The organism is Pseudoclavibacter chungangensis (genome assembly GCF_013410545.1).
Taxonomy (GTDB): Bacteria; Actinomycetota; Actinomycetes; order Actinomycetales; family Microbacteriaceae; genus Pseudoclavibacter; species Pseudoclavibacter chungangensis.
The window spans coordinates 1,602,994-1,660,664 of the sequence record NZ_JACCFV010000001.1; the positions used below are offsets into that span (position 1 = coordinate 1,602,994).

Sequence of the window (57,671 nt, forward strand, 5' to 3'; positions counted from 1 at the left end):
TCGCCGATCCGCGAGTACGTGGCGACCACGACCCGCAGGACGAGCGAGTCTACAACGACCGCTCCGACCGAAGAGTCGTCGATGACTCCTACCGAGCAGGTGCAGAGCGGCGTCGAGCGAATCCACGACGAGATCGCGGTCGAGCTGCTCACTCGGCTGCAGGACAAAGAACCAGGCTTCTTCGAGCAGGCGGTTGTCGATCTCCTGCTGTCAATGGGCTACGGCGGCACCACCGGGGCCGGCAGCGTCACCCAGCTCACCAACGACGGAGGCATAGACGGTGTCATCGACCAGGACATCCTCGGCCTCAACCGCGTCTACATCCAGGCTAAGCGCTATCAAGACGGCAACACTGTCGGACGCCCCGACCTCCAGGCGTTCGTTGGAGCAATCAGCGGCAAAGCCGACAGCGGCGTTTTCATCACGACCAGCCGGTTCTCCGACGGCGCACGTACCTACGCCGAGAATGTGCCGACCCGCATCATCCTGATCGACGGCACACGCCTCACCAGCCTCATGATCCGATACGGCGTCGGCGTGCAAGTGAAAGAGACCTACAAGCTCGTCGAGATCGACGAGGACTTCTTCCTATGAGCCGCATCGATGACCTAATTCAGGAGCTGTGCCCGGTGGTGTCATAGCGTCGAAGCAACACTCCTGTTCGGCGGGGGTCTGATCGATGGAGTGTGTGGATGTCGCGGGTGGGGTTGTCGTTCAGTGACAGGTCGGAGATCTCCACGGCGTCGAAGGCGGGTTGGGGTGTGCGGAAGATTGCCCGTCACCTGGGGCGTTGCCCGTCAGTGGTCTCCAGGGAGCTGCGTCGGAACGCGACGAAGACCCGCGGCTACCAGGCCGTGACCGCAGACGTGGCCGCGCAGCGTCGCCGGGCCCGTCCGCAGCAGCGGAAGGTCGCGGCGGATCCGGTGCTGCAGGCGCGGGTGAATGCTGACCTAGCCGCATCGTGGACGCCGAACGAGATCGCGGGCCGCTTGCGCCTGGAGGCAACAGACCCGACTGTTGGCCGTATGGCGAACTCTCCTGATGCGCAGGGCCGCACCGTCTCTGGTGAAGCGATCTACCAGTACATCTACGCGATCCCGCGCGGGGAACTGGCCCGGCGCGGGATCTTTCTGCAGTCCAAGCGCACCAAGCGCAGGCCCCGCACTACGGGCCGGTCCCGGGGCGGGCCGATCATCGGGATGGTCCCGCTCTCAGAACGGGGCGAGGACGCCGCCGAGCGCCGGGTGCCAGGCCACTGGGAGGGGGACCTGATCATCGGGAAGAACGGTGCCTCCTGCGCGGCGACACTGGTGGAGCGGATGAGTGGTTTCACCGGGCTGCTGGCTCTGCCCTCCAAGCACGCCGAGGGCACCGCGGACGCGGTCATCGAGTATTTCAACGAGCTGCCCCAGATGATGAAGGCGTCACTCGCGTGGGACCAGGGCAGCGAGATGGCCCACCACGCGAAGGTCACCTTGGCCACGAACATGCCGGTCTACTTCGCCGACCCCCACTCGCCCTGGCAGCGACCCAGCAACGAGAACACCAACCGGCTCTACCGCGAGTACCTGCCCAAAGGCACGGCGATACCCGACCACCAGCCCTACCTGACCACGATCGCCGAGGAGATCAACAACCGGCCCCGCCGCCGGCTCGGCTTCCTGACACCGACCGAAGCATTCGCTCGACTACTGGCCGGCGAGCCCCATGTTGCTTCCACGCCTTGACATCGCCCCCGAGCGGAGTGGAGTACAAACAACTTGGCGATGTCGGCACGGTCGTGCGGGGGAAGCGTTTCGTCAAAGATGACATGATCGACGCGGGTGTCCCGTGCGTTCACTATGGTGAGATATATACCAAGTACGGCATTTCTGCAGTTCAGAGCATCTCCTACGTATCGCATGAACGTGCACGCACACTTCGCTTCGCGCAGCAGGGCGACGTGATCATGGCATCAGCTGGCGAGACGATCGAAGACATTGGAAAGTCTGTCGCATGGTTGGGGAGTGAACCCATCGCGATCCATGATGCGTGCTATGCGTTCTCGAGCTCTATGGACCCCAAGTTTGTGTCGTACTTCTTCGCTTCCCGCTCGTTTAGAGACCAGATTAGGCGAAGCATCTCCTCCTCAAAGATCTCGTCGATCTCGACGCAGAACGTTGCGAAGGCACGCATCCCGGTTCCACCACTCGAGGTGCAGCGCGAGATCGTGCGAGTATTGGATAAGTTCACTCAGCTGGAAGCGGAGCTGGAAGCGGAGCTGGAAGCGGAGCTGGAAGCGCGGCGCGCCCAGTACAAGCACTATCGCGACGAACTCGTGGGTGCCAACGGTAGGCGAAGAATCAGGCTCGCCGATCTAGGGACATTCGTTCGAGGCCGCCGGTTCACCAAGAATGACGTCGTTGAGTCGGGTATCCCAAGCCTCCGCTACGGAGAGATCTACACTGCCTACGGGACTTCTGCGACACAGGCCTTGCGGAATGTTCGAGCCGAGCTGCGGGATCAGCTTCGTTATGCGCAACCCGGCAGCGTTGTGTTCGCTGGCGTCGGCGAGACAGTCGCAGACGTGGGGAAGGCAGTGGCTTGGCTCGGTGAAGAGCCGATCGCGACGCACGACGACACGTTTACTTTTAGCTCCGAGCTCAACCCGAAGTACGTGGCATATGCGGTTCAGACTGCTGATTTCCATCAGCAGAAGGAGCGCCACGTGTCGCGCGCAAAGGTCAAGAGGTTGTCGGCGATGGGTCTTGGCGCGATTGAGATCCCTGTGCCATCGCTAGAGGAACAGGAATCAATCGTCCGCTCGCTTGACAAGTTTGACGCTCTTGTGGGCGACATCAGTACCGGTCTCCCGGCAGAACTCGCTGCCCGTCGCAAGCAGTACGAGCACTACCGCGATCGGCTGCTGACGTTCAAGGAGCTGGCGTCGTGAGTGATGCGCCGGCGCGCACGTACGATCCGATCGCTGTCTCTTCGGAGAGCACGGTCGTCGCTGAGTATGTTCATGATCCGTCGCAGGCTGATGCGTATCAGTCGGAGTCTGCGCTCGAAAGGGAGATGATTCGACTCCTCGAGGTGCAGGCTTACGACTACCTGCCGATCACATCGGAGACAGATCTGGTCGCGAACCTCCGCATGCAACTCGAGAAGGTCAACAGGATGACCTTCTCGGATGCCGAGTGGGAGCAGTTCTTCACGACGAAGATCGCAAGTGCCAACGACGGCATCATCGAGAAGACCGTGCGCGTCCAAGAGGATCACGTCCAGATCCTCAGGCGCGACGACGGGACGACGAAAAACATCGCACTGATCGACAAGACGAACATCCACAACAACCGGCTGCAGGTCATCAACCAGTACGAAATCGGCCGGTGCAAGGGTGACGCCTGCGAGGACGGCGCGAAGTATGCCAACCGTTACGACGTGACCGTGCTCGTCAACGGTCTGCCGATGGTGCACATCGAGCTGAAGCGTCGCGGCGTGGATATCCGCGAGGCTTTCAACCAGATCAATCGCTACCAGCGCGACAGCTTCTGGTCGGGCTCGCGCCTGTTCGAGTACGTGCAGCTGTTCGTGATCAGTAACGGCACGCTCACGAAGTACTACTCCAACAGCACTCGCAACAGGCACCTGGCCGAGCAGAAGAAGTCTGGCGGTGCCGGCAAGGGCAGGAAGACGAGTAACTCGTTCGAGTTCACCAGCTGGTGGGCCGATGCGAACAATAAGCCGATCACGGAGCTGACGGCGTTCGTGAAGACGTTCTTCGCGAAGCACACGTTGCTGAACATCCTGACGAAGTACTGCGTGCTCACCGCGGATCGCGACCTGCTGGTGATGCGGCCGTACCAGATCGTCGCGACCGAGCGGATCCTGCAGAAGATCCAGATCTCGACGAACTACAAGACGCTCGGCACACTCGACGCCGGAGGATACGTCTGGCACACGACCGGCTCGGGTAAGACGCTCACCTCGTTCAAGGCAGCGCAGCTCGCATCGAAGATGCCGAGTGTGGACAAGGTGCTGTTCGTCGTCGACCGCAAGGACCTCGACTACCAGACGATGCGCGAGTACGACCGGTTCGAGAAAGGGGCGGCGAACTCGAACACGTCCACGGCGGTGCTGAAGAAGCAGCTTGAGGACCGTGGTGCGCGGATCATCATCACGACGATCCAGAAGTTGTCGACGTTCATCAAGGCGAACAAGGGCCACGAAGTCTTCTCGGGCCACGCGGTGATCATCTTCGATGAGTGCCACCGGTCGCAGTTCGGCGACATGCACACCGACATCACCCGCGCGTTCAAGCGGTACAACCTGTTCGGGTTCACCGGCACGCCGATCTTCGCCGCGAACGCCGGCAGCGGCGGGAACCCTCAGCTGCGCACGACCGAGCAGGCGTTCGGCGACAAGCTGCACACGTACACGATCGTCGACGCCATCACAGACAAGAACGTGCTGCCGTTCCGGATCGACTACATCAACACCATCAAGGTCGGGAACCCCGACGACTCACAGGTGTCAGCGATCGACCGTGAGCGAGCGCTTCTGGACGTGCGTCGTATCCGGGACGTCGTGGCGTACACCCTGGAGCACTTCGATCAGAAGACGAAGCGCTCATCGAGCTACGAACACGCAGTCGTGACGAACGTCGCCGACTCGGTGCGGGGCCGGCGTCAGGCGGAGGCACTCAAGGAGCGGAAACGAGTTCGCGGATTCAACGCGCTGTTCGCTACCGCGTCGATCGACGCCGCGCGCCGTTACTACAACCAGTTCCAGCTGCAGATGGAGGAGCTGCCACCGGACAAGCGGCTGAAGGTCGGCTTGATCTTCAGCTACGGTGCGAACGAGGCCGAAGCCGACGGAATCCTCGATGATGAAGCGTTTGACACCGATGCGCTCGACCGTGACTCGCGCTCGTTCCTGGAAGACGCGATCCAGGACTACAACGACATGTTCGGCACCAGCTACGACACGAGCGCCGACCGGTTCCAGAACTACTACAAGGACCTGTCGCAGCGGATGAAGAACCGCGAGATCGACCTGGTCATCGTGGTGAACATGTTCCTCACCGGCTTCGACGCGACGACACTGAACACGCTGTTCGTCGACAAGAACCTACGCGCCCACGGCCTGATCCAGGCGTACTCGCGCACGAACCGCATCCTCAACTCGGTGAAGACCTACGGCAACATCGTCGCCTTCCGCGACCTCGAGGAAGAGACGAACGCCGCGCTGGAGCTGTTCGGCAACAAGGACGCCCGCGGCGTCGTCCTGCTGAAACCGTACGGCGACTACTACGGCGAGTACGTCGACAAGGTCACCGAGCTGCTCGCGCGTTTCCCGATCGGGCAGCAGATCGAGGGGGAGCAGGCGCAGAAGGACTTCATCCAGCTGTTCGGCGCGATGCTGCGGCTGCAGAACATCCTCACGTCCTTCGACGACTTCGACGGCAACGACCCACTCACCGAGCGACAGCGGCAGGACTACACCAGCATCTACCTGCGGCTTCGCGATGAGTTCACGCGCGATCGTGACGGCGACAGAGAAGTCATCAACGACGACGTCGTGTTCGAGATCGAGCTCGTCAAGCAGGTCGAGATCAACGTCGACTACATCCTCATGCTCGTCGAGAAGCTCCGCGCCGAGAAGGGCGACGGCGACGACAAGGAAGTCCGCGCCGAGATCACCCGCGCCGTCGACGCGAGCCCGACCCTCCGCAGCAAGCGCGACCTCGTCGAGGACTTCGTCGAGTCGGTGTCGCTGCAGGGCGCGGTCGATGAGCAGTGGCAGGCGTATATCGCCGCGAAGCGAGAGGCCGAGCTTCAAGAGCTCATCGAAACGCACAAGCTCAAGCTGGAGCAGACGCGGTCGTTCGTGGATGCCGCGTTCCGGGACGGCCAGCTGCGCACAGCGGGCACCGAGATCACCCGCATCCTGCCACCCGTGTCGCGGTTCAACCGCGAGTCCAACCATGGCGACAAGAAGAAGCGGGTCATCGAAGCGCTCTCCAGGTTCTTCGAGCGGTTCCGGGGACTTGCCACTGGGGGTGGGGAGCCTGGGGACTGAGGTCAGCACGAAGGGCGCTGGCGGCACAGCCGCTCACGCGCCACAATCTGCGCATTCAGCCAGGCACGCAAGGGTGCGGCATGTTCGAGTATCTCGGCCTGGCCGTTCAACCGCGCACCGCTTCGGCCACGGCCGTCTTGATCCGCGCGGCCAGATCGTCGACGAGTTGCTGGCACAGCGCGATCCCGGCCGCACCGTCCTGCTCTTGCCGGCACTCGGACAAGCGTGCCTCGTCGATCGGGATCCGCTTGGCGAATCCACGAGTGGTGCTGACCTCGATGTATGCGCCGGTCTCACCGGGCCCGTCGGCTCCCAGCCGCATCTTCACAGGAGTGTCCCACGGGACGTCGGACGTCTGCATCGCCGCGTTGCCGAAGTTGGACGCGCTCGTGTTGAACGGGCTGCTGATCATCAATGCCCCTCCTTCCTCGAATGCTCGGCGATCTCGCAGTGTGGCACCGTTCGGCGAAACCACCACCTCGCTCGGTGTGTCCAACGTTCCAATCTACATTGCAGGACCGCCCGCATCCCCGTCAGCACGCTACCTGGACAAGTGCCGGAGCCGTCTCGATCTCATCGCAGTTCGGCGCTTCGGCATCCTCACTCACTGCGATACAAAAGCCAGAGTCGTCGCTATCGGTATGATCTATCCAATTGCTCATGCGATAAGCGCTTATGCCGTTGTGCCTGGTCAGGCGCGGTTTCCTTGCAGCCGATCGTAGCCGGACAACACATCAACGTGGGGGCCGCGTTCCGGGCGGCGGCCGGCCTCGGGGCCGACGCCGTGCTCGTGACCGAGCGCTGCGCCGACCCGCTGTACCGCCGCAGCGTCCGCGTGAGCATGGGCACCGTCCTGCAGGTGCCGTGGACGCGACAGCCTGGCTGGGCCGATTCCGCTCGGCTCCTGCACGACCACGGGTTCACGATCGCCGCGATGGCCCTCGACGAGCGGGCGGTGGACCTGCGCGAGTTCTCGGCGCACCGTCCGGAGCGCGTCGCGCTCGTCCTCGGTACCGAGGGCGACGGCCTCACCCACCAGGCGCTGCGCCACGCCGACACGACCGTCGTGATCCCCATGCACGGCGGCGTGGACTCGCTCAACGTCTCGGCCGCGAGCGCGGTCGCGCTCTACACACTCACCGGCTGACCGCCCGGCAGGACGGTCGCGCCCCCGGGGTCGGTCCGGTCCCCGCGGCGTGCCCGCGGGCGCATCAGGGGGTCGCGTCGGCGCGCCCGTCCGATGCACCACGCTCTGGATCGTCCCCGAGGCCGTCCGGGGCGGGGAGGCGTGCGCCCTCGACCTCGGCCGGGCCGTCGGCCTGCGCCACGACGTCAGCGGCATCGAGCGGTCGAGGCGCGTCGACCTCGTGGATCTCGTCGATCGGCGTCGCGACGTCGCCCTGCGGCGCCGCACGCCCGGCGTCGGGCGCGCCCGAACGGGCCACGTGCTCGGTGGCCTGCGTGCCGAGCTGCTCGGCGAGGAGGTCGAGCGGCAGCGGTTCGGGACGCTTGGGCTGCAAGTTGTCGCCCGACGACTGGTGTCGGATGCGCCGCAGTACCCACGGTACGAGGAACTCGCGCGCCCACACGATGTCCTGTGTGCGTGCCTCGCGCCAGCGCGCGGGACGCACCGGCTCGGGCTGGAGTTCGCGCAGATCGTTGTCGACGTTGAGTGCGCGCAGCACCATGCGGGCGACCTCGTGGTGTCCGTACGGGTTCAGGTGCAGGCGGTCGGACGTCCACATCTTCGCGTTCTGGATGGACCGCAGCGCCCACTGGTCGGCGACGACGCAGTCGTGCTCCGCCGCGATCGCGCGAACGTTCTCGTTGTAGATGGCGACCTTGCCGCGCATCTGCGAGAAGACGGGTGCGAACTGCGTGTCGACGCCCGTGAACACGACGACGGTCGCGCCCGTCGCACGGAGCCTCGCGATCGCCCGCTCGAAGCGCGCCGAGATCGCATCCGCATCTGCCCCCGGGCGGATGAGGTCGTTGCCCCCGGCCGAGATCGTGACGAGGTCGGGGTGGAGGGCGATCGCGGGCTCGATCTGCTCGGCGACGATCTGGTCGAGGAGCCGACCACGGATCGCGAGGTTCGCGTAGGCGAAGTCCGGATGGTCCGCGCCGAGCGCCTCGGCCACGCGATCGGCCCAGCCGCGAAGCCCGTTCGGTGCGGACGGTTCCGGGTCGCCGACCCCCTCGGTGAACGAATCACCGAGTGCGACGAACCGGCGCCAGGGGTGCCGCTCGTGTTCCACGTCCCGTTCCCGACCGTTCGTGTCCGCGTTCATCCACGACCCTCCGTTCGCTGCACCGCGCCGTCCGCGGGTGCGGGTACCCTCGTCTGCATGTCCGCCACCCACCTGCTGTCCATCATGGACGACGACCGCACCGAAACCCTGCGAGACCCGGCGGCACACCGCGAGCAGGGCGGCGGGCGCTCGCACGCCGCCGCGACGCGAGGGGGCGCGGGCCTCGATGACTGACGCCGCGACGACAGCGGCGAACGGCGGCGACGCCCCCGACTCCGGGCGGGAGCGGTTCGGGCACGCCGTCGGCACCTATGCCGCCGAACACCTCTCGCCGGCGTTCCCGCAGCGTGCGCCGTGGGGCACGAGCAAGAACCTGCGCGCGTGGCAGGCCGAGGCGATCTCGAAGTACTTCGAGACCGAGCCGAAGGACTTCCTCGCCTCCGCGACGCCGGGCGCCGGGAAGACGACGTTCGCGCTGCGACTCGCGGCCGAGCTGCTCTCGCGCCGCACCGTGAACCGCATCATCGTCGTCGCGCCGACTGACCACCTGAAGACGCAGTGGGCCGAGGCCGCCGACCGCGTCGGCATCCGGCTCGACCCGAAGTTCTCGAACAACGACGGCGCGCCATCGCGCGAGTACCACGGCGTCGCCGTCACCTACGCGCAGATCGCCTCGAAGCCGTCGGTGCACGACCACCTCACCGCCTCGTCGCGCACGCTCGTCATCCTCGACGAGGTGCACCACGGCGGCGACACGCTCAGTTGGGGCGACGGCATCCGCGAGGCGTTCCGCTTCGCCGAACGGCGGCTCTCCCTCACGGGAACACCGTTCCGCAGCGACACGGCGCCGATCCCGTACGTCACCTACCAGCCCGACGAGGAGGGCATTCGCACCTCCGTCACCGACTTCAGCTACGGCTACGGGCGTGCGCTCGCCGACGGCGTCGTGCGTCCCGTGCTGTTCATGTCGTACGCCGGCAACGTGCGCTGGCGCGACACGTCGGGCGAGGAGATGGCGGCCGGGCTCGCCGAGGACAACACGAAAGACATCACCTCGCAGGCGTGGCGCACGGCGCTCGACCCCGAGGGGCAGTGGATGCCGCAGGTGCTGCGCGCCGCCGACCGACGCCTCGACGAGGTGCGCGCCGAGGTACCCGACGCGGGTGGCCTCGTGATCGCCACCGACCACGCGGCCGCGAAGGGCTACGCGGCGCTGCTCGAATCGATCACGGGCACGAGGCCCGCGCTCATCCTCTCCGACGACCGCGGCGCGTCCGATCGCATCTCGAGCTTCGCGGCGTCCGACGAGCGTTGGATGGTCGCCGTCCGCATGGTGTCGGAGGGTGTCGACGTGCCCCGCCTCGCGGTCGGCGTGTACGCGACGAACGCGTCCACCCCGCTGTTCTTCGCCCAGGCGATCGGCCGATTCGTGCGCGCCCGACGCAAGGGCGAGGTCGCGACCGTCTTCGTGCCGAGCGTGCCACAGCTCACGAACCTCGCGCACGCGCTCGAACTCGAACGCGACCACGCGCTCGACCGCCGCACGGACGGTGGCGACGAGAACGAGAACCTCGACGACGCGCTCCTGGAGGAGGCCGAGGCGGGAGACCGGGCGAGCGACGAACTCGAACGGTTCACGTTCGAACCGATCGCGTCCGAGGCCGTGTTCGACAAGGTGCTCTACGACGGCGGCGACTTCGGCTACGCGGCCGAGGTCGGCTCGGAAGAGGAGCTCGAGTACCTCGGCCTGCCGGGCATCCTCGAGGTCGAACAGGTGCGATCGCTGCTCTCGCAGCGGCAGGCGAAGCAGGGTCGCATCCAGGAGGCCAGGGCGCAGAAGGGCATCGAGCCGCCACCCACGACGAAGCCGCTGTTCCGCAACCTCAAGGAACAGCGCCAGCTGCTCAACAGCCTCGTCGGCGCCTACTCCAAGTTGTCGGGCCAACCCCACGGCGTGATCCACGCCGAGCTGCGCCGCTCGTGCGGTGGCCCCGCGGTCGGGCAGGCGACCGTGACGCAGATCCAGTCCCGCATCGAACTGTTGCGCAAGCGCATGCACTCCTGACGGCCGGATCGGGGTGCCGCGGCGCCGGATCGACAAGCTCGTTCGAGATCCGGGCCCCACCGGATGCCGGACCGAGAACGGCTCCTCGGTGCTCCACCCCTGCGACACCCATAGGACGGCGATGCATGCGCGACGTCACCCGGACACCGCGGATACCGAGACGGCCCGCGTGCGGCGTGGCCTCGCCGACCCCGTGGAGTAGTGCGTCCGGAGCGTGCCGGCGGGGGAGGAGATGGTCGTCGACCAGGACTCGTCCGTCACGGGTGGCCGCGGCACTGCTGACCTGGACCTTCGAACGAAACGACGACGAGACGCTCGTCTCGGTGACGGTCCTCGTCGTCTCGTTCGTCGGATCCGGCATGGTCGACGGCGTCCGGGCCGGGCGCCGGATCGCGCTCGGACGACTGGCGTCGTCACTCGCCACGTGACGGGGGATCGACTTCCTAGGCGGTGCCGCCGGCGCGCTTCGCACGAGCCTTCTTCACGCGGGTCCACACGAACCACGCGACGAACACCACGAGACCCGCGTAGACGAGGTACTTCAGGGCGTCGGCGACGATGAGGATCTGCTCCCACGCCGGGCCGAGCAGGAATCCCGCGCCGACGAAGAGCGTGTTCCAGATGAGCGAGCCCGCGAGCGTGAGCAGACCGAAGCGCACGGCCGGCATGCGCTCGATCCCGGCCGGGATCGAGATGAGCGAGCGGAAGATCGGCAGCATGCGACCGAAGAAGACCGCTTTGTTGCCGTGCCGGTTGAACCACGCGACGGTCTTCGTCACGTCGTCCTCGTCGATGAAGGGGAGCTTGCGGGCAAGCGCGACCGTGCGGTCGTGCCCGAGCCAGCGGCCGAGCCCGTAGAGCAGGTACGCGCCGAGCAACGAGCCGAGCGTCGTCCAGAGGATCGCCTCGACGATCGTGAACTTGCCCTCGTACGCGGCGAGGCCCGCAAGCGGCAGGATGATCTCGGACGGGATGGGCGGGAACACGTTTTCGAGGAAGATCGCGAGACCAGCGCCCGGGGCGCCGAGGAGGCCCATGATGTCGATCGCCCACTGCGAGATGACGCCGAAGACGCCACCCGTGGCTTCGTCGACGGCGGAGAGCGGATGGATGGTCGAGGCGAGGAGCGCTGCGGGCATTGGACCAGAATACGGAACCCCGGCTGCCCGCAGCCCACATGCAAGCGTATCGACGATGATCCGTGCATGATCCGACTCTCCGGCCCCATCATCCCGAGCCTCTGGTTCGACGGCAATGCCGAGCAGGCCGTCGACTTCTACGTCTCGACGTTCGCCGACTCGCGCATCACGCGCGTCACCCGCTACGGCGAGGACGCGCCGTTCCCTGCCGGGACGCCGCTCACGATCGACTTCGAACTCGGCGGGCGCCCGTTCAATGCGATCAACGGTGGGCCCCAGTTCACATTCGACGAGGCCGTTTCGTTCGTCATCGAGGTGGACACGCAGGAGGAGAACGACGAGGTGTGGAACACGCTCATCGCCGATGGGGGAGCGCCCGGCCCCTGCGGTTGGCTGACCGACCGCTTCGGCCTCAAGTGGCAGGTCTCGCCGCGGCAGTTCTTCGACATCCTGAACTCCGGTGACGCCGAGGGCATCGCCCGAGCGACGGCGCTCATGTACACGATGCAACAGCTCGACATCGCGGCGCTGCAGGCCGCGTTCGAGGGCCGAACCCCACCGCCCCCGTCGGAACCCCCGACGCGCTGACCGCCCGGCGCGGTGGCAAAAAGCCGGGTTGTTGCTACCGGGCCGCGGGCCCGGTAGCAACAACCCGGCTTTTTTCTTCTCGGGGATGGGGGATGGGGGATGGGGGACAGGGCGTCGGCTACTCGCCGATCAGGCCGTCTGCGGGCCTCCGTCGGCTCCCGCGCCCGCATCGACCACCTGGGCGGGGCGCTCGAGCGCGCCGTCGAGCGTCTCGCGCAGGCTCGCGATGCGAGCAGCGAGCGCGCTGTTGCGGCTCATCGAGCCGACCAGCGCCAGGATGGCCGGCTTCTCGTTCGAGGGCACGTCGGCCGCGTCGATGACGCGCCACCGGAGGGCCTCGAACGTCGCGGCGGCACCGATCACGGGCGAAGCCACGGCCGTGTCGGGTTCGGCGGACGCGTCGACCTCGTCCTCGCCCGCGGCGGCCGCGACGTCGGCGGGAAGCGGTCCCGTCATCTCCTCGATCGCGTCGCTCAGGGCGCCGAGCCCCTCGTCGAGCAGGCTGCGGCCGGCCTCGCTGAACTCGTCGCGCGCGAGTCGGCGCGCCACCTGATGCATCCCCTCGTTGAGCGAGCCGGTGTAGTCGACCTCCTCGATGAGATCGGCGACCTCGTTCATCTGCTCCCGATCGACGTCGCCCTGCAGCGCTTCGGCCGCGTAGTCGCGGATCTGGCGCGCCAGTCCGTCGACCGCCGTGAGGTGATCGTCCGCGCTCTTCGGCGCATCCTTGTCGCCCCTGGCGATCCCGAGGAACATGGCGCTCGCCGTCATGAGTCGCTTGGCCTCGTTCTGCATGGCGGGCAGCGCGCGCGAGATGTCCTTCTTCACCGTGCCATCGAGGAACGTCGAGACCGAGTAGTCCTCGAGATCCTCGTCGCTCGAGTGGCCGATGCGTGTGAGCACCTTCTCGAACACGTTCACGAACGGGAACAGGATGACGACGTTGAAGATGTTGAAGAAGATCGAGAACGCGCCGACCGCGACGGGAACCAGTGGGAACGTCTCCTGGCCGTCGACGACGACGGGGGCACCCGGGTCGCCCACGAAGAGCTTCATGAGGAACTCGAGCAGGGCGATCGCGGGGAAGAACAGTGCGAGCACCACCGTGACCCCGATGAAATTGAAGCCGATGTGCGCGTACGCGGTCCGTTTGGCGTTCTTCGAGAGGTTGAGCGAGGCGATCCACGACGTGATGGTCGTGCCGAGGTCCGCGCCGATCGCGAACGCGATCGCCGTCTGCCACTCGAGGATGCCCGAGACACCGAGCCCCATCACGATGCCGATCGTCGCCGAGGACGAGTGGATCGCGGCCGTGATGAGCGCCGCGATGACGGCGCAGCCGATCACGCCGATGAAGGTCGACGAGTCGAGACCCGAGATCAGGTCCATGAAGACGGGCATCTCGCGCAAGGGCTTGAGGCCGCCCGTCATGAGGTTGAGGCCGTAGAAGATGAGGGAGAAGCCCATGCAGGCGAGCGCGATGTTCTTCACGCGCGCGCTGCGCCCGAAGACGTAGAGCAACGCGAAGGCGCCACCGAACAGCAGGCCGATCGGTCCGAGCGGCAGCGCGATGAGGCCGTTGCCGAGGGTCGTACCGATGTTCGCGCCCATGATGACGCCGATCGCGCCACGCAGGGTGAGGATCCCGGCGTTCACGAGCCCGACCGTCATGACCGTCATCGCGGTCGACGACTGGATCACACCCGTGATGACGGTCCCCGCGAGCACGCCCTTGGCGGGGCTCCCCGCCATCTTCGTCATCAGCTCCTTCATCTTGTTCGCGGAGAGGGCCTGGATGCCTCGCTCCATGAACTCGAGGCCGAGCATGAAGATGCCGAGCCCTCCGATGACGGGGACGATGATGTCCTTGAAAACGTCGGCATCCATGCGCTGTCCTTCCTGGCCCGGTGGGCGTGATGCTCTGGGTGTCGCTCGATCTGGGATGTTCGGGTGGGTGCGGGCGCCGGTCGGGGCTAGGCGTAGCCGAGTTGCTCGGCCCAGTACTCGCGCACGGCGACGCTTCCGGCCTCGGGAAGCGGCACGTAGCCGAGGTCACGTGCGGCCACGTCGGACTCGTCGAGCAGGAAGGCCATGAAGCTGAGTGCCTGGCGGGTGAGCGACGCGCCTGCGTCGCGCTTGACCATGCCGTAGACGGCGACGGTGAGGGGGTAGCCCGGGGTCGTCCCTGTCGCGACGGTCGGCGTGGCGTAGTCGTCGTCGGTCGTCCAGTCGGTGTCGGCGATCGCCGTCTCGATCGCCTCGGCCGAGGGCGTCGCGTACTCGCCCGCGCCGTTGCCCACGGCAGCGACCGGGAGCGACGCGCGCTCGGCCTGGCCGACGTCGACGTAGCCGATGGCGCCCGGGGTCGAGCTGACGGACTCGACCACACCGCCACTACCGTCGGCGGAGGTGCCGACGCCGGCCGGCCAGCTCACGAGGGCTCCGTGCCCCGGCCCTGCGCCCCACTCGTCGGACACGTCGGCGAGATACCGGGTGAATCCGTAGGTCGAGCCCGAGCCGTCGCCGCGGTGGAACGGGACGATCTCGGTCGCCGCGAGTTCCGCGTCCGGGTTGAGCGCGGCGATGGCCTCGTCGTCCCAGCGCGTGATCTCGCCGAGGTAGATGGCCGCGAGCACCTCACCGTCGAGGCGCAGCTCGTCACCGCCGGCGACGTCCTGGTGGGTGACGACGGCGAGCGCGCCGATGAACAGCGGGAACTGCGCGATGTCGCGCTGCTCGAGCTCGCCGGCCGAGAGCGGATAGTCGGCGAGAGCGAACGAGGCACGCCCGTCGGTGAGTGCGACGATGCCCCCGAGCGAGCCGACGGCCTCGTACTCGATGCCGCTGCCGTCGACCACCCAGTCGTTGCCCGACGCGTCGGCTCGCTGCGGATCGTCGGCGTTCGCCGCGTTGCGGAAGTCGACGGCGGCGCGTTGCACGAGCGGTGCCGCGAGCGACGAGCCGCTGCCCACGAGGCCCGAGCCCGGCCTGCCCGTCAGCGTGAGGACGAGCGCGATCGCGGCGATGGCAACGATGCCGAGTGCGACCCAGAGGAGCCGTCGGCGCCCGCTCTGCTCCGGCACGACGGCGACGGTGTCGTCATCGATACTGACCATGCGGGCATCCCCAATCCCCCGGCAACGCCCCGGTGACGTTCGCGCTCGCTCAGTGTGATCGGCACCGGCGGACCGGCCGGTGTCGCGGACATGGCCGGGGCGGAAACACTCCGCAACCGGTCGGAGCTCGAGTTCGCAGTTCTGCGTGATCCCCTGGCCCCCGACGATGCGGACCATCCCGAGAACGTGGCGTCGCTGGACGATGCCGGATTCGCGAGGGGGCGCCGGGCACGTTCGTCGATCAAGGGCCGCCTCGCGCGAGCGATCGACGGAGGGTGGCCGCCTCCGGCGTCCCTTTTGAACGCGAGCGCGCCACCCCGCGAACGTGGACGGATACGCCGAGCGCCGAGCGCCGCAGGGTCGCGCGAAGCGCACGTGGCCCGGGCAGGCGGAAGACACGGCACGCGCGAGGAGTTGCGCGGAGACGAGGGACCGGGATCAACCGCGTGACATTCACCGAGGTCTGACGCCGGCACCGCGAAACCGTGCATTCATGCACCCATATGCAAGTTTGTTGACGTAATCTTGCATACCAGGAGTTGTTCGCAACGGAAGTGGAGACGCATGGATACCGCCGCGCGCGCACGACGAGAAGCGGCCGGGGAGTCCGGGGGAGGGGTCGGGCTCCCGTCGCCTCACGTCCCGGAGGCCGAGACGCCCGGCTCCTGGCCGTCTTCGGACGAGGAGCCGGTCCACTGGGAGCGCGATCCGCGCGAGCCGATGTCGCGGCGGGCTCGGCGTCGGTCGGCGGGCCCGTACCTGGCGTCGATTCCACCCGACATCGCCGACCTGCCGATGCCGACCATCCCCGACGAGCTGCTCGCCGAAGCCGGGGACGCGCACGCCGCGCTCGCGCGATTCGACAGCACGGCGGGGCTGGTCCACGCGCCACTGCCGTCGATCCTGCTGCGCACCGAGAGCTCGGCGAGCTCCGAGGTCGAACAGCTCACGGCGAGCGCGAAGCAGGTGGCGCTCGCGAACATCGGCGACGCGAAGTCGGCGAACGCCCGGCTCGTCGTCGCGAACGTCCACGCCATGGAGTCCGCACTCGCGCTGGCCGACCGGCTCGACACCGACGCGGTCATCGAGATGCACCGGGCCCTCATGGAGCGTCACGACCCCTCGATCGTCGGCGAGTTCCGGCATGTCGGCGTCTGGGTCGGCGGCTCGTCCCCGCACGTGGCGGCTCACGTCGCACCGATCGTGGCGCGCGTCCCGGCCCTCATGGACGATCTGATGGTCTACACGCGCCGAACCGATCTTCCCGTGCTCCCGCACATCGCGATCGCACACGCCCAGTTCGAGAGCATCCATCCGTTCCCCGACGGCAACGGGCGCACCGGGCGCGCGCTCACCCAGGCGATGCTCCGCGGCAGCGGGACGACGAGCCAGGTCACCGTGCCGGTGTCCGCGGGCCTGCTCGCGAACCCGCAGGAGTACTTCGACGCGCTCACCTCGTATCGCCGGGGTGACGTCGTGCCGATCGTGCGGGTGTTCACCGATTCGACGTTCCGCGCGCTCGAGAACTCCCGCCGGCTCGTCGACGAGATCAACGCGACCCAGGAGGCATGGCGGTCGCGGCTGGACGCGAGGCGAGGCTCAACGGCGCGGCGGGCGCTCGACATCCTGCCGGCGCAACCGGTCGTGACCATCGCGCATCTCGCCGAGCAACTCGAGGTGAGCATCCCCGCGGCGAGCAACGCCATCGCCACCCTCACCGACGCCGGCATCCTCGAGCAGTCGACCTCCGGCCGACGCAACCGGTACTGGCACGCGCCCGAGATCCTGAACGCGCTCGATGATTTCGGTCGCCGCGCTCGTCGAGGCCGCGGGTAGCCGGGCGGCGTCCCGACGCCGTCGCGTTGCCCCTCGACAATGGGTCATCGACCCCGCCCAGCCGCTTCGAGCGGATGCGCACCCCGAGCCGGCCACGTGACGCATCCTCCCGCGCACCGCTCGCGTGGCCGGGGATCCGGCGACCATGTCTCGCAGATCGCTCGACCGCGCGTGCCTGCTCGACGGGCGCGCCCGAGGAGGTCGCATCGCTGCGCTTCAGGACGCACTCGATCCGCGATCCCGTCCGTGGCCCGCCCCGGCCCCTGACCCGCACCCGCACCCGCACCCGCACCCGCACCCGAAGCAGCAGACAGCGGGCGCGCCCGGGTATCCGCCGTCGCGGAAGGCGAGCGGGTCCTGGCCCGACCGTCGTCGCCCGGGAACCTGCGCGACCAGGACCGCGCCACCGACGCGGCGAGCGGCAGGGCGAGCGCCATCGCGGAGCCGCGGGAACGCGGGGGAGCTCGACGAACGCACGGTGTGGAGCGAGGCGGGGTCGGCGGGGCGACGGGGACGCTCGTCGCGTGCTCGCTCATCGTCCGCGGTGACCGGCCGACCGCTGCGTCCGGACCGGGGCCCCCGCGGCGATGGTGACGAAATCGCCGTTCTCGTCCGGTGGCAGGCCGGAGGCCGGGCGCTCGATCGCGCGGGGTCGACGGGATCCTCGGAGCTGTCGATCTCGGGGTCGTCGGCATGTGCGGCGACGTCGAGCGAGTGGCCGAGATCCGCGCCGTCCCGCTCCGTCGAAATGCCGGGGGCGCCGGGCTCCTGGACGTGGGCGGCGTCTCCGCCGGCCCGTCGGCGTCAGGGCGAACTCGGTCCCGGCTCCCGGTCGATCGGAGCTGCAGCGACGAGGGAGTTCGTGCGTTCGCCGCGAGTCACCTGCTCGGGCTCGTTCGCTCGCTGGGTCAGGACCGGGCGCATGGCGTCCACGGCGCACGCGACCCCGCCCATGTCATCCGGGCGCATCCTGCTCGTCGCGGTAGCGAAGCAGTGCCTCGATGAACTGCTGCTGGGCGGACGACGGCACGAACGCCGTCCGGGTGATGAGCATCGCCTGCCGTCGGGCCCAGTCCGCGTCGATCGGATGCACCGTGTCTGGTGCCGCGCGGAGTCGGCGGATCGTGCCGTACGGAATGACCGCGGTGCCCGCACCGGTGCCGGCAACGGCATGCACCGCATCCAGGGTGGGGAGACGCACCCGGTACGTAGGAGTGACGCCGAGCGCGTGCGCCTGTTCGTCGATGAGGCGCTGGAGTGGGCTGTGCTCACCGAGCCCGATCATCGGCCCTCGGATAGCTTCCTCGAACGACATCACGCCCCTGTCCCCGCGCGGGGCCCTCGCGACGAGGAAGAGTGGATCGGGCCACAGGTCCGTGACCGCCAGGCCGGTCGGATCCGGCACGGAGGAAACGACGCCGAGATCCCCGGCTCCGTCGCGAACACGGCCGGCCGCCTCGGCGCTCGTGGTCTCGGAGACCGCAACGCGCATGTCCGGAATGCGCGCGAGCGATGCGGCGAGGAACTCCGTGAGCGCGTCGACCGCGGACGTGTTGCTGACGACGCGGACGAGCGCCTCGGGGCCGTCCCGGAAGCGCTCCATCGCCCGTTCCAGTGCTCCCGCCTCCCGCAACACCCGCGGGCGTGCGAACCGAGCGCTTCACCGGCCGTCGTCGGAGTCACCCCGCCGGCACGACGCCGGAGCAGACGCAGGCCGTGACGGTGCTCCATCCCGGCGATCCGTGCGCTCGCAGACGAAAGCGACAGCCCCACCGCGTGGGCGCCGGAGGTGATCGACCCCGCATCCAACACCGCGACGAACAGCTCCAGGTCCCGCAGGCCGAACCCCATCCGCCCGCCCCTTTCGATTCTCCGAAGGCTCCTTCGGATCGTACCAATCGTCGGGGTGCCGCGATCTGGAACCGTGAGGACCACTTACGGGCACGCCGCCCGCGAGAGGGGGGAGACACGAATGATGTGGGCCGATGGGCAGGACCTGCTCCACGCAGCGACGATCTTCGCGGCTGGCTTCCTCGCGGGAGCGATCAACGTCGTCGTCGGAGCCGGCACACTCGTCTCCTTTCCGATTCTCGTGCTGCTCGGGTACCCACCGTTGTCCGCGACCGTGGCGAACACCATCGGGATCGTTCCGGGGAGCGTGTCGGGGGTGATCGTCTACCGCCACGAGCTGCGCGCGCACCTGCCCCTCGTTCGCACACTCCTGCCCGCCTCGGCCGGCGGTGCAGTCGTCGGGGCGGTGACGCTCCTGCACCTGTCCGCGGAGGTGTTCACCACGGTCCTTCCGTGGCTGATCGGCGTCGGCACGCTCCTGGTGATCGCGGGCCCGACCATCAGGCGCATGATCGTCCGACCCACGACGGACGGCGACGAAGCGCCGTCATCGGTGTTTCCACGTCGGGGCACGAGACTCGCCTCGGTCGCCGGAGCGTTCCTGCTGGGCGTGTACGGGGGATACTTCAGCGCCGCACAGGGCATCCTCCTGATCGCGTTGCTCGGTGTGACGACGACACTGCTCATGCAGGAACTCAACGCCCTCAAGAATCTCACCGTCGCCGTCGTGAACGTCATCGCGGCGACGGTGTTCGTCTGCGTTTCGCCGAACCAGATCGAGTGGCCGGTGGTGGCGCTCGTCGCCGCCGGTTCCACCGCCGGTGGCTGGGTCGGTGGACGCTTTGCGCGCCGTCTGCCGGCCGGTGTGTTCCGCGCGTTCGTCGTCATCGTCGGCGTCGCGACCGTCGTGGCACTCCTCGTCCGACGTTGACGGCACCACTGCACCACCCCAGGAAGGAACCATGACCGATCCCGACACGCCGATCGAGCTTCCCGCGCTGGAGTACCTGGAGCGGATGCTCGCCGGCACTCTTCGGCCCGAACACCGCACCTCGACGCGGTATCCGACCGCGATCTCGCGCACCCTCGGGTTCCGTCTGGTCGACATCGGCGAAGGCACCGCCGGCATCCGGACCGACGCCGACACCGCCCGGTTCGGGAACCAGCAGGGCACGATCCATGGCGGCTACCTCGCCGAGCTGGCCGATGCGACGATCGGCACAGCCTGTTCCACGCTGTTGACCCCCGGTGAATCGTTCACGAGCGTGAATCTGGATGCCACATTCATCAGGCCCGCCTGGGACGGCGAGCTGATCGCACACGCACACGCGACCCACATCGGCACGACCTTGACGCACTGGTACTGCGAGGTCATCAGGGCCACGGATCGCAAGACGATCATGACCGCCACGAGCACCGTGATGCTCCTGCGCGGCGACCGGGCAACCGGCAGGTGACCGGACCCGGCCGGGCCGGTGACCGACCGGCATGCGTCCCGAACCCGGTCCGTTTCGGATCGCATCGTCCTCGTACACCGCGGCTCGGGCGGCCGGGTGCGTCCGCCGTTCACGACCACTCCGGGCACGCGTCCTGCTCGCGGGAAGCGAGAAGGCCCCGGAACACCTGGTGTTCCGGGGCCTTCTCTGTTCGTGCGCGAAGGGGGACTTGAACCCCCACGCCCTAATACGGGCACTAGCACCTCAAGCTAGCGCGTCTACCAATTCCGCCATCCGCGCGAACGCTGTGCACTGGGCACGAATGAACACTTTACGCATCGTTTCGCCGGATCACCAAATCCGGGGCCACCCGGGCGCGTCGCGACTACCGTGGGGGCCATGCCCGAGACGACCGAACCGCAGGACCACGCCGCCACGACCGACCTCGAGACGGACCGCACGGTCGAGACCACGCGCGACCTCATCCGCATCGACACGACGAACTACGGGGAGGGACGCTCGAAGGGCGAGACCGAGGCCGCCGACTACCTGCGTGCCCGGCTCGAACGACTCGGCCTGCGCGTCGACACGTTCGAGCCCGAGCCGCGCCGCACGAGCATCGTCGCGCGCGTCGAGGGGCGCGACCGGTCGAAGCCAGCACTCGTCGTGCACGGCCACACGGACGTGGTCCCCGCCGACCCGTCCACGTGGAGCGTCGACCCGTTCGCCGCCGAGGTGCGCGACGGCCTGCTGTGGGGGCGCGGCGCCGTCGACATGAAGAACATGGACGCGATGATCATCACGGCACTCGAGGACATCCTCGGTGCGGGGGAGCAGCCCGAACGGGACCTCGTGATCGCCTACTTCGCGGACGAGGAGAACGGCGGCGTGTACGGCGCGAACGCGCTCGTGAAGGCGCACCCCGAGTGGTTCGAGGGGGCGACCGAGGCGATCTCCGAGGTGGGCGGCTACTCGATCACCATCGGCGACTCGCGCGCGTACCTCTTGCAGACCGGCGAGAAGGCGATGATGTGGATCAAGCTCCACGCACGCGGCAACTCGGCGCACGGCTCGCGCGTCATCCCGGCCGACGACAACGTCGTCACGCGGCTCGCGAAGGCCGTCGCGGAGATCGGCAGCCGCGAGTGGCCCGTCAAGCTCAACCGGACGACCGAGACGATGGTCGCGGCGATCGCCGAGATCCTCGGCGTCGACCCCGTGCACACCGATCCGGAGACGATCGTCCTCGGCACGGGCAGGAGCGCCGGGTTCCTCACCGCGAGCCTCCGCACGACGGCGAACCCGACCCGCCTCGACGCGGGCTACAAGCACAACGTCATCCCGGAATCCGCGACCGTCGCGATCGACGTCCGGCCGTTCCCGGGGGAGGAGGACGCGATCCTCGACGAGATCCGACGCCTCGCGGGCGACGGGATCGAGCTCGAGGTGACGTGGCGCGACATCGGCACCGAGGCGGAGCCCGACAGCCCGCTCATGCGGGCGGCCGCGGCCTCGCTGCACCGGCACGACCCCGGCGCGCCGCTCATCCCGTACTTCCTGCCCGCCGGGACCGACAACAAGTCGCTCTCGAAGCTCGGCATCACCGGCTACGGATTCGCGCCGCTCAAGCTGCCGGCCGACCTCGACTTCCCCGGCATGTTCCACGGCGTCGACGAGCGCGTGCCGCTCGACGCGCTCGTGTTCGGCCGTGAGGTGCTGAAGGACTTCCTGCGCACCTACTGACCACGCCGTCAGACGACGCCGCAGCGCCACGCGGCTGCGCGCCGGGCACAGCGCGTCGAGAAAGCCGGGTCGTGTCCACCCGATGCGTCATCGGGTGGACACGACCCGGCGTTCTCGCCGTGCACGGCGTTCCGGGTGGCGTGGCGCTACACTCACACGGTTCCGTCCGCCGAGCAGGAAGCAGCGATCGCATGGGCTGGTTCGAAGCCATCATCCTGGGCCTCGTCCAGGGACTCACAGAGTTCCTGCCGATCTCGTCCTCCGCCCACATCCGCATCGTCGGTGAGTGGATCGGCGTGGACGACCCCGGCGCGACGTTCACCGCGATCATCCAGATCGGCACCGAGGCCGCCGTGCTCGTGTACTTCTGGAAGGACATCACGCGCATCATCTCGCGCTGGTTCGCCTCCCTCACGAAGAAGGTCCCGCGGGACGACCCGGACGCTCGCATGGGATGGCTCATCATCATCGGCTCCGTGCCGATCGTCCTGCTCGGGTACTTCCTGCAGTCCCTCATCCGCGACCAGTTCCGTTCCCTCTGGATCGTCGCGATCTCGCTCATCGTGTTCGGCGTCATCCTGGGCCTCGCCGACATCTTCGGACGCAATGCGAAGAATCTCGAGAACCTGTCCTGGCGCGACGGCATCGTCTACGGATTCGCGCAGGCGCTCGCGCTCATCCCCGGCGTCTCGCGCTCGGGCGGCACGATCACCGCGGGGCGGATCATGGGCTACGACCGCCCCTCGGCCGCCCGCTACAGCTTCCTCCTCGCGATCCCCGCCGTCTTCGGATCCGGCCTCTACGAGCTCGCCTCTGCCCTCACCGACGACGCCTCGACCATGACGGTCGGATGGATCCCGACGATCATCGCGACGATCATCGCGTTCGGTTCGGGCCTCGCCGTCATCGCGTACCTCATGCGCTACATCGAGAAGGGCTCGTTCATGCCCTTCGTCCTGTACCGCATCGCGCTCGGGACGCTCATCATCGTGCTGCTCGCGCTCGGCGTGATGCAGCCGCTCGGTGGCGCCGCGTGACGCGAGCGGCGTCCGGCCCGCACGGCCGCGGATAGGCTGGTGCGGTGAAGTCAGTCGCGTCCTGGCCCGCTCCCGAGATCCCTCGGATCGGCGGTACCGGCATCCCCGTGTCCCTCTTCGACAGTTCGACCGGTGAGGTCGTCCCCGTGCAACCGGACGCGCACGCCACGCTCTACGTCTGCGGCATCACCCCCTACGACGCGACCCACCTCGGCCACGCGGCCACCTATCTCGCGTTCGACACGCTCGGTCGCGCATGGCGCGACGCGGGCATCGAGGTGAGCTACAGCCAGAACATCACCGATGTCGACGATCCGCTCCTCGAGCGCGCGACCGCGACGGGCGTCGACTGGGAGGACCTCGCGCAATCGCAGACCGACCTCTTCAGGTCCGACATGGCGGCGCTCCGGGTCATCCCGCCCGACCACTACGTGCGGGTGCAGGACGTCGTCGACGAGACCGCCGAGGCGGTCGGCCGCATGCTCGAGGAGGGCACCGCCTACCGGGTACCGATCACCGCGGACGCCGACCCCGCACCGCTCGACGCGGGCGACGGCGACGTCTACTTCGACGTCGAGGCGGCGCAGCGACTCACGAGCTGGCGGCTCGGCTCGGTGTCGCGTTTCGACGCGGAGCACATGGCGTCCGCCTTCGTCGAGTTCGGCGGCGACCCGGACCGGCCCGGCAAGCGCGGACGTCTCGACCCCCTGCTCTGGCGCGCCGCACGTGCGGGGGAGCCCTCGTGGCCGACCCCGATCGGCCGGGGTCGCCCCGGCTGGCACGTCGAGTGCTCGGTCATCGCGACGGGCACACTCGGGACGGGCATCACGGTGCAGGGCGGGGGACGCGATCTGCGCTTCCCGCACCACGAGTTCTCCGCCGCCCACGCGACGGCGATCACGCACGAGACCTTCGCCCACCACTTCGCGCACGCCGGGCTCGTCGCCTACGACGGCGAGAAGATGTCGAAGTCGCTCGGCAATCTCGTGCTCGTGTCGAAGCTCACTGCCGAGGGGCACGATCCCGCCGCGATCCGTCTCGCGATCCTGTCGAACCACTACCGCGACGACTGGTCGTGGAGCGACGAACTGCTCGACCGGGCCGAGGAGCGTCTCGCTCGTTGGCGCGCGCACGCCGCGACGGTCGCGGTCGACGACGCCGCGTCGGCGCAGGCCGACTCACCTCTCGTCACGCGCATCCGGCGAGCCGTCGCGAACGACCTCGACACGCCGACCGCGGTCGCCGTCGTCGACGAGTGGGCCGCGGGCGACGCGGATCCGGCCGTCCCCGGGATCGTCGACGCCCTGCTCGGCATCACGCTCTGACGGGTCCGCAGCCGGTCGTGTGAGGGGATGACGTGAGTGGCCGGCTGGAGTCGGTCGCCGACGTGCGGCCCCTCGCGCGTGCCCTGTGGACGGCATTTTCGAGTGAGAAATGAAGCGCCGCGCGGATCCGTCGCATCACGCGCCCCGGTCATGTCATGCGCGTGATTCAGCGCGCGGCCCGACGAGGGCCGAAGAGCTTCCTGGGGCGCCACGCCACTTGCCCTACCGGAAAGTGATATCTAGACTTGCCGACACGGAAAGCAACCTCGAGCATGTCGGCGGTCAGCCCGAGCGTCCCCGCGCGGCTGCGGCTCGCGAGACACTCAGGCAGCTTCAGGACGATCGGTCACGACTGGCTTCCCGAGTAGTGACGCCATGGTGGTATCACCCGGCGTTGGCGGCGATCGTTGCCGGTCTTGTCGGTTCACCATCGCTTTCCGGCGCAGTTGCGATCTGGATCGTCGCGATCGGAGTCGTGTCGCTGCCGCTCCTCACGATCACCTACAGCCGTCTCTACGGGGTCTCGACAACGCAACCCGCTGGTCCCCGCAGCACGCGCCTGCTGCTGACCATCCTCACGATCCTCGTCGCCGCATTGGCGAGCAATCTCGCGATCACGCACCTCGCGGCCTCGGCGTGGTGGGGGCTCATCCCCGCCGTCGTCGCGTTCGTGTCGACGATCGTGCTCGGACGCAGCTACGACGACGCACTCCGGGACGAGCTGCGCGGAACGACGGAGCGAGCCGGATGACGTCAGCCGTCCAACCCGCTTTCAACGACCTGATTCACTCACCCGTGCGACTCCGCATATGTGGCCTGCTGCGACGAGTCGCGGAACTCGAGTTCTCCGTCGTACGAGATACCTTGGAATTGAACGACGCGAATCTGTCGAAGAACCTGAAAGTGCTCGCCCAGGCGGATCTGATCACCCTCCGCAAGGAGCCTTCACCGTCCAGGAACGACTCCCGTCGTCTCACGTGGATCGGTCTCACCGATGCCGGAAGGTCCGCACTCGAAGGACATCTCCGAGCCCTCGCGATGATCGCGGCGGAGTAGACGCGGCGGTGATGCTGCGTGGGACCGGATCACCGGCGGTGAGAATTCTCGAGAGTAGATCGCGGGAGATACGCAGCCTGAGTTACCGGATCGGTCGCCACCCGCGTTCGCGGGCGCCTGGATCCAGGGTGGCTCGTGGCTTCGCGCTCCGTGTCCTCCGGAGCGTGTGCACGCATCAGCCTGTTTGCATTCGCCCTCGTGGTGCATTCGCTCGACGACCGGAACTGTTCGAGCACCCGACCATCGATGCGCGTGCCCGGCTCACGTCGCGATTCACGGTCCTTCCACTCGAAGTACTCCCTGCGTCCGGGATTCGCAAGCTCGCGATTCCGGGGCGGAGATCCACCGGTCGACCGCCTCACGCGGGAACGTAGGGCAATGCGCGTCGGAAGAGTCGTTCATGAGTACTTCGGTCACGTCCGAAGCATCCGAACGAAAGCAGCCGGCGATCCGACGCAGGATGACGAACGGCGAAGATCCGAACGTACCGGTGCCGATTGCACCGGGGCGGGCTCGGGCAGTCGAGCGCAGGGTCGAACTCGACGCCGACCGACGCGCAGGACCGCCGACACGGGCTCACGGGCCGAGTTCAGCGAATGGCCCAGCGTCGAGTCGAGTCACGCCCTGATTGCACCTTGCTGCACATGGACGAGCGGGCGCGCGGAGGTGTCGACGTCGATGAACGATGTCGCCGTTCCGTCAGCACGTGGCCGCCAGAAGGTCGCCGACCTCGGACGAACACCGATCGAGCCCGCCGAACCCCATGCGACGACACGGCTGCCCGCGCTGCACAGATGACGGAACGATCAACACTCCCGTTTCGACAGCACCCCTAGCGCTCGGGACCGTCCGCGACCGGTTCGTCGCCGTCCGGATCGGTCCCGTTCGGGGCCTCACCGGCATCGCTCGGGCCGTCGGGCGCGTCGTCGGAACCGGCGTCCGAGGCGTCCTGTTCGGTGGGTTCGGTCGTCTCGCTCGTGTCGGGCGCGGCCGTCCCCGCGGATTCCGCGTCGCTCGTCCCGGCCGCCGGCTCCTCGTCGCCGCCGGACTCGACGTCGTCGCGGGCATCCGATGCGCCGCTGGGGCGTGCGACCGGCGCCGTCCACGGTGCCGTGTTGATGGCCTGCGAGGCCGGACCGCGGCCGTCGCCCGAACGCAGGAACCGCTCGAACTCCTTCGCGATCGCCTCGCCGGAGGCCTCGGGCGCCTCGACCGTGTCGTAGGCCCGCTCGAGGTAGGTCACGTACTCGACGATCTCGGGGTCCTGTGAGGTCGCGCTGTCGACGTCCTGCTCCCACTCGCGTGCGAGATCGGTGAGTTCCGCGCGCGGGATGGTGACGTCGAGGATCTCCTCGAGCTTGTCGAGCAGCGCGAGCGTCGCCTTGGGGGACGGCGACTGGTGCGCGTAGTGCGGAACCGACGCCCACACCGACACGGCGGGCATGCCGTTCGTGCGGGCGAGCATGCTGAGGACGGACAGGACTCCCGTCGGCCCCTGGTAGTTACTCCGGCCGACGTCGAACTCGGCGCGCACCTCGGGGTCCTCGCTCGAGACGAACACGCCGATCGGGCGTGTGTGCGGCACGTCAGCGAGGAGCGCGCCCACGAGCACGACCCGGGTGATGTGCTCGTCCTGGCACACGCGCAGCACCTCGGCGGCGAATCGCCGCCACTGGAGCGTCGGCTCGGGCCCCGTGAGCAGGTACAGGCTGTCGATGTTGCTCGCCGTGACGCGCAGTTCGGCGTCGCCGGCGAGGTTCCCGAGATCGTCGACCGCCTCGTCCTCGTCGTCGTCCCACAGCGGCGGAGGGTTCACGGAGTCGACGACGGCGTCGGCAGCGGCAGCGGGCTCGACGTCGAGGAACTCGTCGTCGACCGCCGGTACCTCACCAGGTGCCACCGCGGCGACGATGTCGACGCTCGGCCAGTCGATGGCGCGCTCACCGTCGGCCCCCCGCACGACGTGCGGCCGGTTGATGGAGTAGTCGAAATAGTGTTCGTCGTCGATGCGCGCGACAAGCCGCCCGCCGCCGAACAGCTCGCCCAGCGCACCGAGCGCGGCGGTCGCCGACTCGCCCGCGTCGTTCCACCCCTGGAGCGCGACCACGAGGATGCGTCCGGACGCGAACCGATCGTCGCTCGCTGCGGATTCTCCAGCGGGATTCGTGGGGTCGTCGTGCACACTCGTCCTGTCGTCGGGAACGTCGTTCGCCCAAGGATACGGCTCGGCGCCCGAACGTCGTGGAGGTCGCCCGTAGACTGGTGCGTCGTGACCCCCCAGCCTCCGGCGGCCGTCCTCTGGGACATGGACGGCACCATCGTCGACACCGAACCCCACTGGCAGGCCGCGCAGCGGGCGCTCCTGATCGATCACGGGATCGCACCGTTCGATGCCGAGGGCGAGGCCGCGCTCGTCGGAGCGAGCCTGCAGACCGCGGCGCGGATCTTCCGCGAGGCCGGCGTCCCGCTCGACGAGGACGCGTGGATCGCGCACGTCACGACGGACGTGCTCGCGCGCGTCCGCGCCGAGTTGACGTGGCGGCCGGGTGCGCGCGAACTGCTCGTCGAGCTCCGCGACGCGGGCGTTCCGAGTGCGCTCGTGACGAACTCGTTCCGTGAGATGGCCGAGGTCGTCCTCGCGGCGATCGGGGTCGACTGGCTCGACGCGGTCGTCACGGGTGACGACGTCGCCGAAGGCAAACCCGACCCCGGTCCGTACCTGCGCGCGGCCGAGTTGCTCGGTGTGCGGCCGGGCGACTGCATCGCGATCGAGGACTCGGTGCCGGGCCTCGCCTCCGCACGACGTGCGGGCGCCGTCACCCTCGGCGTCCCGCACGGCATGGCGCTCGACGAGGGGCACGCCGACGCGCTCGCCACCTCGCTCACCGAGATCGACCTCGAGGGCCTGCGTGCCCTGTACACCCGCGTACGCACCGAACGGGACGCAGTGACGGAGACCCGACGATGACTCTCGCAGCCCAGCCCGCCCGGGGCCCGTTCCGCGCCGGTGAGCGTGTCCAGCTCACGGGCCCGAAGGGCCGCGTGTCGACGATCCACCTCGAGCCCGGTGCGACGTTCTTCATGCATCGCGGCACGATCGACCACGATGCGCTCATCGGCCTGCCCGACGGTTCGGTCGTGACCTCGACGGACGGCAGCGGCTACCTCGCCCTCCGTCCCCTCCTGAGCGATGTCGTGATGTCGATGCCGCGCGGTGCGGCGATCATCTACCCGAAGGACGCCGCGCAGATCCTCGCGAAGGCCGACATCCGGCCGGGTGCGACGGTCGTCGAGGCCGGCGTGGGTTCCGGGGCGCTCAGCCTGTGGTTGCTGCGGATGCTGGGCGGCACGGGTCGGCTCGTCTCGTTCGAGCGCCGCGAGGAGTTCGCGCAGGTCGCCGAGGGCAACGTCGTCGGATTCATGGGCGAACGGCCGGCCAATTGGGACCTCGTGATCGGTGACCTCGCGGACGCGTTGCCCGGCGCGGTCGAGGCGGGCGGCGCGGACCGCGTGATCCTCGACATGCTCGCCCCGTGGGAGGTCCTCGACGAGGTCGCGGAGGCGCTCACGCCCGGCGGCGTCCTCGTCTGCTACGTGGCCACCGTGACGCAGCTCTCGCGCGTCGCGGAGGCGATCCGTGCGACCGGGCGGTTCACCGACCCGAAGTCCGACGAGACGCTCGTGCGCGGCTGGCACGTGGAGGGCCTCGCGGTCCGTCCCGATCACCGGATGGTCGCGCACACCGCGTTCCTGCTCTCGGCCCGCCTCCTCGCACCCGGCGCCGTACTGCCCGCCCTCAAGCGCCGTGCATCGAAGTCGGAGTACGACGACGAGGACGTCGAGCTGTGGACGCCCGGCGCGCTCGGCGACCGGCAGGTGAGCGACAAGGTCCTCCGCAAGCGGGCGCGCCGCGCGCAGCGTGCTGCGACGCTCGCCGAGGGACTCGAGTCCTCGACGGGCCCGGACGAGCACGACGGGACCGAGGCGACCACGGACGAGAAACCGACCCCGGGAGCGGACACGGCATGATGCGCGTCCGACGCTCCCTCGCACTGCCCACCCTGCTCGTCGCGGCACTCGCGCTCGCGGCCTGCACGACCGTGCCCGAGAGCGAGGCCCCCGCCGACGAGTGCGTTCCCGCATCGAGCCCGACCGCGGTCCCCGGCGGCGCGGCCGACGCGGTGACGGTATCGGGGGCGTTCGGTTCGGCCGTGCAGGTCGAGATGCCGACCCCCCTCCGAGCCGATCGGGTCCAGGTGGCGACCGAGGGCGGCGGGCAGGGCTCGTCCATCACGCCCCACGGCGTCTTCGAGGCCAACGTGACACTCGTGAACGGTGCGGACGGCGCGGAACTCGTCCCGTACGGGCCCATCGCGCGCAATGCGAACGGCGACTCCCGCCCCGTGTCGATGACGAGCGTCGTCGCCTCGGCGCCGGGCCTCGCGAGTTCCATCGCGTGCGCACGGACGGGACAGCGCATCGTCGCCGCGCTTTCCGGCGCCGCGTACTTCGGCGAGCAGCCGGCCGCGCAGCTCGGCCTCACGGACACGACGGTCGTCGCGGTCGTGGACGTGACGCGCGTGTATCCGTCCGCCGCGTGGGGGACGGTCCTGCCACCCGAGGAGGGCTTCCCTGCGGTCGTCACGGCTCCGGACGGGCAGCCGGGCGCCTCGATGCCGAACCAGGCACCACCGCTCGAACTGCGGACGTCGGTTCGCGTCTCGGGTCTCGGCCGCGAGATCGAGGCGGGCGACCTCGTGACGATGCAGGTGTCCGTGTTCGGCTGGGAGTCGGGGCACTATCTTGGGTCGACGTGGGACGAGAGCAACGCCGTCATGCAGATCGACGTGCCGAGCGAGCCCGGCGAGGACCAGTTGTACGGCGCGGCCGCGCAGCTCGCCGGCCACCGTGTCGGCTCACAGATCATCATCGTCGTGCCCGCCGACCAGGCGCAACGCTACTCGGGCCCGATCAGCAGCTATCTCACGAGGGGTCAGACGGTGGTCCTCGTCGTCGACGTGCTCGCGAGCGACGGGAGGGAGACCCGATGACCACGACCCCCACGAGGCTGCGTGCACTCGGTGCGACGGCAGCGGCGATCGCCCTGCTCGCACTGACCGCGTGCGCCGGCTCCGGCTCACCCGCGGAGACCGCGGCGGCACCCGTCAACCTCAAGGCGGCGGGCACGAGCGGCGTGCTCGCGAACGTCCTCGTGAGCGACGACGTCGGCTCCGCACCGCAGGTGACCGTCGGCGAGCTCAACGGGCTCGGTGACGAGGTCGAGTACGCGACGACGGTGGAGGGTGACGGCGCAGCGATCACACCCGACGACGTCCTCCTCATCGACCTCGTGGTCATCGACGGTCAGACGAAACAGGAGCAGACCCCGTACGCGACCCTGGGGCAGCCGATCACGCTCAGCTCGCCCGATACGATCCCGTTCTTCGTCGACGTGTTCGACGGGGTCCCGTCCGGTTCGCGTGTCGTCGCGGTCGTCCCCGGTGCCGTCCTCGAACCGGGCAGCACGAGCCCCGTCGCCCCCGTCGTCATGGTCGCGGATGTCCGGACGACGCCCACGGTCGCGTGGGGAACCCCGGCGGAGCCGACGCAGCAGCTCGTGCAAGTGAGCGAAGGTGCCGACGGGGCTCCCACGGTGACGATCGCCGAGGGCGCACAGGCCCCGACGGATCTCGTGCTCGACACGATCCGCACGGGCGACGGCGCGGTCGTGGCCGACGGTGATTCCGTCGTCGTGCAGTACACGGGCCTGCTGTTCACGGACGGCACCGTGTTCGACACTTCGTGGGACCGCGGGCTGCCGAGCCAGTTCGCGACCGGGAACGTCGTCGACGGCTTCCGTCAGGCCCTCGTCGGCCAGACGGAGGGGAGCCGCGTCATCGCGATCGTCCCGCCCTCGCTCGGGTACGGCGAGCAGGAGCAGACGGGCATCCCGGCCGGCTCGACGCTCGTGTTCGTCGTCGACGTCCTCGCGATCGCCTGAGCCCCGCGGTGTCGATCGGAGGGCCCAAGCCCGTCCCCGCGCCGGAGCGGCAGTTCTCGCTCATGCTCGCCCTGCTCATGACGCGGAGCGGGCTGACGAAGGCGCACGTGTACGCGAGCGTGCACGGGTACCGGCGTGCGTTCGAGCAGAGCGGACAGACCGCCGCGCTCGACAAGATGTTCGAGCGCGACAAGGCGGAACTCCGTGATCTCGGCCTCACGCTCGAGACCTTCGACGATCCGTCCGCCCCGGGCGACAACCAGCTCACGCGCTACCGCATCCCGAACACGGCCTCGCCGTTCCCAGCGGGGACGACGCTCGACGCCGACGAGGTCCTGCTGCTCTCGCTCGCCGCGGCGGTCTGGCGCGAGGGATCGCTCTCGGGCGAGTCCCGGCGCGGGCTCATGAAACTGCGTTCGCTCGGGGTCGAGGTGGGGGAGGAGCGTGCCGCCCTCGTCCCGCGCTGGCGGTCGCGCGACGCGGCCTTCGAACCGCTCGCGGCGGCGATCGACACGGGGCGGATCGTCGAGTTCCGCTACCTGCGGCCCGGCGACGACGCCGCCCGGCTCCGGCACGTCGAGCCACTCGCGCTCGTGCGTCACGAGGGCCGGTGGCTGCTCGGCGCCTACGACCTCGACCGCGAGGACGAGCGGACGTTCCTCCTGTCGCGCGTCCTCGGTGGCATCCGGAAGGGCGGGCCGATCGACGAGGAACGCGCGACCGTGGCCGCCCGCGAGGACCAGGCCGAACGATTCCTGCGACGACTGCAGGAGTTCGCGACGCAGAACTCCGCGCTCCTCGACGTCCGGCCCGGCGGTGACGCGGAGCAACGGCTCGCGAAGCGCGGCACGCTCACGGCCGCCGCCCCGACGTCCTGGGGGCGGGTCGAGCTGCACTACACCGACCTCGATCTGCTCGCCGACGAGCTCGCGGCGTTCGGCCCCGAGGTCCGGGTCGTCGGCCCGACCGAGCTGCACGACGCCGTCGTCTCGCGATTGCGCCGCGCGCTCGAGAACCACGGGAGCGACGCATGAACGGTTTCCTCGGCCGCGACCGGCTCACGCTTCTCGTGTCGCTCGTCCCGTACCTCCGCACTCGTCCCGAGGGCGTCACGGTCGGCGACGTCGCCGCGCACTTCGGCGTCTCGCACGACGAGGTCCGCGACGCCGTCCGCCTCATCGCCGTCTCGGGCTCACCCGGCGAGGCCGGCACCTATCAGGACCTCGACCTGTTCGACATCGACTGGGACGCACTCGAGGACGACGACGTCGTGCGCGTGACGCGCTTCATCGCGCTCGAGGAGGCCCCACCGATCTCGGGCCTCGAGGCCGCCGCCCTCATCGCCGGACTCCAGTACCTGCGGCAAGTTCCCGGGCTCACCCGCCAGGCCGTCATCGAAAAACTGCTCGACAAGTTGACCGCGCGCACCGGCGGGAGCGCGATCGCCGTCGACGACCGCGCACAGCGCACGGGCGACCTCGGCCTCGTGCGACGTGCCGTGCGGGACGGCCTCCGACTCGCGTTCACCTACCGCAGTCCCGTGTCTGGGGAACGCCGACGCACGGTCGACCCGATCCGCCTCGACGCGCTCGACGACGACTGGTACCTGCGTGCGTGGTGCCTCGACCGCGACGACGAGCGGAACTTCCGCGTCGACCGGATGCGCGATGTCGAATTGACGGAGACGCCGGCCGAACACCACGAGTCGAACGCCCCGGGCGACGCGTTCTTCACGCCGTCGGCCGACGACCCGGTCGTCGCCCTCGAGGTCGCCGAGTCCGCCGTGCCGCTCGTTCGTGAGTTCCTCGACGATCGAAGTCGTCTCCCGGAGCCGGACGCGCGGGGGCGACGGCGCGTCGAGGTGCGGGCGGCCCACTGGGACGGCATCGTGCGTCTCGCGTGCGGCAACGCGGCGACGGTGCGCGTGCTGGAACCGGCGGCAGCACGGGCCGCGGTCGCCGAATGGGCCCGTCTCGGACTCACCGTCCAGTCGGAGCCCCCGGCGACCCCGTAGAGTGGAGGCATTATGCCGTGGTGGTCGTGGGTGCTGATCTGGGTGGGGCTCGTCCTCGTCCTGCTCGCCACGCTCGCGCTGATCGCCCTCTGGCTGTACCGGAAGCTCATCGCACTGCTCGCGGAGTTCGAGCGACTGAGCGAGGTGCAGGAGGAGCTCGTGGCCCGTGCCGAAGCGCTCGTCGCGCCGTACGAGGCCCGGCAACCAGCCGTCGCGCGTGATCGCGCCCAGGTGGAACGCGAGCGGCGAACGATCGCCGCGCGTCGCGCCGAACGCAAGGAGCGTCGTCGTGACGAACGCCTCGCGCACGCGCGTCGCATCACGACGGCCGACCCGATGCAGTACGCCCATCTGGCGAGAAAGAAGTAGCACGATATGTTCGCGAACCTCTCGGGCTGGCACTTCCTGATCCTGCTCGTGATCATCCTGTTGCTGTTCGGTGCGCCGAAGCTTCCTGCGCTCGCCAAGAGCCTCGGGCAGTCGATGCGCATCCTGCGCGGTGAGATGCGCTCGGCGAAGGAGGAGTCCGCCGCCGACCAGAAGACCGACGCGGGCCGCGTCGACACGGCCGCCGCGGATCCGACTCCCGCGGCATCCGGGGACGTGCATCCCGGGCGCGACGGGACACGCCCCGACGACCGCCTCGGTGACGGCACGACGCGTCCGTAGCACGCGGTGACCTCGACTCCCGCGGCCGAGCGTGGACGTCGGCAACCGAAACGACGGAAGCGCTCGCCCGACGGCCGCATGCGGCTCGGCGAGCATCTCGTCGAGTTCCGGAATCGTCTCGTCGTCTCGATCATCGCGATCGTGCTCGGAATGGTCGGCGGCTTCCTGCTCTCCGGTCAGGTCCTCGACCTGATCCGCGTCCCCGTCACGCTGCTCGACGCGGGCCGGAGTGGCGGCGCCTCGATCAACTTCTCGAACATCACGCAGGCGTTCGACATCCGACTGCAGATGTCGCTCGCGCTCGGCATCGTGCTCTCGTCACCCGTGTGGCTCTACGAGATCTGGATGTTCCTCATGCCGGGCCTCAAGAAGTCGGAGCGGGCGTACGCGCTCGGCTTCGTCGGCGCGGCGATCCCGCTCTTCCTGGCCGGCTGCTTCACGGGGTGGACGCTCCTCCCGCGGATCGTCGAGGTCATGGTGAGTTTCGCGCCGAGCGAGGACACCGCGTTCTTCGACGCGAAGTACTACTACACGTTCGTCCTGCAGCTGTGCCTCGCGGTCGGGGTCGCGTACGTCATGCCCGTGCTGCTCGTCCTGCTGAACTTCGCGGGCATCCTGGCCGGACGCACCATCCTGCACGGGTGGCGGTGGGCGATCGTCCTCGTCGCGGTGTTCGCGGCGGTCGCGACACCCGCGGCCGACATCGTGTCGATGCTGCTGCTCATGGTGCCGATGCTCGTGCTCTATTTCCTCGCGGTCGGCATCGCCCTGCTCAACGACCGGCGGCGGGCCAAGCGCCTCGCCAAGCTCGAGCGCGAGTTCGAGCCATATCCCGAGGAGCGACCATGACCGTCTCGCCAGCCGATCGCTTCGCCGCCGCCAGGGCTCGGTCGGGGCACATGCAGCTCACGCGCTTCCGCGAGGAGCTGAGCTTCGACCTCGACCCGTTCCAGATCGCCGCGTGCGAGCGGCTCGAGGCGGGCTCGAGCGTGCTCGTCGCCGCGCCGACCGGGGCGGGCAAGACGGTCGTCGCCGAGTTCGCGGTCTACCTCGCGATGCGCGAGCCGAACGCGAAGATCTTCTACACGACGCCCATCAAGGCGCTCAGCAACCAGAAGTTCCAGGAGCTCGTCCGACACTACGGCGCGAGCGAGGTGGGGCTGCTGACGGGCGACACCAACGTCAACCCGCGCGCGCGGATCGTCGTCATGACGACCGAGGTCCTGCGCAACATGCTCTACGCATCCAGCGACCTGCTCGACGACCTCGCGTTCGTCGTCATGGACGAGGTCCACTACCTCGCGGACCGGTTCCGCGGCGCCGTGTGGGAGGAGGTCATCATCCACCTCCCGACCGAGGTGCGCCTCGTGTCGCTCTCGGCGACCGTGTCGAACGCGGAGGAGTTCGGCGACTGGTTGCAGGCCGTGCGCGGCGACACCGAGGTCGTCGTGTCGGAGGAGCGTCCGACGCCGCTGAACCAACACGTGCTCGTCGGATCGCGGCTCTACGAACTCTTCGCGACGAACGGCGACGAGCGCACCGACAAGGTCAACCCCGAACTGCTGCGTGCGACGCAGGCGAAGGGTCGTGGCGCCCCGGGTCGATCGCGCGGGAACTCCTGGAAGGACCGCCGCTTCGCACCGGAACGCCTTTCACGCGCCGGCATCGTCGACCTCCTGCACGAGGACGACATGCTGCCGGCCATCTCGTTCATCTTCAGCCGGGCGGGCTGCGACAGCGCCGTCGAGCAGGTGCTGCGATCCGGCATCAGCCTCACGACCGCCGAGGAGCGCGAGGAGATCCGCTGGATCGTCGAGGAGCGGTGCCGAACGCTGCTCGACGAGGATCTCGCGATCCTCGGCTACTGGGGCTGGCTCGACGGGCTCGAGCGAGGCGTCGCGGCGCACCACGCGGGGCTCCTGCCCGCGTTCAAGGAGGTCGTCGAGGAGCTGTTCCAGCGCAAGCTCGTGAAGATCGTCTTCGCGACCGAGACGCTCGCGCTCGGCATCAACATGCCCGCGCGCACGGTCGTGCTGGAGCGCCTCGAGAAGTTCAACGGCGAGGCCCGGGTCCCGATCACGCCGGGCGAGTACACGCAGCTCACGGGCCGCGCCGGCCGGCGCGGCATCGACACGGAGGGTCACGCGGTCGTGCAGTGGCGCGAGGGCATGTCGCCGCAGGCGATCGCCTCCCTCGCCTCGCGCCGCACGTATCCCCTCAACTCGAGCTTCCGGCCGACGTACAACATGACGGTGAACCTGCTCGAACGCTTCGGACGTGATCGTGCACGCGACGTCCTCGAGTCGAGCTTCGCGCAGTTCCAGGCGGATCGAGCGGTCGTCGACCTGGCCCGCCGGGCGAAGCAGCAGCGTGAATCGCTCGCCGGCTATGCGGAGGCCATGGAGTGTCACGTCGGCGACTTCGTCGAGTACTCCCGCATCCGTCGCGAGCTCACCGACCTCGAGCGAAAGCGCGTCCCCGCGGACGAGCCGCGCATGCACGAGGCACGAGAGCGACGCACGGCGCGGCTCGACGAGCTGCGCACGCAGATGCGGCACCATCCCTGCCACGCGTGCCCCGAGCGCGAACAGCACGCCCGCTGGGCCGAGCGCTACTGGCGGCTCAAGCACGACACGGATGCGATCGTGCGGCAGATCGAGGCACGGACGGGTGCCGTCGCGGCACTCTTCGACCGCCTGACCGAGCTGCTCCTCGAGCGCGGCTACGTGAAGCGGGACGAGGACGGGAACCTCGTCGTCGGTGCGAACGGCCGCATGCTCGCGCGCATCTACGGCGAACGCGATCTGCTCGTCGCGGAGTGCCTGCGCCGGCGGGTGTGGTCGAAGCTCGACGCGGCGTCGCTCGCCGCGATGGCCGCCGCGCTCGTGTTCGAGCCGCGACGTGACGTCGACGAACCGCTCGAGCACCAGCTGCCGCGCGGCCCGTTCCGTGAGGCCCTCGCGCGCACGACGGAGATCCACGAGGACCTCGACGCGCTCGAAGAGCGTCACCGCGTTCCCCGCTCACCCGATCTCGCGCTCGGGCTCGCCCCGGCGATGTACCACTGGGCGCGCGGGCGACGGCTCGAGGACGTCCTCGACCGGGCCGGCCTCGCAGCGGGCGACTTCGTCCGCTGGTCGAAGATGGTGCTCGACCTGCTCGATCAGATCGAGCAGGTGACGACGGGCGCGCTGTCCGAGACGGCGAGGCACGCGGGCGATCTCGTGCGACGCGGCATCGTCGCACACTCGAGCGTCGGCTCGTGAGGCGCGATCCGCTGCGCCTGCCCCCGCTGCAGGCGCTGCTCGCGGGTGTCAGCGGCGGCATCATCCTGTCCTTCGCGTTCCCGGATCGCGGTTGGTGGCCGTGCGCGTTCCTCGGGGTCGCGTTCGTCCTGCTCGCGCTCCGAGGCCGCAGCGGCCCCGGCGCACTGGTCGTCGGGTTCGCGACGGGGCTCGCGTTCTACCTGCCGCTCATCTCGTGGGCGTCGCTCTTTCTCGGCCCCGTGCCGTACTCCGCCCTCTCGGTCGTCGAGTCGCTCTTCTGGGCCGCGGGCTCGCTCCTCATCACGCTCGCCTACCGTCGACTCCCGGGCACGGTAGCCGGGTCGGGCCCCGTCGTCGCCGTCGCCGTCGCGGGCCTGTGGACGCTGCGGGAGGCGATCGCGAGCACCTGGCCGTACGGCGGGTTCGCGTGGGGGAGGGTCGCCCAGTCGCAGTCCGCGAGTCCGTTCGCCGAACTCGTGTCCTGGCTCGGCCTCTCGGGCCTCTCGTTCGTCATCGTGCTCGTCGTCGCCCTGCTGCTCGAGGCACTCGCCGGCGCCGTCGCGCCGCCCGCAGTCGTGCCGCCACGCGTCGTCCCGGCCGACGCCGTCCCGTCACCCGTCGCCGCCCGACGCGCGGGCGCGTCCGACCGCGCGGTCCGCGCCCTCGCGGCCGCGGCGGCACTCGCCGTGCTCGCGGCGATCCCCGTGTTCCCGACCACGCAGACGGGCACGTTCCGCGTCGCCGCGGTGCAGGGTGACACCCCCGAGGCCGGCTACTTCGCGCCGGGGGAGCGAGGTGACGTCGTCCGTGCCCACCTCGAGACGACCTCGACGATCCCGTCCGATGCGAAGGTGCAGGCGATCCTGTGGCCCGAGGGCTCGGCCGACGTGAGTCCGGTCTACGACCGGGGCGTCGCGTTCGCGCTCACGCGGCTCGCGGAACGCTACGGTGCTCCCGTCGTCGCGAACACCGTGACCGTCGTGCGCGGCGAGACCGAGGACGACGACCGCTACTACAACACGCAGTTCGTGTGGACGGCCGACGGCGAGATGGCCGACGAGGCGTCGAAGCAGCATCCCATCCCGTTCGGCGAGTACATCCCCGATCGTGACTTCTGGTACCCGCTCGCGCCGGACCTCATCGGACTCGTCCAGCGCGGCTACACGCCCGGCGACGGCCCGGCCGTCCTCGACGTCGACGGGACGCGCATCGGTTCGTTCATCTGCTTCGACATCGTCGACGATCGCGTGATCCGGGACGCCGTCGAGGCCGGTGCGGGAGTCCTGTTCACCCCGACGAACAACGCCGACTTCGGTGACACACCGGAGCTCGCGCAGCAGCTCGCCTTCGCGCGATTGCGGGCGATGGAGACGGGTCGCGCGATCGTGCAGGTGTCGACCGTCGGCGACAGCGCGGTCTACGCCCCGGACGGCACCGAGCTCGCCGCGCTCGAGCGGTTCGAAGCGGGGGTCATGATCGTCGACCTCCCCGTCATGTCGGGGATCACGCCCGCCGTCGCGGCCGGGCGAGCGATCGAGTTCCTGCTCGCGGGCGCGGGCGTCGTCCTGCTCCTGTCGACGTTCGGCTACGGACGGCGAACGCCCCGGACCCGGTGACGGGGCCGGGGCGCTCGGTGCCCTCCGCTAGGACGAGGAACTCGTGCCGCGACGTGCGCGGAGCAGTTCCAATCGCTCTTCGAGGATGACCTCGAGTTCATCGCGCGTGCGTCGTTCGAGGAGCATGTCCCAGTGCGTGCGCTGGTGCTTCTCCTCGGGCGCCTCGTAGGGAACGAGGTCGCCCTCCTCGTCGAGCAGTCGCCCCTCGTCGCCGCTCTTCGGCGATTGCCAGGTCTCGGGGACCTCGGCCTCCGCCGCGAACGTGACGACGAAACGTTCGCCCGCCTCGGTCGCGTACACGCGCTGCTGTCGCTCGACGAGGACCACGCCCTCGTCGCTCTGGAGGCTCTGTGCACCGAGGCGCATGCCTCGGAGACTTCGATCAGCCATACCACTCCACCTCCCGGTTCAACGGGTATTCATATCGTGCCAACCCGTGAGCGGGCCGACCGCTTCCCGGATCCGGCCCCGTCGAGCGGCGTGTTCGCGGGGAGCGTGCGCATCATCGCCCCTGCACGACCGGAACCGCGAGGTCCGCCCGGTCGGTGACGATCCCGTCGATGCCGCGTGCCAGCAGTTCGCGCATCGTGTCGACGTCGTTGATCGTCCACACGTGCACCTCCCGCACGTGTCTGCGGAACGCGGCGAGCCGCTTCGGTGCGACGAGCGTGAGTCCCGCCTGACGGACCGGGATCTGCAGGGCCGCGACGCCGTCGAGCGCACGCGCGACGAGCCGGTCCCGCCCGAGTTCGATCCCGAGCAGTGCGGCCGCGATCCGTTCGCTCGACGCGCTCCGCGCGACACCGGGGAGGAGCCGGACGGCACGCGCGAGACGCGCCTCACCGAACGAGGCGAGGAGCACGCGAGATCGTGAACGCGTCCGCCGGATCGCCGCCACGACCGGCTCCACGACACCGCCCACCTTCAGATCGATGTTGAAGCGTGCCGTCGGGAAGGCGTCGAGCGCCTCCACCACCGTCGGGATCCCGTGCCCCTCGACCGAGCGGCGACGCAGATCGGCGAGCGTCAACTCGGCGACGGGCGTCGTGTCGCCGTCGAAGCGTTCGAGTGTGCGGTCGTGCCAGAGCACGGCGTGGCCGTCCCTCGTGACGTGCGCGTCGGTCTCGAGGTGCGTGGCACCGACCGCGAGTGCGGCGGCGAACGCCGCGAGCGTGTTCTCGGGAGCATCGAGCGCGAGTCCGCGGTGCGCGAGAACGCGCGGGGGAGCGGGTGCGAAGTACTGATCCACGCGGGAAGGGTAGCGGCTCCCGCCGGGTGGCCGCCCCGCTAGACTCGCGGCATGGCAGACACGACTCCGAACCCGCTCGCTCCCGGCTCGCTCGAGGGGGTGCGCGTGCTCGTGACGGGCTCGTCACGCGGTGTCGGCGCCGACACCGTCCGGTACTTCGCCGAGGCGGGCGCGAAGGTCGTCGTGAACTACCGCAACAAGGCCGCGCGTGCCGAGAAGCTCGTCGCGAAGATCCGCGAGGCGGGCGGCACGGCCATCGCGGTCGGTGCCGATCTGACCGATCCCGAGTCGCTCGCCGCGCTGTTCGACACGATCCGGGCCGAGTACGGCGGCCTCGACCTGCTCGTGCTCAACGCCTCGGGCGGCATGGAATCCGGCATGGGCGAGGACTACGCCCTCCGCCTCAACCGCGATGCGCAGGTCGCCGCGCTGCGCGGTGCGCTCGAACTCATGCCCGCGGGTGCGCGGGTCGTGTTCGTCACGAGCCACCAGGCCCACTTCATCGAGACCACGCCCACCATGCCCGAGTACGAGCCCGTCGCGCGCTCGAAGCGTGCGGGCGAGGACGCGCTCGTCGCACTCGTGCCGGAGCTCGACGAGCGCGGTATCGGCTTCGTCGTCGTCTCTGGCGACATGATCGAGGGCACCATCACCGCCACGCTGCTCGACCGGCTCAACCCGGGCGCGATCGAGGCTCGTCGCGAGGAGGCCGGGCGCCTCTACTCCGTCTCGGAGTTCGCGGCCGAGATCGCGAAGGCCGCGGTCGAGGACGTCCCCGCCGACCACCTCGTGCTGCTCGGGGACGTGTCGGGCTTCACGCCGCTCCCGAACTGAGCGCGAACGCCACGACGCCGCCCGGTTCGCCGGGCGGCGTCGTCGTGCACGCGCTCGCCGATCCATGACCGTGAGCGGCCCGGGATCGCGTCGCCTCACCCCACTCAGAACGCGGGATGCCGCTCCACGCGACGTTCGAGCAACGCGAGATTCTTCGTGTCGTCGAGGTAGTCCGACAGGTCACCGAACTGCTCTCGCCACCCGGCACGGCACTCGGCGACGAGCACCTCGGCATAGTCGCCGCGGGGAAAACCCGTCTCGACGACGCGGAGTTTCGCCTTGTGCTTCTGCTGCGAGACCCGGATCCGGACGGCCGTCGAGAAGTCGCCACGCTTCGTCGTCCAGTCGAAGCGCAGCTCCTCGGGGGCGCTCACCTCGGTGACCGTTCCGCGGGTGCGACGCGGCTTCTTCTTGCCCGGACGGACCGCCTCGGCCGACACGCGGGCACCGACCTTCGGCTCGAACTCGAGCTCCGGCCACCACTGTCGGCGGATGCGCTCGTCGACGAGCGCCTGCCAGATCCACTCCGCGGGCAGCGCGAAGCGCACGGTGATGTCGAGCGATGGGGGGAACACGGCCGTGGGCCGTTCGCGGGCTGGTGGCTACTTGCCGGAGCCGAGCTTCTTCTTCTGCGAGTGGCCGATCACCTGGAACGGGATCCAGAGTGCGAGCGAGTTGAGCAAGATGCCGGCGAAGAACACGAGCATGCGCAGGAGGTCCTGGTGCTCGGAGGTGTGGATCTGGAACGCGAGCCCATAGCACCACATGCCGACGGCGAAGATGATGATGCAGACAACGGCGATGAGGGCACTCACGCGACACGACTCCCCGGACTAGGCACATGCGGATTCTCCGCACACCCTCAGCCTAGTCGATCGTGACGCCTGCATCGGCGTTCGCCGACCCCTGCGTCGTGTTCTGCATGCCGTGGCGGCCGCTCGCGCGGGCGCACATGGGGCAGAATCGATCGGCGCGTCGATGCGGACGCGTCCTGCCCGCGGGCCGGCACCGTCCGATCGACTCCCGACCGCCGACGTCACCCTCGTTCCGCCACCGCGACCGATCACCCACCACCGTCCCGGACCCGCCACCGGAAGGACCCCCATGAGCACGACGCCGAACCGTGAAACCGAGGCCGCATCACCGCACCCCGCCGACACCCACGACCGCATCCGCGTCCGGGGTGCGCGCGAGAACAACCTCAAGAACGTCGACATCGACCTGCCGAAGCGTCGCCTGACCGTCTTCACGGGCGTCTCGGGCTCGGGGAAGAGCTCGCTCGTGTTCGGCACGATCGCCGCCGAGTCGCAGCGCATGATCAACGAGACCTACAGTACCTTCGTGCAGGGCTTCATGCCGACGCTCGCCCGGCCCGATGTCGACGTGCTCGACGGCCTCACGACCGCGATCATCGTCGACCAGGAGCGCATGGGCGCGAACGTCCGTTCGACGGTCGGCACCGCGACCGACGTCAACACGATGCTCCGCATCCTCTACAGCCGACTGGGGGAGCCGCACATCGGTGGCCCGCAGGCGTTCTCCTTCAACGTCGCGTCCGCGAGCGGTGTCGGTGGGCTCACGGTCGACCGCGGAACGAAGACCGAGACCGAGCGTCGCGAGTTCTCGATCGTCGGTGGCATGTGCCCGCGGTGCGAGGGCATGGGCACCGTGTCCGACTTCGACCTCGCGCAGCTCTTCGACGAGTCGAAGTCGCTCGCGGAGGACGCGATCACGGTGCCCGGCTACAACGGGGGCGGCTGGAACGTCCGCCTGTTCAGCGGCTCCGGCTTCCTCGACCCCGACAAGAAGATCCGCGACTACACGGACGAGGAACGACACGACTTCCTCTACCGGGAACCGGTGCGCGTCAAGGTCGAGGGCATCAACATGACGTACGAGGGCCTCATCCCGCGCATCCAGAAGTCGATGCTGAGCAAGGATCGCGAGTCGATGCAGCCGCACATCCGCGCGTTCGTCGAGCGGGCGATCACGTTCACCACGTGCCCGGACTGCGACGGAACGCGGTTGAGTGCGCTCGCAAGGGCGTCACTCATCGAGGGGCGCAGCATCGCGGACCTCTGTGCGATGCAGATCAGCGACCTCGCGACGTGGATCCGCGACCTGGACGACGCATCCGTCGGCCCGCTCCTCACGGCGCTCCGCGAGGTGCTCGACTCGTTCGTCGAGGTCGGTCTCGGCTATCTCTCGCTCTCGCGCCCCACGGGCACACTCTCGGGCGGCGAGTCGCAGCGGACGAAGATGATCCGGCACCTCGGCTCGGCGCTGACCGATGCGACGTACGTGTTCGACGAACCGACGATCGGCCTGCACCCGCACGACATCCGAACGATGAACGAGCTGCTGCTGCGCCTGCGTGACAAGGGGAACACGGTGCTCGTCGTCGAGCACAAGCCCGAGGCGATCGCGATCGCCGACCACGTCGTCGACATCGGCCCCGGTGCGGGCACGAACGGCGGCGAGATCTGCTTCGAGGGCACGGTCGAGGGGCTCCGGCACAGTGGAACGCTCACCGGCACGCACCTCGACGACCGCTCGAGCGTCAAGCCGTCGGTGCGCACACCGAACGGCGCGATCGAGATCCGGGGCGCGAACGCGAACAATCTGCAGGACGTCGACGTCGACATCCCGCTCGGCGTGCTCGTCGTCGTCACGGGTGTCGCGGGATCGGGGAAGAGCTCGCTCATCCACTCGTCGCTGCCCGCGAGCGAGGACGTCGTGTCGATCGACCAGACGGCCATCAAGGGATCGCGGCGCAGCAACCCGGCGACGTACACGGGCCTGCTCGAACCGATCCGCAAGGCGTTCGCGAAGGCCAACGGCGTGAAGCCGGCCCTGTTCAGCGCGAACTCGGAGGGTGCGTGCCCGAACTGCAAGGGCGCGGGCGTCGTGTACACGGACCTGGGCATCATGGCGGGGGTCTCGGCGCCGTGCGAACTGTGCGAGGGGCGGCGCTTCGACGCGGCCGTGCTCGAGTACCGTTTCGGGGGGCGCGACATCAGCCAGGTGCTCGCGATGTCGGTCGCCGAGGCGCTCGCGTTCTTCGGTGCGGGGGAGGGGCGCATCCCCGCGGCGCAGAAGATCCTGCAGCGCCTCGACGACGTGGGGCTCGGCTACCTCACGCTCGGTCAGCCGCTCACGACGCTCTCGGGCGGGGAACGTCAGCGACTCAAGCTCGCGACGCACATGGGGGAGTCGGGTGGGGTGTACGTGCTCGACGAGCCCACGACGGGCCTGCACCTCGCCGACGTCGAGCAATTGCTCGGCCTGCTCGACCGGCTCGTCGACGCGGGCAAGTCGGTCGTCGTCATCGAGCACCATCAGGCCGTCATGGCCCACGCCGACTGGATCATCGATCTCGGTCCGGGTGCCGGCACCGACGGCGGCCACGTCGTGTTCGAGGGCACGCCGGAGGCGCTCGTCGCGGACGCCTCGACGCTGACGGGCCGCCACCTCGCCGACTACGTGCACCCCTGACGCACCCGAGCTCAGCCGAGCTGACGCGGACGCACCCAGACGCACCCCAGCCGCACCCAGCTCCACATCCAGCCGCATCCAGCCGGGTTGTTGCTACCGGGCCCGGGGCCCGGTAGCAACAACCCGGCTGGATGCGCGTCGACGTCGACCCGACATCGTCAGTTCACGAAGACACAAACACTCCGGTCAATAAGATATAAACGTTCTGGCTCCGATTATGACAATATTGCAGCGAGGCGAAGCGTCTCGTGCCACGCCGGGGCACCCGCGCGCTCACGAGCGTGGTCGACGACCGGGCACAACGGTGGGGCACAGCAGCCTGTCACGCATTGACCCAGCCTTTCGCGCTCGCCGTTCGCGGACGCCATCCACCGTCGGCGAGCACGGAACCCCAAGTCGTGGAACACCGGGCCGCGGTCACGATGCGACGAGCGGCACGCCGGGACGTGCGCCACACGGAAATCCGGGCCGACGGACCAGGTCGAACTCGCCCTGACATCGCGGCCAACAGCGACACTCGTGGGCGACGACCGCCGGCGACGACGACGCCACACGGCCGAGAACCCGAGCCACCGACACCGATGTCGCCCAACACGACCCACGGACGACACCAGCGTCGTGGGTTCGACGACAACGCGCACGACATCCTCGAGAACGCCGACATCGCGGTCACCGACAACAGCCGCGACACACGCACGAGCCGAGCACTCGCGACACCGACTGTTCCGTCCGCCCGAGGCACTCTCGCACGCCACATCGAACATCCGATAATGCACATTATGACAATCTGATGAGTCGCTCCTGGAGTGGATGACATCGGCGTTGCCGTCGAGAGCCCGCACACACACCGCCACGTCACCTAGGCTCCCTGAATGCGCGACCTCCACTGGGACGGTTACCTGAACGCCCGTGACCTCGGCGGCCTGCGGACGCCTTCTTCGGCGACCGGCTCCACGATCTGCGGCCGGGTCGCCCGTGGGCCTCGCCGTGAACTCTTGACCGAAGCGGGATGGCGAGACGCCCAGCACTGGGGTCTCACGTCGATCGTTGATCTCCGATGCGCCTACGAGATCGGCGCTCGGGAGGGGGATCCCGAGGTGAGACCGGAGCTGATCGCGACCGTGTCCGTGGTGAACGCCCCGACCGAAGACCAGGACGATCCCGAGTTCCGCAACGTGTGTTTCCCGATCCTGGACTCACCGGAGTACTGGCGTCACAACTGGCGGATACTGCCCGACCTCGTGCTCGGTACGTTGACCGCGATTGCATCCTCCCGCGCCGGGGTCCTGGTTCACTGCAGCGCCGGACGCGACAGGACCGGAATGATCAGCGCATTGCTGCTCAGCAATGCCGGCGTGGGCCCAGCAGATGTCGTCACTGACTACGCGGAGTCGGTCCGAGCGATGGCCGGCATGCAGTCTCACGCTCCGACGGGAGACCGACAAGCCGGCTGGGGACATGACGAGGTCGCGGACTGGATCGCGAGGACCGCTCCGATCGTGGAAGAGATTGCGAGTGATCCGAATGCCGCCTTCGCAGCGATCGGCGCTGGTCCTGACGTGCGCACGAGGCTTCGCCGGCTCCTGACCGAGTAGTGACCTGACGTGCGATCGTCCTGCATGGGCTCGCGGCACGGCGGATGACATCGATTTCGCGATGGCTGGGACTCGGACAGAGGACGACCTTCGATCGTTGAACACGCCCCGCTGTCATCGATGGCCGCGTTCGATGGCGACCGCATGCAGGCGATGGTCGACGCGGCATCGTGGAAGACGCCCACGCGGGCCGGCGGGCCGTGACCTCGCCCGAGACGACGGGTCCGCACGAACCCGGACCGAATCACCACAGCACTCCGTGGCGCGGCGCCCGTGTCGCGAAACATGCCGTTGATACCCTTCGCCCATGCGACTCGGAATCGACTTCGGCACCACCCGCACGGTCGTCGCCGTGTCCGACCGCGGGAACTATCCGGTCGTGACGTTCGAGGACACCGACGGGGATCCCCACAGCTACGTGCCGTCGGTCGTCGCCGAGGTCGACGGGCGCCTCGTCCACGGCTTCGAGGCGGAACGCGCGTCCAGCGTCGGCGCGCCGACGCTCCGATCCGTCAAGCGCATCCTGTCGGCGCCCGACGCGACCGCCGACACGCCGGTCACGGTCGGTGCGATCACACTCCCCCTGCTCGAGGTGCTCACCTCGTACTTCGTCGCGCTGCGGCGGTCCATGCGTGACGCGTCGTCGCTCACGTCGACGCCCGGCGCGGTCGAATCGATCGACGCGCACACCGACGTGTGTGTCGCGGCCGTTCCCGCGCACGCGCACAGCGGCCAGCGCATGCTGACGATCGACGCACTCGCCGCAGCAGGCTTCACGGTCGAACGACTCGTCAACGAACCGTCGGCGGCCGGATTCGAGTACACCCACCACCGCGCCTCGACGCTCAACGCGCAGCGCTCGAACGTGCTCGTCTTCGACCTCGGCGGCGGCACCTTCGACGCCTCGCTCGTGAGCGTCGTCGGCGAACACCACGACGTCGTCGCGTCGCTCGGCCGTGCCGACGTCGGCGGCGACGACTTCGACCACGTGCTCGCGCGCGTCGCGTGCGAGCACGCGGGAGTCGACTTCGACGCCCTCTCCCCCACCGCTCGCGGCGATCTGCTGCTGCAGGCACGCGAGGCCAAGGAGCGGATCGCACCGCAATCGCGTCGCATCCTCCTCGATGTCGCGGGCGAGGCGGTCACGGTCCCCGTCGACGAGTTCTACGCGCGCTCGGAGCCGCTCGTCGAGGCGGCCATGGAGACGATGGCGCCCCTCTCGGAGCGCCTCCAGCGTGGCGAGCACGGTGACGCGGACGTCGCCGGCATCTACGTGGTCGGCGGTGCGTCGAGCCTGCCGCTCATCCCGCGCATGCTGCGCGAGCGTTTCGGGCGCCGCGTGCACCGCTCCCCCGTTCCCAGCTCGTCCACCGCGATCGGACTCGCGATCGCCGCCGACCACACGAGCCCCTTCGAGCTTCGTGACCGCACCTCGCTCGGGTTCGGTGTCTTCCGTGAGGCCGATGCGGGCGAGCGTGTCGCCTTCGACCCCGTCTTCGTCCCCGGAATCCCCATCCCCGACGGCGACGCCATCGTCCGCGCACGGCGATACCGCCCCGAGCACAACGTCGGCGTCTACCGCTTCGTCGAGTTCTCCTCACTCGCCGAGGGCCACCCGAACGGTCTCGTGTTCCCGGCCGGCGATCTGCGGGTCCCGTTCGACGGATCACTCACCGCCGACGCGATCACCGAGGGCGTGCGCGTCCACCGGGACGGCACCGGCCCGCTCGTCGAGGAACGCTTCGAGCTCGACCGCAACGGCATCATCTCGGTCCGCGTGGACAATCTCGATGCGGGCACCTCGTACGTCCCGGCGCTGCGCCGCAGGGGCGGTGCCGGCGTGCCGGCGCAGCAGCCCGCCTGAGGCGATCCCACCGCGCGGGCTTGACCCTGACGTGACGTCAATGTCTACCGTCCGATGACATGGACATCACGATGATCGACACCACCGGAACGACCCGAACGATCCTCGACGCCCCGGCCGAACGCCGGCCGTCGCTCGTGCGCGACATGTGGTCCCCCATGGCGAGCAAGATGCGGTTCACGCCGGGCGCCGACCCGGTGCGGTTCCACCGACAGGGGTTCGGGTTCGACCCCGACGGAACCCCCGAGCCGATCCGCGACGCCGCTCGGGCACTCGACGACGCGGACGCGGCCGCCCGCATCGAGCGCGAGCTCCGCAGCGCGGCCGCCGATCTGGAGGCCGCCGTTCCCGGCCTGCGCGTCCCCGACGTGACCGCGATGCTCGTCGTCGGCGACCACGACGACGACCTCTTCACCGACACGTTCGCCGGCCTCTCCGGGTTCGGCGGCATCAGCGGCTCCATCGTGCTCACACTCTGGCCGAACCCGACCGTGCTCGATCGGCTCGAAGCCATCGCCGCGCACGAGCTGCACCACAACGTGCGTTACGCCCCGGGTGGTGTGCGATGGGACCCCGCGACCGTCACCGTCGGCGAGCACATCGTCTCGGAGGGGCTCGCCGATCGCTTCGCGAGCGAGCGCCACGGGGCGCTCGGCCCGACCCACTTCGTCGACGAACGGCTGCGGACGGACGACGAGCTGCTCGCGCGGGTGTCGGCGGGCCTCGGGACCACGGGGATGGCGACGTTCGGCGCCTGGGTGCTCGGTGACGAGGCTGCACGCCGCTTCGGCGCGCCCCCGCTCGGACTCCCGACCGGTGCCGGCTATGCCGTGGGACTCCGCCTCGTGGACGCGTTCCTCGACGAGGTCGGTGGCACGGCGGCCGACCACATCCGGACACCGAGCGCGGACATCATCGACGTCGCGCGTCGACGCCTCGGCCTCCCGCGCCCCGACGCGACCACCCCGGCCGTCGGGCACTGAACGGGGCACCGACGTGGAGTGGACCGTGCACGAACTCGCCGAACGGGCGGGCGTGAGCGACCGCACGCTGCGGCACTATCACCGCATCGGACTGCTCCTGCCCGACCGGATCGGCGAGAACGGCTATCGGTACTACGGCACGCGCGGTCACGAGATTGCAGCAGATCCTCGTCCTTCGCGACACCGGCCTCGGCCTGCAGCGCATCGCGGAGGTGCTCGACGGCGGGCCCGGGCCGACGTCGACCGACGACGAAGCCCTCGCGGAACAGCGCCGGGTGCTCCTCGCACAGCGCGACGCGATCGAGGCGCGCATCGAGGCGCTCGAGCGAACCATCGAGATGCGTCGCGAGGGCGCTTCGACGAGGAGCGATGTGCTGCTCGAGGGTTTCAACGATCGCTACGAGGAGGAGGTCGTCGAACGGTGGGGCAGCACCGCGTTCGAGGCGTCCAACCGTTGGTGGCACGGGAAGTCGCTCGACGAACAGCGACGCTGGAAGGCCGAGACGGAGGCCCTCCTCGCCGAGTGGCGTCGACTCGCGGAATCGGGGTGCTCGCCCCGCGACGAATCGGCGGTCCGGCACGCTGACGCGCACCTGGCGTGGTTCGCGACGATCCCGGGAACACCCGCACATGCCGGCGACACGGACGCGACCCGCGCGATGGTCCACGGGGTCGCGGACGCGTACGAACTCGACCCGGCATTCCATCGGACCTTCGGCTCGGAGCACGCAGCACGTTTCGCCGCCGTCGCGCTCAGGGCACGCGTCGACGAGGACTGAACGCCGCCGGGTCGTGCCCCCGTCTCGTGCACGACCGACACTCCCACCGCGAAGACGTGACCTCGGGCGATCACGACCTCGCGGGTTCGCAGCCGTGGATTCCGCGGGCGCTCGCGGGGTCGCGATCGAGGATTCCACGGACGGCCGACGATCATCGGATGATCGAGCGCACGATCATCCGATGATCGGGCGACCTGCGCCGCTCGATCATCCGATGATCTGATCGCCGTATTGCTGGGCTGGACGCACGATCATCGGATGATCAGATGATGAGTGTCGACCGGGCGGACGAGTGCTCACGCTCCCCCACTCGGCCGCCGGGAAGACGGCCCTCGCCGGCGCGCCCGTCGCGCGTGAGCGGCCGGGCGCACGCCGTGCTGCGCGTGGCGTCGGGCGCCGGATCCGATCGACCGGCGCGCTCCGACGTGCCGGGTACGACCACGTCGACGTACGGCCGGGCGACCGCGCGACACCCATCGCCCGCCGAGTGCCGACGCGCGAGCACACGGGGCACGGTCACCCGCACCCGCGCCGCGCCACCACCTCAGCGAACCGGCGTCCGCGCACCGGGTCACGCGCCCTCGCGTGACCCGCGCGGGCCGACGACGACGGGCGGGTCGTCGCCCGACCGCGGACGCCGGGACCACCCGGATCGCCCATGCCACCAGGATCACCCTGGGCACCCGGATCACCCATGCCACCCGGATCCCCTAGGCGGCGCGAGTCGCTCAGATCGCGCGGGCCGCCTCCGCATATGCGGCAGAGGCCGCGACGACGTACGCGGCGAGCCCGGAGCGCTGTTCGTCGGTGAGATCGGCGAGCGCCTGGCCGATCGGCCCCCGAACCGTGTCGAGCACGGCCTCGAGGCCGGCGGGCAGGACGCCGGTGTGCGCGACGACGGTCCGGCGCCGATCATCCGGGTCGGTGTGTCGAACTGCGACGCCGAGCGCGACGAGACGATCGACGAGCCTCGTCGTCGCGGGCGCCGAGAGCCCGAGGCGGCGTGCGAGTTCACCACTCGTCATGGGGCCGTCGAGCTCGAGCAGGAGGCTCGCGCGGTAATCGCTCCCCGACAGGCCGGATGCCTCGGCGGCCGACTGATGGAAGAGCGCGACCGCCGCGAGGTAGCGCGGATAGTCACCGGCCGATCGTGCAGACACGGCACCCGTGCGTTCCCCCATGCGACTCCCCTGCCTCCGCGTACGCGATCCTATCGCTCCCGAGGAACGTCACGCGTCACCGCCGGGGGCTCGCTCGCCGGGCCGCGGCACTGTTCGCCACCCGTCCGGCGGTCCTCCGGCAGTCATCTCCCCGACGGCCGGTCCCACGGCCGGTCGGCACACATTCACGAACATGTGCACGTCTGCAATCGTTGCGCGCGCGAATCGGACGTGGCTCCTCCCGCGCGATGGCGGGGCGAACCGCGCGGGAAACAGCACGGGGCGTCGATGACAAATGTCACCGCACGCGGATGCGCGATGCAGTGCCGACCGTGGAGCGACGACACTGTGGGCCGGTGCCGCGGCCCGGGAGGCTTGGAACACGACCGCGGAACCACGCGGAACCCCGATACGACGGAGGCCGACATGTTCGAGACCCTGACCGCATTCACCGAGTCGCTGCCCACCTGGCTGCAGTGGCTCGGCGTGGCCCTCATCGGTGCGATCCCCTTCGTCGAGTCCTACCTCGGTTCGGCGATCGGCGTGTTCGTCGGCGTTCCGCCCGCCGCCGCGATCGCGGCCGCCGTCGCCGGCAACATCGTCTCGACGCTCGCCGTGATCTTCGGCGTCCACTCGATCCGACGCCGGGTCGTCGCCGGGCGGGAACCCGAACGGCCGTCGCCACGACGCGAGCGCATCCGCCGACTGTTCGACCGCTACGGCGTCGCGGGCGTGAGCCTCATCGGCCCCACGGTGCTCGCGGGCCAGATCACCTCGGGCATGATGATCTCCTTCGGCGCCTCGCGGCGGCTCGTGGTCATCTGGCAGATCGTCGCGATCATCGCATGGGGGCTGCTGTTCGGCGTGCTCGCCACCATCGGCGTCGACCTCGTCTCCGGCCGCTGAGTCCCGCCGGGCCCGTGTCGCCCGCACCACCCGGACCGGCCGGGGCGGTCGGCACGGGCACTCGTGCGCGAGACACGTTTGCCAGGCTTTGACCGCCCGTGTGCAGCGGGTGACCCGCGGGACGGCTCGCGGGCATGCTCCCACTCGAGGACGGCCTCGGAGAATCGGACACACGTCCATGACCTCCACCGCCCGACCCTCACGCGAACTCGTCCTCACGCACACCGCCGTCATCCGGCTCGTCCTCGCCTGGGGCGCCTCGATCGCACTCATGGCGACCCGCGACGTCCTCCACTCGGGACTCCCGGGGCCACTCCTCGTCGCGGTCCTCGGGCTCACCGTCGCGATCGTCGTCGTGGCCGCGTTCGGTGTCGTCCACGAGGCCGAGCAGCTCGCGCACCGGCTCGGCGACCCGTACGGGAGCCTCGTGCTCACCCTCTCGATCGTCCTCATCGAGGTCGTGCTCATTTCCTCCGTCATGCTCGGGCCCGGTGAACACGACACGATCGCCCGCGACTCGGTGCTCGCCGTCATGATGATCATCCTGAACCTCGTGATCGGGATCGCCCTGCTCATGGCCGGGCGCCGCGGCCCCGCACCCGCGCACAATCGCACCGGGACGTCCGTCTACGTCGGCATGATCGCGCTGTTCGGGACACTCGCGTTCGTGATGCCCGCAGTCACGGGGACGACCGGCTCGTACACGTCCGCACAGGAGATCCCGATCGTCCTCGTGACGCTCGTGTCGTACGCATGGTTCCTGATCCGGCAGACCGGCCGTCAGGCACCCGACTTCACCGATCCGACATCCCCGGCCACCACGCCGACCACGAGCGCGCCGACCACCACCGGGCGGTCCGCTGCGGACACCACCGCCACGTCCGCACGGACGCCCGTCGGCACCGTCCTGCGCGAACACCGGACGGAGCTTCTCGCCCGCACCCTCCTCCTCGTCGCGACGATGATCCCGATCGTGCTCATGTCGCACGACCTCGCCGGCCTCCTCGACGACGGGCTCGGCCGTGTCGGCGCACCCGTCGCGCTCGCGGGCATCCTCATCGCCATCATCGTGTTCACGCCCGAGTCGATCACCGCGATCCGAGCAGCCCTCCGCGGTGAGACGCAGCGTGTCGTGAACCTGTGCCTGGGTGCCTTCGTCTCGACCGTCGGACTCACCATCCCCGCCGTCCTCGTCATCGGGCTCGTCACCGACCAGAAGGTCGTCCTCGCGCCGACCGCACCACACCTCGTGCTCGTGGTGACGACCGTCGTGACGACCGCGATCACGTTCGCGGCGCCGCGCGTCACCGCGAGCCACGGTGCACTGCACCTCGCCCTGTTCGCCGTCTACGTCGTCACGGTCTTCACGACCTGACGGATCGGCGCGCCGACCGAGCGGCGGGCGCGATCAGAGCCAGTTGTTGCGCTTGAACGCGATGTAGAGGCCGACCGAGAGGCACACCATGAGCCCCCACGCGCCCGCGTAGCCCCACGTCCAGTCGAGCTCGGGCATGTGCGTGAAGTTCATGCCGTAGATCCCGGTGACGATCGTCGGCGCCGCGAAGATCGCCGCCCAGGACGAGATCTTCTTCGTCTGATCGGCCTGGACGAGCGTGATCTCGGTCGCCCGCTGCGACGCGAGCGTCGACACGAGCGTGAGGGCGTTGTCGAGCACACTGCGCATGTTGCCGAGTCGTCCCTCGAGCCGGATGACGTGGTCGAGGACGTCACCGAACAGCGCGTCGAGCAGCACGGCGCGCCGGTGCTCGACGTCGTCGTCCCCGAGCGGCGAGCGCTCCTCGTGCGTGGGCACGTGGCGCAACACACCGCCCGCATCGGCGAGGAGCGTCGGATCCCCGCCGACGAGCGCGCGCCGCATGCCCGTGAGCATGCTCTCGAGCGGGGTCACGACCGTCAGGAACTTCGACACCTGCCCCGTCAAGCGGTAGATGCGTTTCGCGAGTTCGCCGTCCCGTGAGTCGATCGCCGCATCGATCTCCTCGATGTCGAGCGCGAGCCCCTCCGCGACGTGCTGGTACCCGTCGACGACCTCGTCGAGGATCGCGTACGCGGCGCCGCTCGGTCCGAGCTCGGCGAGCCGCCGCGCGGCGCGCAGCCGCTTGCGCACGTCGACGACGCCGCCACACCCCGATCGTTGCACGGTCACGAGGAAATCGGGCCCCACGAACAACGAGAGCTCCGAGAAGTCCACGTGGTCGTTGTCGTCGTCGTAGGTCGCGGGGTGCAACACGACGAACGACTGGTCGCCGTGCCGTTCGAGCTTCGTCCGCTGGCCCGACTCGAGGACGTCCTCGACGAACAACCGACCGAGACCGAAGGTGCGCGCGACGTCGTCGAGTTCGATCTGCTCGACGTCGGCGAGCTCGACCCAGACCCAACCGTGGTCACGTCGGGCCGCCTCGAGCCCCGCGACGGGGTCGGGATGCCCCACCGGCTCGCCGTCGACGAACACGGTCACATCGAGGATGTGTTCGGTGTGCACCGGTCCCCCTCTCGCGGTGGCGTTCGCGGCGGGAGGTCCCGTCGCCCGACCGATCGTCGCACACCCGACCCACCCGTCCGCGCGCGACGCTCGCTCAGCTCGCGAACGGGACGAGATCGAGCACCGACGAACCGTCGGGCCACAGCACGAGGACGACCACGACGGTCGCGACGAGACAGACGAGGGCGAAGCTCGTGTTCCAGAACCCCTTGGGGACTCGCGTGAGCTTCGCGAGGACGGCAGGATCGCTCCCGCTCCCCCGGTCCGCCCGGACGGCCGCGAGGTGACGCCACGCACCGACGACGAGCACGACGGCGAGCGCGATGAGCACCGTGGTCTGGACGGTGTCGTCGCGCCACCACCACAGCGCGGCCGTCGAGGCGAGCGCGACCACGACCACGACGCCCGTGAGCAGCGAGCGCACCCGCACGAGGACGAGGAGCAGGACGACACCGACGCCGAACACGACGGGAGCGGCCCAGCCGCGGGACGCGGCGAACGCGAGCGCCGCGCCGAGGATCGCGGGCGCCGGATAGCCCGCCCACACCGAGAGCGCCCGGCCGAAGCCGGTCGGCTTGCCCGAGGTCACGGCGTGACCCGACATGTCGCCGCGCACGACGAAGCCCGTGAACCGGCGGCCGACGAGAACGCCGACGATCGCGTGGCCGAGCTCGTGGACGAGCGTCACGCACAGACGAACCACCTTCCACACGGGGCCGACGAGCACGAGCAGCGCACCGACCGCGAGTGCGCCGAACAGCGCGAGCGGCGGGATGGCCACGTCGCTCGCGGGTGCGAGACGGGAGAGGAGGAGATCGAGGACGTCCACGACGCCCGAGGGTAGCCGCACGCGCCGCCGTCGTCCCTGACCGCGGACGCGTGCACACACGGCCCTAGGATCGCTGTATGTCGAAAACGGATCGCGGCCTGCTGCGTTCGAGCGCACGGACCCGCCTGCTCGTCGCGGGCGGCGTCGGCATCGGGTCGGGGGTGGCCACCGCGCTGCTCGGCGGCGGCGCGTTCGCGCTCGCGGCGGGCTGGGCAGCGGGGAGTCTCGTGTTCCTCGTGTGGGTGTGGGGCGCGATCGCCCGCATGTCCCCGGCCGAGACGCGCACGCACGCGCTCCTCGAGGACGACACGCGAACGGGCTCGCACGTCGCGCTCGTGGTCGCCGCACTCGCGAGCCTCGCCGCGCTCGTCGTGATGCTCGTCGCGGCGGGCTCCCTCGGGAGCCCGCTCCGCGAGTGGCTCACGGGCGCGGGTCTCGTCACGGTCATGCTGTCGTGGTGTGTCGTCCAGACCCTCTACACGCTCCGGTACGCACACCTGCACTATCTGGATGCCCCGAACGGCATCGACTTCAATCAGGACGGCGACGCCGACTACCTGGACTTCGCGTACGTCGCGTTCACGATGGGCATGACGTACCAGGTGTCGGACACGAACCTCCGCCGATCGGCACTCCGTCGCGCGGGGCTCGGGCACGCGCTCCTCGCGTTCCTGTTCGGCGCGTTCGTGCTCGCGACGACGATCAATCTCGTCGCGGGTCTCGCGTCGCCGGGCTGAGTGGCACGTCGGTGTCGGCTCCGCTCGGTCCCTCGTGGCCACCCGCGACCGCCCGTCGTGACCGTGGCGGTGGGAGCTGACCGCCGACCATCGCCGCGAGCGCGATGGCGAAGCCGAGCACCTGCACGCCCCCGAGCGACTCGCCCCCGACCAGCACGCCGACGAGGGCGGCGACGAGTGGAGAGAGCGGTCCCAGCAGCGCCGTCGCGGTGACGGGCAGCCGGCCGAGTGCCGCGAACCAGACGGCGTACGCCGCGAGTCCGCCCACGAGCGTGAGCCACGCGTAGCCCACGACGGCTCGGCCGTCGATGTCGGGCGGAACGCCGTCGAGCAGGAGCGCGGGGAGGAGCAGCACGAGCCCGGCGGCGGTCAGTTGCCAGCCCGCGAACGTGATTGCCGAGACTCCCGGCGGTCTCCCCCACTTCTTCGTGAGCACGACGCCGAGTCCCATGGAGAGCGCACCGCAGAGCCCCGCCGCGATGCCGAGGGGCGAGAGCGCCGCCCCGGGACCGAGCACGACGAGCGCGATCCCGACGACGCCGAGGACGCCTGCCCCCATTCGCCACACGGATCCTCGTTCGCCGAGCACGACGATCGCGAGCACGGCGACGACGAGGGGCTGCGCCGCGCCGAGGGTCGCCGCGACGCCGCCCGGCAACTCCTGTGCCGCGACGAACAGGAGCGGGAAGAACGCCGCCATGTTGAGCGTGCCGAGGACGGCGCTGCGCCACCACCACGAGCCGGTCGGGAGGCGCCGCGTGAGGGCGAGTGCGATGAGCCCCGCGGGCAGGGCGCGCATCATCGCGGCGAAGACGGGGTGCCCCTCGGGGAGGAACCGCGTCGTCACGACGTACGTGGTGCCCCAGACGATCGGCGCGAGTGCGGCGAGCCCCGTCCAGGCCACCCGAGCCGTCGTCGCGGTCGCGGGTGTCGTCTCCACTCCGGTGTGCGTGTGCATGCCTCGATCGTCACGCGGAACAGCGAATGCGTCCAACGCATGGTTCCGATCCCGATCATGAACCAGGATCATGGATCCATGGATCTGCAGCAGATGCGGTACGCCGTCGCCGTCGACGAGGAGCGCAACTTCACGCGTGCCGCCGCACGCTGCCATGTCGTGCAATCGGCGCTGAGCCACCGGATCAAGGCGCTCGAGCGCGAGATCGGCGTCGAGCTGTTCGCGCGCACCAGTCGGCGCGTCGAACCGACCGCTGCGGGCGAGGCGTTCCTCGCCGCGGCGCGGACGAGCCTCGAGGCGGCCGAGCGAGCCGTCGCCGACGCGGGGGCCGTCCACGGCCGTGTCGGGGGCACGCTCACGGTCGGGCTCATCCCCACGGTCACGGCGATCGACGTCCCCGCGGCCCTCGGGGCGTTCCATCGGCTCCACCCCGAGGTCGTGATCCGACTCCGGGGCGGTGGCAGTGACGCGTTCATGACGGAGATCGCGAACGGCACGATGGATGTCGCGGTGCTCGGCCTTCCGTCCGCGGTGCCCCCGGTCGGTGTGCGGGCGCGGGTGCTCGCGCGCGAGCGCCTCGTGGCAGTGGTTCCCACGGGCCACGCGCTCGACGGCCGGAAACGGGTACGGCTCCGAGATCTCGCGGACGAGGCGTTCGTGGACTTCCCGGCGGCGACACCCGGTCGAGCCCAGACGGATCTCGCGT

General features: G+C 69.4%; 51 protein-coding genes, 1 tRNA gene and 3 pseudogenes (2 of these 55 only partly in view). 38 read left to right on the forward strand and 17 right to left on the reverse strand.

The features are described from left to right. The 4 genes from HNR16_RS07235 to HNR16_RS07250 form a co-directional block, all read left to right on the forward strand. Positions 1-594, forward strand: partial view of a restriction endonuclease gene (locus HNR16_RS07235; protein WP_158040223.1) — the 3' portion only. The gene continues 333 nt to the left of window position 1, outside the view; only the last 594 of its 927 coding nucleotides appear in the window; its start codon lies off the left edge, out of view; the stop codon is at positions 592-594. A 98-nt stretch (positions 595-692) separates the two neighbouring features. Continuing rightward, positions 693-1,727 carry an IS30 family transposase gene (locus HNR16_RS07240; RefSeq protein WP_179558345.1) on the forward strand — a complete coding sequence of 345 codons (1,035 nt, stop codon included), beginning with the start codon at positions 693-695 and terminating at the stop codon, positions 1,725-1,727. Between the two features lie 17 nt (positions 1,728-1,744). After that, positions 1,745-2,932, forward strand: coding sequence for a restriction endonuclease subunit S (locus HNR16_RS07245; RefSeq protein ID WP_218868401.1), 1,188 nt, complete (start codon positions 1,745-1,747; stop codon positions 2,930-2,932). Further along, positions 2,929-6,063: a type I restriction endonuclease subunit R gene (locus HNR16_RS07250; RefSeq protein WP_158039693.1), complete on the forward strand. Its 3,135-nt coding sequence runs from the start codon at positions 2,929-2,931 to the stop codon at positions 6,061-6,063. Before HNR16_RS07245 ends, HNR16_RS07250 begins: the two co-directional genes overlap by 4 nt. A gap of 106 nt (positions 6,064-6,169) precedes the next feature. Here HNR16_RS07250 and HNR16_RS07255 read toward each other — a convergent pair whose 3' ends face one another. Continuing rightward, entirely contained in the window at positions 6,170-6,559 is a 390-nt protein-coding gene (locus HNR16_RS07255; protein WP_225737776.1) for a hypothetical protein, read from the reverse strand. A gap of 204 nt (positions 6,560-6,763) precedes the next feature. On the opposite strand from HNR16_RS07255, the pseudogene HNR16_RS07260 reads away from it, so the two are divergent. Further along, positions 6,764-7,210, forward strand: a pseudogene (locus tag HNR16_RS07260) (TrmH family RNA methyltransferase); the annotation flags it as partial. A 334-nt stretch (positions 7,211-7,544) separates the two neighbouring features. On the opposite strand, the pseudogene HNR16_RS07265 reads toward HNR16_RS07260, so the two are convergent. Next, a pseudogene (locus HNR16_RS07265) lies at positions 7,545-8,354 on the reverse strand (SGNH/GDSL hydrolase family protein); the annotation flags it as partial. A gap of 57 nt (positions 8,355-8,411) precedes the next feature. Here HNR16_RS07265 and HNR16_RS07270 point away from each other — a divergent pair. From HNR16_RS07270 to HNR16_RS07280, 3 genes are all read left to right on the forward strand, one after another. Then, the gene (locus tag HNR16_RS07270; RefSeq protein ID WP_179558151.1) at positions 8,412-8,549 is read left to right on the forward strand and encodes a hypothetical protein; all 138 of its coding nucleotides are present in this window, start codon (positions 8,412-8,414) and stop codon (positions 8,547-8,549) included. Continuing rightward, complete coding sequence (locus HNR16_RS07275; protein WP_158039690.1) at positions 8,542-10,380, forward strand: DEAD/DEAH box helicase; 1,839 nt, start codon at positions 8,542-8,544, stop codon at positions 10,378-10,380. The genes HNR16_RS07270 and HNR16_RS07275 overlap by 8 nt, the downstream gene beginning before the upstream one ends. 263 nt (positions 10,381-10,643) lie before the next feature. Further along, on the forward strand, positions 10,644-10,808 hold the full coding sequence (locus HNR16_RS07280) for a hypothetical protein (RefSeq protein WP_179558152.1): 165 nt from the start codon (positions 10,644-10,646) through the stop codon (positions 10,806-10,808). Between the two features lie 15 nt (positions 10,809-10,823). On the opposite strand, the gene HNR16_RS07285 is transcribed toward HNR16_RS07280, so the two are convergent. Then, positions 10,824-11,519: a DedA family protein gene (locus HNR16_RS07285; protein ID WP_338109150.1), complete on the reverse strand. Its 696-nt coding sequence runs from the start codon at positions 11,517-11,519 to the stop codon at positions 10,824-10,826. Between the two features lie 66 nt (positions 11,520-11,585). On the opposite strand from HNR16_RS07285, the gene HNR16_RS07290 reads away from it, so the two are divergent. After that, on the forward strand, positions 11,586-12,107 hold the full coding sequence (locus HNR16_RS07290; RefSeq protein WP_158039689.1) for a VOC family protein: 522 nt from the start codon (positions 11,586-11,588) through the stop codon (positions 12,105-12,107). A 129-nt stretch (positions 12,108-12,236) separates the two neighbouring features. Here the strand turns inward: HNR16_RS07290 and HNR16_RS07295 are convergent, their stop codons facing one another. Both HNR16_RS07295 and pstS read right to left on the reverse strand, forming a co-directional pair. Then, entirely contained in the window at positions 12,237-13,994 is a 1,758-nt protein-coding gene (locus tag HNR16_RS07295; RefSeq protein ID WP_158039688.1) for a Na/Pi cotransporter family protein, read from the reverse strand. An 86-nt stretch (positions 13,995-14,080) separates the two neighbouring features. Continuing rightward, positions 14,081-15,223, reverse strand: coding sequence for a phosphate ABC transporter substrate-binding protein PstS (gene pstS / locus HNR16_RS07300; RefSeq protein WP_179558153.1), 1,143 nt, complete (start codon positions 15,221-15,223; stop codon positions 14,081-14,083). A gap of 795 nt (positions 15,224-16,018) precedes the next feature. Here pstS and HNR16_RS07305 point away from each other — a divergent pair. After that, a complete protein-coding gene (locus tag HNR16_RS07305) occupies positions 16,019-17,059 on the forward strand; it encodes a Fic family protein (protein WP_225737775.1) in 1,041 nt (346 codons plus the stop codon). A 955-nt stretch (positions 17,060-18,014) separates the two neighbouring features. On the opposite strand, the gene HNR16_RS07310 is transcribed toward HNR16_RS07305, so the two are convergent. Both HNR16_RS07310 and HNR16_RS19000 read right to left on the reverse strand, forming a co-directional pair. Next, positions 18,015-18,662: a LysR substrate-binding domain-containing protein gene (locus tag HNR16_RS07310; protein WP_158039686.1), complete on the reverse strand. Its 648-nt coding sequence runs from the start codon at positions 18,660-18,662 to the stop codon at positions 18,015-18,017. Positions 18,663-18,730: 68 nt separating this feature from the next. Beyond that, positions 18,731-18,910: pseudogene (locus HNR16_RS19000) on the reverse strand (helix-turn-helix domain-containing protein); the annotation flags it as partial. Between the two features lie 121 nt (positions 18,911-19,031). Between HNR16_RS19000 and HNR16_RS07315 the strand changes: the two are divergent. Continuing rightward, positions 19,032-19,841, forward strand: coding sequence for a sulfite exporter TauE/SafE family protein (locus tag HNR16_RS07315; RefSeq protein WP_225737774.1), 810 nt, complete (start codon positions 19,032-19,034; stop codon positions 19,839-19,841). Positions 19,842-19,872: 31 nt separating this feature from the next. After that, complete coding sequence (locus tag HNR16_RS07320) at positions 19,873-20,367, forward strand: PaaI family thioesterase (protein WP_158039685.1); 495 nt, start codon at positions 19,873-19,875, stop codon at positions 20,365-20,367. Between the two features lie 193 nt (positions 20,368-20,560). Here the strand turns inward: HNR16_RS07320 and HNR16_RS07325 are convergent. After that, a tRNA-Leu gene (locus tag HNR16_RS07325) sits at positions 20,561-20,646 on the reverse strand. 99 nt (positions 20,647-20,745) lie between these two features. On the opposite strand from HNR16_RS07325, the gene HNR16_RS07330 reads away from it, so the two are divergent. The 5 genes from HNR16_RS07330 to HNR16_RS07350 all read left to right on the forward strand — a co-directional run bounded on the left by HNR16_RS07330 (position 20,746) and on the right by HNR16_RS07350 (position 25,507). After that, on the forward strand, positions 20,746-22,089 hold the full coding sequence (locus HNR16_RS07330) for a M20/M25/M40 family metallo-hydrolase (RefSeq protein ID WP_158039684.1): 1,344 nt from the start codon (positions 20,746-20,748) through the stop codon (positions 22,087-22,089). 191 nt (positions 22,090-22,280) lie between these two features. Next, positions 22,281-23,126 (forward strand): undecaprenyl-diphosphate phosphatase, encoded by an 846-nt coding sequence (locus tag HNR16_RS07335; RefSeq protein ID WP_158039683.1) that lies wholly within the window; start codon positions 22,281-22,283, stop codon positions 23,124-23,126. Positions 23,127-23,170: 44 nt separating this feature from the next. Then, positions 23,171-24,451 carry a cysteine--1-D-myo-inosityl 2-amino-2-deoxy-alpha-D-glucopyranoside ligase gene (gene mshC, locus HNR16_RS07340; RefSeq protein ID WP_158039682.1) on the forward strand — a complete coding sequence of 427 codons (1,281 nt, stop codon included), beginning with the start codon at positions 23,171-23,173 and terminating at the stop codon, positions 24,449-24,451. A gap of 475 nt (positions 24,452-24,926) precedes the next feature. Then, entirely contained in the window at positions 24,927-25,202 is a 276-nt protein-coding gene (locus HNR16_RS07345) for a hypothetical protein (protein ID WP_158039681.1), read from the forward strand. Continuing rightward, complete coding sequence (locus tag HNR16_RS07350; protein ID WP_158039680.1) at positions 25,199-25,507, forward strand: transcriptional regulator; 309 nt, start codon at positions 25,199-25,201, stop codon at positions 25,505-25,507. Before HNR16_RS07345 ends, HNR16_RS07350 begins: the two co-directional genes overlap by 4 nt. An 832-nt stretch (positions 25,508-26,339) precedes the next feature. Here HNR16_RS07350 and HNR16_RS07355 read toward each other — a convergent pair. After that, a complete protein-coding gene (locus HNR16_RS07355; RefSeq protein WP_179558154.1) occupies positions 26,340-27,689 on the reverse strand; it encodes a PAC2 family protein in 1,350 nt (449 codons plus the stop codon). An 87-nt stretch (positions 27,690-27,776) separates the two neighbouring features. On the opposite strand from HNR16_RS07355, the gene HNR16_RS07360 reads away from it, so the two are divergent. From HNR16_RS07360 to lnt, 11 genes are read left to right on the forward strand one after another with little or no spacing between them, the layout of a single operon-like run. Then, positions 27,777-28,475, forward strand: coding sequence for an HAD family hydrolase (locus HNR16_RS07360; RefSeq protein WP_179558155.1), 699 nt, complete (start codon positions 27,777-27,779; stop codon positions 28,473-28,475). Further along, entirely contained in the window at positions 28,472-29,536 is a 1,065-nt protein-coding gene (locus HNR16_RS07365) for a tRNA (adenine-N1)-methyltransferase (protein WP_158039677.1), read from the forward strand. Before HNR16_RS07360 ends, HNR16_RS07365 begins: the two co-directional genes overlap by 4 nt. Beyond that, the gene (locus tag HNR16_RS07370; protein ID WP_158039676.1) at positions 29,533-30,558 is read left to right on the forward strand and encodes a hypothetical protein; all 1,026 of its coding nucleotides are present in this window, start codon (positions 29,533-29,535) and stop codon (positions 30,556-30,558) included. The genes HNR16_RS07365 and HNR16_RS07370 overlap by 4 nt, the downstream gene beginning before the upstream one ends. Further along, on the forward strand, positions 30,555-31,508 hold the full coding sequence (locus HNR16_RS07375) for an FKBP-type peptidyl-prolyl cis-trans isomerase (RefSeq protein WP_158039675.1): 954 nt from the start codon (positions 30,555-30,557) through the stop codon (positions 31,506-31,508). Before HNR16_RS07370 ends, HNR16_RS07375 begins: the two co-directional genes overlap by 4 nt. Positions 31,509-31,516: 8 nt before the next feature. Next, positions 31,517-32,542, forward strand: a complete 1,026-nt coding sequence (locus HNR16_RS07380; RefSeq protein WP_225737773.1) for a helix-turn-helix transcriptional regulator — start codon at positions 31,517-31,519, stop codon at positions 32,540-32,542. Continuing rightward, entirely contained in the window at positions 32,539-33,522 is a 984-nt protein-coding gene (locus HNR16_RS07385) for a helix-turn-helix transcriptional regulator (protein WP_158039674.1), read from the forward strand. Before HNR16_RS07380 ends, HNR16_RS07385 begins: the two co-directional genes overlap by 4 nt. Before the next feature lie 12 nt (positions 33,523-33,534). Beyond that, positions 33,535-33,891, forward strand: coding sequence for a hypothetical protein (locus HNR16_RS07390; protein ID WP_158039673.1), 357 nt, complete (start codon positions 33,535-33,537; stop codon positions 33,889-33,891). Between the two features lie 6 nt (positions 33,892-33,897). Then, positions 33,898-34,191 (forward strand): twin-arginine translocase TatA/TatE family subunit, encoded by a 294-nt coding sequence (locus HNR16_RS07395; protein ID WP_158039672.1) that lies wholly within the window; start codon positions 33,898-33,900, stop codon positions 34,189-34,191. 6 nt (positions 34,192-34,197) lie between these two features. Then, the gene (gene tatC, locus HNR16_RS07400; protein ID WP_225737772.1) at positions 34,198-35,040 is read left to right on the forward strand and encodes a twin-arginine translocase subunit TatC; all 843 of its coding nucleotides are present in this window, start codon (positions 34,198-34,200) and stop codon (positions 35,038-35,040) included. Then, positions 35,037-37,457 carry a DEAD/DEAH box helicase gene (locus HNR16_RS07405; protein WP_158039671.1) on the forward strand — a complete coding sequence of 807 codons (2,421 nt, stop codon included), beginning with the start codon at positions 35,037-35,039 and terminating at the stop codon, positions 37,455-37,457. Before tatC ends, HNR16_RS07405 begins: the two co-directional genes overlap by 4 nt. After that, the gene (gene lnt, locus HNR16_RS07410) at positions 37,454-39,073 is read left to right on the forward strand and encodes an apolipoprotein N-acyltransferase (RefSeq protein WP_158039670.1); all 1,620 of its coding nucleotides are present in this window, start codon (positions 37,454-37,456) and stop codon (positions 39,071-39,073) included. The genes HNR16_RS07405 and lnt overlap by 4 nt, the downstream gene beginning before the upstream one ends. Before the next feature lie 27 nt (positions 39,074-39,100). Here lnt and HNR16_RS07415 read toward each other — a convergent pair whose 3' ends face one another. Next, on the reverse strand, positions 39,101-39,463 hold the full coding sequence (locus HNR16_RS07415; RefSeq protein ID WP_158039669.1) for an RNA polymerase-binding protein RbpA: 363 nt from the start codon (positions 39,461-39,463) through the stop codon (positions 39,101-39,103). Between the two features lie 112 nt (positions 39,464-39,575). Beyond that, the gene (locus HNR16_RS18780) at positions 39,576-40,322 is read right to left on the reverse strand and encodes a glycerophosphodiester phosphodiesterase family protein (RefSeq protein ID WP_158039668.1); all 747 of its coding nucleotides are present in this window, start codon (positions 40,320-40,322) and stop codon (positions 39,576-39,578) included. 51 nt (positions 40,323-40,373) lie between these two features. On the opposite strand from HNR16_RS18780, the gene HNR16_RS07425 reads away from it, so the two are divergent. Beyond that, positions 40,374-41,156 carry an SDR family oxidoreductase gene (locus tag HNR16_RS07425; RefSeq protein ID WP_158039667.1) on the forward strand — a complete coding sequence of 261 codons (783 nt, stop codon included), beginning with the start codon at positions 40,374-40,376 and terminating at the stop codon, positions 41,154-41,156. Positions 41,157-41,260: 104 nt separating this feature from the next. Here the strand turns inward: HNR16_RS07425 and HNR16_RS07430 are convergent, their stop codons facing one another. Together HNR16_RS07430 and HNR16_RS07435 are read right to left on the reverse strand one after the other, a co-directional pair. Beyond that, the gene (locus HNR16_RS07430) at positions 41,261-41,731 is read right to left on the reverse strand and encodes an SRPBCC family protein (protein ID WP_158039666.1); all 471 of its coding nucleotides are present in this window, start codon (positions 41,729-41,731) and stop codon (positions 41,261-41,263) included. Between the two features lie 27 nt (positions 41,732-41,758). Continuing rightward, positions 41,759-41,971, reverse strand: coding sequence for a hypothetical protein (locus HNR16_RS07435; protein WP_158039665.1), 213 nt, complete (start codon positions 41,969-41,971; stop codon positions 41,759-41,761). Positions 41,972-42,260: 289 nt separating this feature from the next. Here HNR16_RS07435 and HNR16_RS07440 point away from each other — a divergent pair, with 289 nt between their 5' ends. From HNR16_RS07440 to HNR16_RS07460, 5 genes are all read left to right on the forward strand, one after another. After that, positions 42,261-44,651, forward strand: coding sequence for an ATP-binding cassette domain-containing protein (locus HNR16_RS07440; protein ID WP_158039664.1), 2,391 nt, complete (start codon positions 42,261-42,263; stop codon positions 44,649-44,651). Positions 44,652-45,523: 872 nt separating this feature from the next. After that, positions 45,524-46,246 carry a tyrosine-protein phosphatase gene (locus tag HNR16_RS07445; protein WP_158039663.1) on the forward strand — a complete coding sequence of 241 codons (723 nt, stop codon included), beginning with the start codon at positions 45,524-45,526 and terminating at the stop codon, positions 46,244-46,246. A 307-nt stretch (positions 46,247-46,553) separates the two neighbouring features. Beyond that, the gene (locus HNR16_RS07450) at positions 46,554-48,110 is read left to right on the forward strand and encodes an Hsp70 family protein (protein ID WP_158039662.1); all 1,557 of its coding nucleotides are present in this window, start codon (positions 46,554-46,556) and stop codon (positions 48,108-48,110) included. 59 nt (positions 48,111-48,169) lie between these two features. Continuing rightward, positions 48,170-49,093 carry a DUF2268 domain-containing putative Zn-dependent protease gene (locus HNR16_RS07455; RefSeq protein WP_158039661.1) on the forward strand — a complete coding sequence of 308 codons (924 nt, stop codon included), beginning with the start codon at positions 48,170-48,172 and terminating at the stop codon, positions 49,091-49,093. Positions 49,094-49,248: 155 nt separating this feature from the next. Further along, a complete protein-coding gene (locus HNR16_RS07460) occupies positions 49,249-49,872 on the forward strand; it encodes a TipAS antibiotic-recognition domain-containing protein (protein WP_179558007.1) in 624 nt (207 codons plus the stop codon). A gap of 728 nt (positions 49,873-50,600) precedes the next feature. Here the strand turns inward: HNR16_RS07460 and HNR16_RS07465 are convergent. Next, entirely contained in the window at positions 50,601-51,053 is a 453-nt protein-coding gene (locus HNR16_RS07465) for a MarR family winged helix-turn-helix transcriptional regulator (protein ID WP_158039660.1), read from the reverse strand. 405 nt (positions 51,054-51,458) lie between these two features. On the opposite strand from HNR16_RS07465, the gene HNR16_RS07470 reads away from it, so the two are divergent. Next, positions 51,459-51,938 carry a hypothetical protein gene (locus HNR16_RS07470; RefSeq protein WP_158039659.1) on the forward strand — a complete coding sequence of 160 codons (480 nt, stop codon included), beginning with the start codon at positions 51,459-51,461 and terminating at the stop codon, positions 51,936-51,938. Between the two features lie 178 nt (positions 51,939-52,116). Continuing rightward, positions 52,117-53,313 carry a calcium:cation antiporter gene (locus HNR16_RS07475; RefSeq protein ID WP_158039658.1) on the forward strand — a complete coding sequence of 399 codons (1,197 nt, stop codon included), beginning with the start codon at positions 52,117-52,119 and terminating at the stop codon, positions 53,311-53,313. 33 nt (positions 53,314-53,346) lie between these two features. Here HNR16_RS07475 and HNR16_RS07480 read toward each other — a convergent pair whose 3' ends face one another. Both HNR16_RS07480 and HNR16_RS07485 read right to left on the reverse strand, forming a co-directional pair. Beyond that, positions 53,347-54,441 (reverse strand): magnesium and cobalt transport protein CorA, encoded by a 1,095-nt coding sequence (locus tag HNR16_RS07480; protein WP_179558156.1) that lies wholly within the window; start codon positions 54,439-54,441, stop codon positions 53,347-53,349. A gap of 94 nt (positions 54,442-54,535) precedes the next feature. Continuing rightward, complete coding sequence (locus HNR16_RS07485; RefSeq protein ID WP_158039656.1) at positions 54,536-55,270, reverse strand: M50 family metallopeptidase; 735 nt, start codon at positions 55,268-55,270, stop codon at positions 54,536-54,538. A gap of 77 nt (positions 55,271-55,347) precedes the next feature. On the opposite strand from HNR16_RS07485, the gene HNR16_RS07490 reads away from it, so the two are divergent. Next, positions 55,348-56,007, forward strand: coding sequence for a DUF1345 domain-containing protein (locus HNR16_RS07490; RefSeq protein ID WP_158039655.1), 660 nt, complete (start codon positions 55,348-55,350; stop codon positions 56,005-56,007). Here the strand turns inward: HNR16_RS07490 and HNR16_RS07495 are convergent. Beyond that, positions 55,973-56,965, reverse strand: a complete 993-nt coding sequence (locus HNR16_RS07495; RefSeq protein WP_225737771.1) for an EamA family transporter — start codon at positions 56,963-56,965, stop codon at positions 55,973-55,975. The two genes, HNR16_RS07490 and HNR16_RS07495, sit on opposite strands and share 35 nt — an antisense overlap. 78 nt (positions 56,966-57,043) lie before the next feature. Between HNR16_RS07495 and HNR16_RS07500 the strand changes: the two genes are divergently transcribed. Next, on the forward strand, positions 57,044-57,671 hold the 5' portion of the coding sequence (locus tag HNR16_RS07500) for a LysR family transcriptional regulator (protein WP_158039653.1). It continues 254 nt past the right edge of the window; the window shows 628 of its 882 coding nt (coding positions 1-628); it begins with the start codon at positions 57,044-57,046; its stop codon lies off the right edge, out of view.

Coding starts and splice junctions, on each gene's coding strand:
- HNR16_RS07365 (WP_158039677.1), top strand. CDS start 28,472: ATGACTCTCGCAGCCCAGCCCGCCCGGGGCCCGTTCCGCGCCGGTGAG.
- HNR16_RS07240 (WP_179558345.1), top strand. CDS start 693: ATGTCGCGGGTGGGGTTGTCGTTCAGTGACAGGTCGGAGATCTCCACG.
- HNR16_RS07450 (WP_158039662.1), top strand. CDS start 46,554: ATGCGACTCGGAATCGACTTCGGCACCACCCGCACGGTCGTCGCCGTG.
- HNR16_RS07415 (WP_158039669.1), bottom strand. CDS start 39,463: ATGGCTGATCGAAGTCTCCGAGGCATGCGCCTCGGTGCACAGAGCCTC.
- HNR16_RS07425 (WP_158039667.1), top strand. CDS start 40,374: ATGGCAGACACGACTCCGAACCCGCTCGCTCCCGGCTCGCTCGAGGGG.
- HNR16_RS07275 (WP_158039690.1), top strand. CDS start 8,542: ATGACTGACGCCGCGACGACAGCGGCGAACGGCGGCGACGCCCCCGAC.
- HNR16_RS07470 (WP_158039659.1), top strand. CDS start 51,459: ATGTTCGAGACCCTGACCGCATTCACCGAGTCGCTGCCCACCTGGCTG.
- HNR16_RS07395 (WP_158039672.1), top strand. CDS start 33,898: ATGTTCGCGAACCTCTCGGGCTGGCACTTCCTGATCCTGCTCGTGATC.
- HNR16_RS07285 (WP_338109150.1), bottom strand. CDS start 11,519: ATGCCCGCAGCGCTCCTCGCCTCGACCATCCATCCGCTCTCCGCCGTC.
- HNR16_RS07465 (WP_158039660.1), bottom strand. CDS start 51,053: ATGGGGGAACGCACGGGTGCCGTGTCTGCACGATCGGCCGGTGACTAT.
- HNR16_RS07350 (WP_158039680.1), top strand. CDS start 25,199: ATGACGTCAGCCGTCCAACCCGCTTTCAACGACCTGATTCACTCACCC.
- HNR16_RS07375 (WP_158039675.1), top strand. CDS start 30,555: ATGACCACGACCCCCACGAGGCTGCGTGCACTCGGTGCGACGGCAGCG.
- HNR16_RS07290 (WP_158039689.1), top strand. CDS start 11,586: ATGATCCGACTCTCCGGCCCCATCATCCCGAGCCTCTGGTTCGACGGC.
- pstS (WP_179558153.1), bottom strand. CDS start 15,223: ATGGTCAGTATCGATGACGACACCGTCGCCGTCGTGCCGGAGCAGAGC.
- HNR16_RS07445 (WP_158039663.1), top strand. CDS start 45,524: ATGCGCGACCTCCACTGGGACGGTTACCTGAACGCCCGTGACCTCGGC.
- HNR16_RS07440 (WP_158039664.1), top strand. CDS start 42,261: ATGAGCACGACGCCGAACCGTGAAACCGAGGCCGCATCACCGCACCCC.
- HNR16_RS07390 (WP_158039673.1), top strand. CDS start 33,535: ATGCCGTGGTGGTCGTGGGTGCTGATCTGGGTGGGGCTCGTCCTCGTC.
- HNR16_RS07385 (WP_158039674.1), top strand. CDS start 32,539: ATGAACGGTTTCCTCGGCCGCGACCGGCTCACGCTTCTCGTGTCGCTC.
- HNR16_RS07475 (WP_158039658.1), top strand. CDS start 52,117: ATGACCTCCACCGCCCGACCCTCACGCGAACTCGTCCTCACGCACACC.
- HNR16_RS07270 (WP_179558151.1), top strand. CDS start 8,412: ATGTCCGCCACCCACCTGCTGTCCATCATGGACGACGACCGCACCGAA.
- HNR16_RS07335 (WP_158039683.1), top strand. CDS start 22,281: ATGGGCTGGTTCGAAGCCATCATCCTGGGCCTCGTCCAGGGACTCACA.
- HNR16_RS07455 (WP_158039661.1), top strand. CDS start 48,170: ATGGACATCACGATGATCGACACCACCGGAACGACCCGAACGATCCTC.
- HNR16_RS07330 (WP_158039684.1), top strand. CDS start 20,746: ATGCCCGAGACGACCGAACCGCAGGACCACGCCGCCACGACCGACCTC.
- HNR16_RS07495 (WP_225737771.1), bottom strand. CDS start 56,965: ATGCACACGCACACCGGAGTGGAGACGACACCCGCGACCGCGACGACG.
- HNR16_RS07405 (WP_158039671.1), top strand. CDS start 35,037: ATGACCGTCTCGCCAGCCGATCGCTTCGCCGCCGCCAGGGCTCGGTCG.
- HNR16_RS07315 (WP_225737774.1), top strand. CDS start 19,032: ATGATGTGGGCCGATGGGCAGGACCTGCTCCACGCAGCGACGATCTTC.
- HNR16_RS07490 (WP_158039655.1), top strand. CDS start 55,348: ATGTCGAAAACGGATCGCGGCCTGCTGCGTTCGAGCGCACGGACCCGC.
- HNR16_RS07305 (WP_225737775.1), top strand. CDS start 16,019: ATGCCGACCATCCCCGACGAGCTGCTCGCCGAAGCCGGGGACGCGCAC.
- HNR16_RS07370 (WP_158039676.1), top strand. CDS start 29,533: ATGATGCGCGTCCGACGCTCCCTCGCACTGCCCACCCTGCTCGTCGCG.
- HNR16_RS07295 (WP_158039688.1), bottom strand. CDS start 13,994: ATGGATGCCGACGTTTTCAAGGACATCATCGTCCCCGTCATCGGAGGG.
- HNR16_RS07310 (WP_158039686.1), bottom strand. CDS start 18,662: ATGGAGCGCTTCCGGGACGGCCCCGAGGCGCTCGTCCGCGTCGTCAGC.
- HNR16_RS07320 (WP_158039685.1), top strand. CDS start 19,873: ATGACCGATCCCGACACGCCGATCGAGCTTCCCGCGCTGGAGTACCTG.